The sequence below is a fragment of the Pseudomonas sp. Irchel s3b5 genome (assembly GCF_900187435.1).
Classification (GTDB): Bacteria; Pseudomonadota; Gammaproteobacteria; order Pseudomonadales; family Pseudomonadaceae; genus Aquipseudomonas.
Window position 1 is genome coordinate 1 of sequence record NZ_FYDY01000031.1, and the last position, 55,212, is coordinate 55,212.

General features: G+C 60.3%; 54 protein-coding genes. 16 read left to right on the top strand and 38 right to left on the bottom strand.

All coding sequences use genetic code 11. The features are described 5' to 3' along the window. Positions 1 to 555: 555 nt before the first annotated feature. From CKW15_RS23680 to CKW15_RS23695, 4 genes are all read right to left on the bottom strand, one after another. Positions 556 to 1,134 carry a hypothetical protein gene (locus tag CKW15_RS23680; protein WP_095152776.1) on the bottom strand — a complete coding sequence of 193 codons (579 nt, stop codon included), beginning with the start codon at positions 1,132 to 1,134 and terminating at the stop codon, positions 556 to 558. A gap of 258 nt (positions 1,135 to 1,392) precedes the next feature. Continuing rightward, positions 1,393 to 2,466: a lipocalin-like domain-containing protein gene (locus tag CKW15_RS23685; protein ID WP_095056880.1), complete on the bottom strand. Its 1,074-nt coding sequence runs from the start codon at positions 2,464 to 2,466 to the stop codon at positions 1,393 to 1,395. After that, a complete protein-coding gene (locus CKW15_RS23690; protein ID WP_095056881.1) occupies positions 2,456 to 4,927 on the bottom strand; it encodes an ABC transporter permease in 2,472 nt (823 codons plus the stop codon). The genes CKW15_RS23685 and CKW15_RS23690 overlap by 11 nt, the downstream gene beginning before the upstream one ends. Position 4,928: 1 nt before the next feature. Further along, positions 4,929 to 5,597 carry an ABC transporter ATP-binding protein gene (locus CKW15_RS23695; RefSeq protein ID WP_095152777.1) on the bottom strand — a complete coding sequence of 223 codons (669 nt, stop codon included), beginning with the start codon at positions 5,595 to 5,597 and terminating at the stop codon, positions 4,929 to 4,931. A gap of 138 nt (positions 5,598 to 5,735) precedes the next feature. Here CKW15_RS23695 and CKW15_RS23700 point away from each other — a divergent pair, with 138 nt between their 5' ends. After that, entirely contained in the window at positions 5,736 to 7,709 is a 1,974-nt protein-coding gene (locus tag CKW15_RS23700; protein WP_095152755.1) for an alkyl/aryl-sulfatase, read from the top strand. A gap of 600 nt (positions 7,710 to 8,309) precedes the next feature. On the opposite strand, the gene CKW15_RS23705 is transcribed toward CKW15_RS23700, so the two are convergent. The 5 genes from CKW15_RS23705 to CKW15_RS23725 form a co-directional block, all read right to left on the bottom strand. After that, positions 8,310 to 9,689 carry a DUF1254 domain-containing protein gene (locus CKW15_RS23705; protein WP_095152756.1) on the bottom strand — a complete coding sequence of 460 codons (1,380 nt, stop codon included), beginning with the start codon at positions 9,687 to 9,689 and terminating at the stop codon, positions 8,310 to 8,312. Then, positions 9,686 to 11,035, bottom strand: coding sequence for a DUF1254 domain-containing protein (locus tag CKW15_RS23710; protein ID WP_095152757.1), 1,350 nt, complete (start codon positions 11,033 to 11,035; stop codon positions 9,686 to 9,688). The genes CKW15_RS23705 and CKW15_RS23710 overlap by 4 nt, the downstream gene beginning before the upstream one ends. A gap of 142 nt (positions 11,036 to 11,177) precedes the next feature. Beyond that, positions 11,178 to 12,515, bottom strand: coding sequence for a DUF1329 domain-containing protein (locus tag CKW15_RS23715; protein ID WP_095056885.1), 1,338 nt, complete (start codon positions 12,513 to 12,515; stop codon positions 11,178 to 11,180). 11 nt (positions 12,516 to 12,526) lie between these two features. Beyond that, positions 12,527 to 14,353: a DUF1302 domain-containing protein gene (locus CKW15_RS23720; RefSeq protein ID WP_095152758.1), complete on the bottom strand. Its 1,827-nt coding sequence runs from the start codon at positions 14,351 to 14,353 to the stop codon at positions 12,527 to 12,529. Positions 14,354 to 15,021: 668 nt separating this feature from the next. Continuing rightward, positions 15,022 to 15,861 carry an AraC family transcriptional regulator gene (locus CKW15_RS23725; RefSeq protein ID WP_095152759.1) on the bottom strand — a complete coding sequence of 280 codons (840 nt, stop codon included), beginning with the start codon at positions 15,859 to 15,861 and terminating at the stop codon, positions 15,022 to 15,024. 97 nt (positions 15,862 to 15,958) lie between these two features. Here CKW15_RS23725 and CKW15_RS23730 point away from each other — a divergent pair, with 97 nt between their 5' ends. Further along, entirely contained in the window at positions 15,959 to 16,876 is a 918-nt protein-coding gene (locus CKW15_RS23730) for a LysR family transcriptional regulator (protein ID WP_095152760.1), read from the top strand. Positions 16,877 to 17,030: 154 nt separating this feature from the next. On the opposite strand, the gene CKW15_RS23735 is transcribed toward CKW15_RS23730, so the two are convergent. Further along, the gene (locus CKW15_RS23735; protein ID WP_095152761.1) at positions 17,031 to 17,945 is read right to left on the bottom strand and encodes a LysR family transcriptional regulator; all 915 of its coding nucleotides are present in this window, start codon (positions 17,943 to 17,945) and stop codon (positions 17,031 to 17,033) included. A 71-nt stretch (positions 17,946 to 18,016) separates the two neighbouring features. Between CKW15_RS23735 and CKW15_RS23740 the strand changes: the two genes are divergently transcribed. After that, positions 18,017 to 19,057: an AraC family transcriptional regulator ligand-binding domain-containing protein gene (locus tag CKW15_RS23740; protein WP_095152762.1), complete on the top strand. Its 1,041-nt coding sequence runs from the start codon at positions 18,017 to 18,019 to the stop codon at positions 19,055 to 19,057. A 48-nt stretch (positions 19,058 to 19,105) separates the two neighbouring features. On the opposite strand, the gene CKW15_RS23745 is transcribed toward CKW15_RS23740, so the two are convergent. After that, positions 19,106 to 20,206 (bottom strand): polyamine ABC transporter substrate-binding protein, encoded by a 1,101-nt coding sequence (locus CKW15_RS23745; RefSeq protein WP_095152763.1) that lies wholly within the window; start codon positions 20,204 to 20,206, stop codon positions 19,106 to 19,108. On the opposite strand from CKW15_RS23745, the gene CKW15_RS28405 reads away from it, so the two are divergent. After that, positions 20,205 to 20,348 (top strand): hypothetical protein, encoded by a 144-nt coding sequence (locus CKW15_RS28405; protein ID WP_218239569.1) that lies wholly within the window; start codon positions 20,205 to 20,207, stop codon positions 20,346 to 20,348. The genes CKW15_RS23745 and CKW15_RS28405 overlap by 2 nt on opposite strands. Before the next feature lie 150 nt (positions 20,349 to 20,498). Here CKW15_RS28405 and CKW15_RS23750 read toward each other — a convergent pair whose 3' ends face one another. From CKW15_RS23750 to CKW15_RS23765, 4 genes are all read right to left on the bottom strand, one after another. Beyond that, positions 20,499 to 21,752, bottom strand: coding sequence for a thiolase family protein (locus CKW15_RS23750; RefSeq protein WP_095152764.1), 1,254 nt, complete (start codon positions 21,750 to 21,752; stop codon positions 20,499 to 20,501). Beyond that, entirely contained in the window at positions 21,749 to 23,632 is a 1,884-nt protein-coding gene (locus tag CKW15_RS23755) for a feruloyl-CoA synthase (RefSeq protein WP_095056893.1), read from the bottom strand. Before CKW15_RS23755 ends, CKW15_RS23750 begins: the two co-directional genes overlap by 4 nt. A gap of 89 nt (positions 23,633 to 23,721) precedes the next feature. Continuing rightward, entirely contained in the window at positions 23,722 to 25,170 is a 1,449-nt protein-coding gene (locus CKW15_RS23760; RefSeq protein WP_095056894.1) for an aldehyde dehydrogenase, read from the bottom strand. 83 nt (positions 25,171 to 25,253) lie between these two features. After that, entirely contained in the window at positions 25,254 to 26,084 is an 831-nt protein-coding gene (locus CKW15_RS23765; RefSeq protein WP_095056895.1) for a p-hydroxycinnamoyl CoA hydratase/lyase, read from the bottom strand. 213 nt (positions 26,085 to 26,297) lie between these two features. Between CKW15_RS23765 and CKW15_RS23770 the strand changes: the two genes are divergently transcribed. Further along, positions 26,298 to 26,786 (top strand): MarR family winged helix-turn-helix transcriptional regulator, encoded by a 489-nt coding sequence (locus CKW15_RS23770; RefSeq protein ID WP_095056896.1) that lies wholly within the window; start codon positions 26,298 to 26,300, stop codon positions 26,784 to 26,786. 60 nt (positions 26,787 to 26,846) lie between these two features. Here CKW15_RS23770 and CKW15_RS23775 read toward each other — a convergent pair whose 3' ends face one another. Then, the gene (locus CKW15_RS23775) at positions 26,847 to 28,169 is read right to left on the bottom strand and encodes an OprD family porin (RefSeq protein ID WP_095152765.1); all 1,323 of its coding nucleotides are present in this window, start codon (positions 28,167 to 28,169) and stop codon (positions 26,847 to 26,849) included. 331 nt (positions 28,170 to 28,500) lie between these two features. On the opposite strand from CKW15_RS23775, the gene mhpT reads away from it, so the two are divergent. Next, entirely contained in the window at positions 28,501 to 29,718 is a 1,218-nt protein-coding gene (gene mhpT, locus CKW15_RS23780; protein ID WP_371856319.1) for a 3-(3-hydroxy-phenyl)propionate transporter MhpT, read from the top strand. 137 nt (positions 29,719 to 29,855) lie between these two features. Here mhpT and CKW15_RS28410 read toward each other — a convergent pair whose 3' ends face one another. From CKW15_RS28410 to CKW15_RS23805, 6 genes are all read right to left on the bottom strand, one after another. Then, positions 29,856 to 30,020: a hypothetical protein gene (locus tag CKW15_RS28410; RefSeq protein ID WP_159953414.1), complete on the bottom strand. Its 165-nt coding sequence runs from the start codon at positions 30,018 to 30,020 to the stop codon at positions 29,856 to 29,858. Positions 30,021 to 30,076: 56 nt separating this feature from the next. After that, positions 30,077 to 31,423, bottom strand: coding sequence for a glutamine synthetase family protein (locus CKW15_RS23785; protein WP_095056899.1), 1,347 nt, complete (start codon positions 31,421 to 31,423; stop codon positions 30,077 to 30,079). 20 nt (positions 31,424 to 31,443) lie between these two features. Continuing rightward, on the bottom strand, positions 31,444 to 31,998 hold the full coding sequence (locus CKW15_RS23790; RefSeq protein ID WP_095056900.1) for a helix-turn-helix domain-containing protein: 555 nt from the start codon (positions 31,996 to 31,998) through the stop codon (positions 31,444 to 31,446). A 25-nt stretch (positions 31,999 to 32,023) separates the two neighbouring features. Continuing rightward, the gene (locus tag CKW15_RS23795; RefSeq protein ID WP_095056901.1) at positions 32,024 to 33,313 is read right to left on the bottom strand and encodes an FAD-binding oxidoreductase; all 1,290 of its coding nucleotides are present in this window, start codon (positions 33,311 to 33,313) and stop codon (positions 32,024 to 32,026) included. 265 nt (positions 33,314 to 33,578) lie between these two features. Continuing rightward, positions 33,579 to 33,914, bottom strand: coding sequence for a hypothetical protein (locus CKW15_RS23800; RefSeq protein WP_095056902.1), 336 nt, complete (start codon positions 33,912 to 33,914; stop codon positions 33,579 to 33,581). A 104-nt stretch (positions 33,915 to 34,018) separates the two neighbouring features. Further along, complete coding sequence (locus CKW15_RS23805) at positions 34,019 to 34,204, bottom strand: hypothetical protein (protein ID WP_095056903.1); 186 nt, start codon at positions 34,202 to 34,204, stop codon at positions 34,019 to 34,021. 167 nt (positions 34,205 to 34,371) lie between these two features. Here CKW15_RS23805 and CKW15_RS23810 point away from each other — a divergent pair, with 167 nt between their 5' ends. Then, positions 34,372 to 34,635, top strand: a complete 264-nt coding sequence (locus CKW15_RS23810; RefSeq protein ID WP_095152767.1) for a hypothetical protein — start codon at positions 34,372 to 34,374, stop codon at positions 34,633 to 34,635. Between the two features lie 35 nt (positions 34,636 to 34,670). Here CKW15_RS23810 and CKW15_RS23815 read toward each other — a convergent pair whose 3' ends face one another. Beyond that, positions 34,671 to 34,877: a DUF2188 domain-containing protein gene (locus tag CKW15_RS23815; RefSeq protein ID WP_095152768.1), complete on the bottom strand. Its 207-nt coding sequence runs from the start codon at positions 34,875 to 34,877 to the stop codon at positions 34,671 to 34,673. A gap of 213 nt (positions 34,878 to 35,090) precedes the next feature. On the opposite strand from CKW15_RS23815, the gene CKW15_RS23820 reads away from it, so the two are divergent. Beyond that, positions 35,091 to 35,453 (top strand): NUDIX hydrolase, encoded by a 363-nt coding sequence (locus CKW15_RS23820; protein ID WP_095152769.1) that lies wholly within the window; start codon positions 35,091 to 35,093, stop codon positions 35,451 to 35,453. Positions 35,454 to 35,465: 12 nt separating this feature from the next. Here the strand turns inward: CKW15_RS23820 and CKW15_RS23825 are convergent, their stop codons facing one another. From CKW15_RS23825 to CKW15_RS23860, 8 genes are all read right to left on the bottom strand, one after another. Next, positions 35,466 to 36,239: a 1,6-dihydroxycyclohexa-2,4-diene-1-carboxylate dehydrogenase gene (locus tag CKW15_RS23825; protein WP_095056907.1), complete on the bottom strand. Its 774-nt coding sequence runs from the start codon at positions 36,237 to 36,239 to the stop codon at positions 35,466 to 35,468. Positions 36,240 to 36,300: 61 nt separating this feature from the next. Then, complete coding sequence (gene benC / locus CKW15_RS23830) at positions 36,301 to 37,314, bottom strand: benzoate 1,2-dioxygenase electron transfer component BenC (protein WP_095056908.1); 1,014 nt, start codon at positions 37,312 to 37,314, stop codon at positions 36,301 to 36,303. Positions 37,315 to 37,324: 10 nt separating this feature from the next. Next, positions 37,325 to 37,813 (bottom strand): benzoate 1,2-dioxygenase small subunit, encoded by a 489-nt coding sequence (gene benB, locus CKW15_RS23835; protein WP_095056909.1) that lies wholly within the window; start codon positions 37,811 to 37,813, stop codon positions 37,325 to 37,327. Next, positions 37,810 to 39,174 carry a benzoate 1,2-dioxygenase large subunit gene (benA, locus tag CKW15_RS23840; RefSeq protein WP_095056910.1) on the bottom strand — a complete coding sequence of 455 codons (1,365 nt, stop codon included), beginning with the start codon at positions 39,172 to 39,174 and terminating at the stop codon, positions 37,810 to 37,812. Before benA ends, benB begins: the two co-directional genes overlap by 4 nt. A gap of 228 nt (positions 39,175 to 39,402) precedes the next feature. Next, positions 39,403 to 40,362 carry an AraC family transcriptional regulator gene (locus tag CKW15_RS23845; protein ID WP_095152770.1) on the bottom strand — a complete coding sequence of 320 codons (960 nt, stop codon included), beginning with the start codon at positions 40,360 to 40,362 and terminating at the stop codon, positions 39,403 to 39,405. Positions 40,363 to 40,528: 166 nt separating this feature from the next. Continuing rightward, positions 40,529 to 41,458 (bottom strand): catechol 1,2-dioxygenase, encoded by a 930-nt coding sequence (gene catA, locus CKW15_RS23850; RefSeq protein ID WP_095056912.1) that lies wholly within the window; start codon positions 41,456 to 41,458, stop codon positions 40,529 to 40,531. Positions 41,459 to 41,513: 55 nt separating this feature from the next. Beyond that, entirely contained in the window at positions 41,514 to 41,804 is a 291-nt protein-coding gene (gene catC, locus CKW15_RS23855) for a muconolactone Delta-isomerase (RefSeq protein WP_095056913.1), read from the bottom strand. Between the two features lie 10 nt (positions 41,805 to 41,814). Continuing rightward, a complete protein-coding gene (locus tag CKW15_RS23860) occupies positions 41,815 to 42,963 on the bottom strand; it encodes a muconate cycloisomerase family protein (protein ID WP_177408773.1) in 1,149 nt (382 codons plus the stop codon). A 124-nt stretch (positions 42,964 to 43,087) separates the two neighbouring features. Between CKW15_RS23860 and CKW15_RS23865 the strand changes: the two genes are divergently transcribed. Continuing rightward, positions 43,088 to 43,975 carry a LysR family transcriptional regulator gene (locus tag CKW15_RS23865; protein WP_095056915.1) on the top strand — a complete coding sequence of 296 codons (888 nt, stop codon included), beginning with the start codon at positions 43,088 to 43,090 and terminating at the stop codon, positions 43,973 to 43,975. Between the two features lie 149 nt (positions 43,976 to 44,124). On the opposite strand, the gene CKW15_RS23870 is transcribed toward CKW15_RS23865, so the two are convergent. Next, entirely contained in the window at positions 44,125 to 44,364 is a 240-nt protein-coding gene (locus CKW15_RS23870; RefSeq protein ID WP_095152771.1) for a DUF1652 domain-containing protein, read from the bottom strand. A gap of 117 nt (positions 44,365 to 44,481) precedes the next feature. Further along, a complete protein-coding gene (locus CKW15_RS23875) occupies positions 44,482 to 45,381 on the bottom strand; it encodes a polysaccharide deacetylase family protein (RefSeq protein ID WP_095152772.1) in 900 nt (299 codons plus the stop codon). A gap of 138 nt (positions 45,382 to 45,519) precedes the next feature. Between CKW15_RS23875 and CKW15_RS23880 the strand changes: the two genes are divergently transcribed. Then, complete coding sequence (locus CKW15_RS23880; protein WP_095152773.1) at positions 45,520 to 46,206, top strand: SOS response-associated peptidase family protein; 687 nt, start codon at positions 45,520 to 45,522, stop codon at positions 46,204 to 46,206. A 165-nt stretch (positions 46,207 to 46,371) separates the two neighbouring features. On the opposite strand, the gene CKW15_RS23885 is transcribed toward CKW15_RS23880, so the two are convergent. Together CKW15_RS23885 and CKW15_RS23890 are read right to left on the bottom strand one after the other, a co-directional pair. Further along, positions 46,372 to 46,683: an AzlD domain-containing protein gene (locus CKW15_RS23885; RefSeq protein WP_177408774.1), complete on the bottom strand. Its 312-nt coding sequence runs from the start codon at positions 46,681 to 46,683 to the stop codon at positions 46,372 to 46,374. Continuing rightward, positions 46,683 to 47,381, bottom strand: coding sequence for an AzlC family ABC transporter permease (locus CKW15_RS23890; protein ID WP_095056920.1), 699 nt, complete (start codon positions 47,379 to 47,381; stop codon positions 46,683 to 46,685). The genes CKW15_RS23885 and CKW15_RS23890 overlap by 1 nt, the downstream gene beginning before the upstream one ends. Positions 47,382 to 47,522: 141 nt before the next feature. On the opposite strand from CKW15_RS23890, the gene CKW15_RS23895 reads away from it, so the two are divergent. Next, positions 47,523 to 47,888 (top strand): DUF2784 domain-containing protein, encoded by a 366-nt coding sequence (locus tag CKW15_RS23895; RefSeq protein WP_095152774.1) that lies wholly within the window; start codon positions 47,523 to 47,525, stop codon positions 47,886 to 47,888. 51 nt (positions 47,889 to 47,939) lie between these two features. Here CKW15_RS23895 and CKW15_RS23900 read toward each other — a convergent pair whose 3' ends face one another. Both CKW15_RS23900 and CKW15_RS23905 read right to left on the bottom strand, forming a co-directional pair. Beyond that, positions 47,940 to 49,484, bottom strand: coding sequence for a sensor domain-containing diguanylate cyclase (locus CKW15_RS23900; protein WP_095056922.1), 1,545 nt, complete (start codon positions 49,482 to 49,484; stop codon positions 47,940 to 47,942). Between the two features lie 54 nt (positions 49,485 to 49,538). Beyond that, positions 49,539 to 50,066 carry a DUF3087 domain-containing protein gene (locus CKW15_RS23905; RefSeq protein WP_095152775.1) on the bottom strand — a complete coding sequence of 176 codons (528 nt, stop codon included), beginning with the start codon at positions 50,064 to 50,066 and terminating at the stop codon, positions 49,539 to 49,541. Between the two features lie 216 nt (positions 50,067 to 50,282). Here CKW15_RS23905 and ppnN point away from each other — a divergent pair, with 216 nt between their 5' ends. Together ppnN and CKW15_RS28880 are read left to right on the top strand one after the other, a co-directional pair. Next, the gene (ppnN, locus tag CKW15_RS23910) at positions 50,283 to 51,656 is read left to right on the top strand and encodes a nucleotide 5'-monophosphate nucleosidase PpnN (protein ID WP_095056924.1); all 1,374 of its coding nucleotides are present in this window, start codon (positions 50,283 to 50,285) and stop codon (positions 51,654 to 51,656) included. A 49-nt stretch (positions 51,657 to 51,705) separates the two neighbouring features. Further along, positions 51,706 to 51,831, top strand: a complete 126-nt coding sequence (locus CKW15_RS28880; RefSeq protein WP_256580300.1) for a hypothetical protein — start codon at positions 51,706 to 51,708, stop codon at positions 51,829 to 51,831. Between the two features lie 31 nt (positions 51,832 to 51,862). Here CKW15_RS28880 and CKW15_RS23915 read toward each other — a convergent pair whose 3' ends face one another. Then, a complete protein-coding gene (locus tag CKW15_RS23915) occupies positions 51,863 to 52,870 on the bottom strand; it encodes an AraC family transcriptional regulator (protein WP_095152778.1) in 1,008 nt (335 codons plus the stop codon). Between the two features lie 164 nt (positions 52,871 to 53,034). On the opposite strand from CKW15_RS23915, the gene CKW15_RS23920 reads away from it, so the two are divergent. The 3 genes from CKW15_RS23920 to CKW15_RS23930 all read left to right on the top strand — a co-directional run bounded on the left by CKW15_RS23920 (position 53,035) and on the right by CKW15_RS23930 (position 55,033). Beyond that, positions 53,035 to 53,886 carry a 3-hydroxybutyryl-CoA dehydrogenase gene (locus CKW15_RS23920; protein ID WP_095056925.1) on the top strand — a complete coding sequence of 284 codons (852 nt, stop codon included), beginning with the start codon at positions 53,035 to 53,037 and terminating at the stop codon, positions 53,884 to 53,886. Beyond that, on the top strand, positions 53,873 to 54,532 hold the full coding sequence (locus CKW15_RS23925) for a TetR/AcrR family transcriptional regulator (protein WP_095056926.1): 660 nt from the start codon (positions 53,873 to 53,875) through the stop codon (positions 54,530 to 54,532). Before CKW15_RS23920 ends, CKW15_RS23925 begins: the two co-directional genes overlap by 14 nt. A gap of 87 nt (positions 54,533 to 54,619) precedes the next feature. After that, entirely contained in the window at positions 54,620 to 55,033 is a 414-nt protein-coding gene (locus tag CKW15_RS23930) for a VOC family protein (RefSeq protein WP_095056927.1), read from the top strand. The last annotated feature ends 179 nt before the right edge of the window (positions 55,034 to 55,212 follow it).

The window sequence follows — 55,212 nt, forward strand, 5'->3', positions numbered from 1 at the left end:
GTAGAGGTACACTTTTTCGACTTTGGTGTCGGGTCGCATCATGACGGGCTGGCTCCGGAAAGAAATCGAGAGCACAGCATCAGACTTTAATAAGCGGCTTTGAATGTGGGGTTCATGGATCCCTTACGATGTGATTTTGAGAACTGCAAACAATAACTTGCCGACCGACACCAATCGGCTAATCGACAAAAACAATGAAAAAAGGAAATACCGGGCATGTATTCAGACAAAAAAAATGGCAACCATGCGGTTGCCATTTTTATTTTGAATCAGGGGCTTAGCTTATGAAGAAAGAGTCCGCCCAGTGCAAAGGCCTCGGCAATCCATGCACTGGTAAAGAGCCATGGCACTGAGCGAACGAGGGGTATTTTAGTAGAAGTAGCGGGATATGTCCGTATCGCGAAGATGAAATTTATCACATGATATTTAACTACATGTCGAATTAAATACTATGGGGCAAAACTTCCAAACTCACTTGTTCGTTCATTCAAGCGGGCCGTTCTTGTACAAAACTTGCACAAGAACAACCCGCATATATAGAGCTACTACTCGATTTTAGTGTTTGGTGGTTACTGTGAGGATATCGGTGTAGGTCACAATCACCGACTGGCCAACTTTCAGGTCTTTGAGTTTTGCCTGAACTTCCGGCTTCTTGACATCGACAGTCTTGGTATTGCCCTTCGGCCCTTCGAACGTCACCTGGTTCTTGGCCAAATCGATGTGGGTGATTTTCAGCTGGACTTGCACTTGGCGGTAAGCTTCGCCACCCGGGGTATCGCTGCCCGGTGCGGCACGAACTTCACCGGCGCGTTCGACGCTGCCTGGCAGGCCTTTGTCGATATCAGTATCGAGGTAGGCGGCGACGGCGCTAGTGACGCGGATGTCGACTTCATCGCCAGCCTTCAGCTTGTCGAGGTTTTTCGCTTTGTCGGTAAGCGTTACTGGAAACTCTTTGCCGTCCGGCCCCTTGAGCACCACATGATGGTTGGCAGGATCAACCGAAACGACTTTAGTGGCGACCACATCAGACACTACGACCTCAGACAGCGCAACGTCTTCGGCAACGGCGTTAAAACTGGCGGCGGACAGCAAAGTGGCGAGGGCGATGGCTTTGGTCAATGCATGGCGTTTCATAGGCAGAGCTTTCCCTGTGATAGATGGCAACAGACGGCGTACCACTAGGTTCAACGCCGCGTGTGCGATCAGCATAGACGTTGTACAGCGAGTGTTGGCAGTTTCTTGTGCAAGGGTTTCATCGCTCGGCGTGTTAATAGCGCTTTTCTTGAGCCAGATCAGTTCGCCTGCCTGCAAAAACATCGTGCCTCGCTCGATTTTTCGGGTGGCCGTGGCTCGCCGGAGTTGCGGGGCCGTCACTTGGAGTTCCGGCTGATTTCAATACCCGGTCATTTCCAGATAACCCCGCCCGGCATGACTGCCGCTCAAGCGCACCGGGCCTTCCCAGTAAGGAATGCGCAAATCCATCCACGCCTGGGTATTGAGCGCGTTGATCACGATATCGAGGTGTTTACCGGGGACTTTGATTGCCCAGCGCACCGGCATTGTCCGCCCGGCGACATTGGTGGCGTCCTGTGGAATGAGGGTGATGTCACTCGCGTGCAGCAACTGTGTCCGGCCCTCGGCGTCGATCCACGTCCCGGTGAGATAAGGCTCGCCGTCCTTTTGCCGCATGCGGTAAAGCATCACTTGCTCGCCGCTGTCCAGGTGCAGGGAAAACCAGTCCCAGCCGCTCTGGTTGGCGGTCAGCGGTTGGCTGCTCCATTCGCGATCGAGCCAGGCCGGGCCGCTGACCTGAACGCTTTTGCCGTCGATTTCCAATGTGCCGCTGGCCTGGAAAAACGGCTGGCTGTAGTAATACGAAGCCTGGCCCTGTTCGGATTTCTGGCTGAAGCCCTTTTCACCCTGAAGCACCAGCGGACGCGTCGACGTCAACTGCAATTGATAGCTGAACGTCTTGTCGCGTGCGCTCAGGTGCATCTGTGCCAGTGGGTTGTCCGCCGTGGCCTGACTGCTGAACTGCCAATCGTCGATCCATGCCTTGAACGGCCCAAGGCTGACCCCCGCCTGACCCACGCCGCCACGGGCATAGCGTTCGGCCGCATGATGCAGCGTCGCCGACGTCACGGCTGCGTGACCCAGCCAAATCGCTTGATTGCCCCAGCCCGCCTGCTCGGGCGCGGCCGTCAGGGCGCTGCGAAACAACGTCCATTGCGCGCCGAATTCGTTGCCTTGAGCATCCTTGAGATTGGCGGTGACGTACCACCACTCGATGCGAAAGCCGTCGTGGGGACCGTGATCCGCCGGAAAAATGAACGCACGGCCGGGCACAACCGGTGTGAATGTCGCAGCCTGGTTACCCAGGCCGGCGAAGCCTTTTTCATCCGGTGCGGGTTGATCGCAACCACTCGACAGCAGCGCCAGAATTAATACGCTGACCTTAATCCTCATGGGCAAACGTCCTCAACAGGTCCGCCGGTTGCGTGCGGTACAAACTGTACAGCGGCCACGCCGAAGCCAATAACGTCGCCAGCATTGCCAACCCCATCAGTTGCAACAATTGCAGCGGGAACACCCGCAGCGGCAGTTTCCAGCCAAAGGCCTGCACGTTGATGACCGTGTCCAGGCACCACGCCAACGCGATGCCCAGTGGCAACGCCAGCACCAAGGTCAGTAACGCCAGCAACCAGGTTTGCCCGAGGTTGAGCAGCATCAGTTGCCGACGCGTCACGCCCAGCGCCCACAGGGGTGCCAGTTGCCCGAGGCGGCTTTTGCTCTGGGTCAGCAGGCTGATGAACAGCGCCACGCCGGCCACGCACAACGTCAGGCTGTTGAGCGCGGCGGTGGCGGCAAAGGTGCGTTCGAAGACCTGCGTGGACCAGCCCTTGAGCCGCGCCTGATCGACAATCCGGCTGTCATCCAGGGTGAAACGCGCTTGAAGCGTTGTGACAAACCCGGGGATCGATGCCGGGTCGATGCGCAGGTTGAAGCGGTTCGGCGTGAGCTGTGGCCAGCCGCGCAGCAGGTGATCGATATTGACCAGGACATGGCCCTTGGGATTGCCATAGTCGGCATAGATCCCGACGATCTTCGGCGACCACGGGCCATTGGGTGTTGGCAAGGTCAGGTGATCGCCCAGTTTTACGTTCAGCCGCCGGGCCAATTGTTCACTGAGCATCACCGCGTCTTCCTTGGCCAACTGTTCCCACGCTCGCTCGCCCGACGCTTCCAGCAACGGCCAGTGCTCGCGATAGGTCGGGTGATCAATGATGCCAAACACCTCGGTCGGCCAGCCTTGCAGCTGAATCGATACCTGCCAGTTGGGCAGCACGGCCGCCAGTTGCGGCTGCTGATCGAGCCAGGTGTGCAGCTCCCGCGCCTGCGCCGGGCTTTGTGGATTGAGGTAGAGCTCGGCGGTCAGGCGATGTTCGAGCCAGTCGCTGAACGTCTGGCGGAATCCGGCGGTCATGCTGCCGGCGCCGATGTTCGCCGCCAGGGCCAGCAACAGCGCCATCAACGCCAGGCTCAGGGCTGGCAGTTGCTGGCGGCAATCGGCGAGAAACCATTGGCCGAGCACTGAGTGACTGCGTCGCAACGCGAGGTTCAGCGACGTACTGAGCGCCACCGGCAACGCCAGCGCTGCGCCGATCAACAGCGCGGCCATCAGCACGAAACCGCTGACCAGGCTGTCGCCGAAAATCAACGCCAGCAGTGCGATCACGCCCGTCAACGCTGCCACCCAACCCTGGCGTCGCAACCAGCGTGCGTGGGCCTGATGCCAGGCTTGCGGGTCGGCCAGCGCCAGCAAGGGCAAACGCGCCGCCCGCAGCAGGCTGTTGGCCCCGGCGAGCATGGCACCGAACAGGCTCAAGCCGATGCCGCTGAACCACCACAACGGGCTCAGGCTCAACTGCCCCGCTACTTCGGCGCCGTACAACCCGCGCAGGCTGGCGGCGACATCCGGCAGCAACACGCTCGCCAACAGGTAGCCGCTGGCGACACCGGCCACACCGCCGAGGAAGGCCAGCGCGCCCAGTTCCACGGCGAGACAGCTCAACAACATCCGCGCACTGACCCCACAGGCGCGCAGGGTTCGCAGCAAACCGCGTCGCTGCTCCAGTGCCAGGCCGATGGCGGCGTGCACGATAAACAGCCCGACCACGAACGACAGAACGCCCAGAGCATCAAGGTTCAAATGAAAACTCTCGGTCAGGCGCGCCAGGTTGTTTTCTTCGCCGCGGGTCTTGAGCTGGAGTTGTCCCTTGAGTTGATCGGGCAACGGCGCGGTGAAATCCTTCGGCAGCAGCAGGCGCGACAACTGATCCGGCAACCCCAGAATCTGCTGGGCGAATCCAATGTCCACCAGCAACAGACCAGGGGCCATGTCGGTTTGCACGTGCAGTGGCGGCAGCGCCTGACCGTTGACCGCCAGTGGACGATCAGCCTCGTGCAAGCCCAAGGCCTGCAAGGTCTGCGGCGAAATCCAGGTCTTGCCTGGCGGGCTGAAAAAATCGACCACCTGCTCAATCGCCAATGCCTGCCCGGCCACCGCAGTCCCCATCGGCAGCGACACGGGTTCGATGCCCATCAATTGCAAGCGCTGGTCTTCGTGGCCTTTGAGCGTCACGCGACCTTGCAGCACCGGCGACACCGGCCACCCCGCACGGCGCAGTTCGATAAACAGCTGCTGCGAGAACGTTCCGCCACCCGGCGCGCCGAGACTGGCCTGGGGTTCGCCGCCGATCAATTGACTGGCCCGGGCGTAGCTGTCCCGCGCCTGACTGTTGAGCGCCTGCACACCGGTCAGCAGGCTGGTGGCCAGCCACAACCCGGTCAACACACTGAAAAACTGCACCGGATGCTGTCGCCAATGACTGAGCAGCGCCCGCAGTGTTTCAGCAAAAATGCGCATATCAGTGCGCGTCCACACCGGCCAGGCGACCACCGTGCAAAACCACTTTTTCCGCCATGCGTGCGGCAACGCTGGGGCTGTGGGTGACCATCAACAGTGTTGTCGGGCTGTCATCGAGCAGTTCGAGCAGCAACTTCAACACCTCACCACTGGTGGTTTCGTCGAGGCTGCCGGTGGGCTCGTCGGCCAGCAGCAGTTGGGGTTTCGAAGCCAATGCCCGACCCAGCGCAACCCGCTGCTGCTGGCCGCCGGAGAGTTGCTCGGGATAGCGCTCAAGCAAATCGCCCAACCCCAGGCGCTGCACCAGATGCGCCTGCCAGCGCGGGTCATGGCGACCGGCAAGCCGCGCCTGAAAGGCCAGGTTGTCCATTACGCGCAAACTGCCGATCAGGTTGAATTGCTGGAACACCAGCCCGATCTCGGTGCGTCGCCAGTGGGCCAGTTGCCCTTCTGTCATCCGTTCCAGCTGATGTTCGCCGCTGCGGATGCTGCCGCGATCGACCTTGTCCAGCCCGGCAATCAGGTGCAACAGCGTGCTCTTGCCACTGCCGGATTCGCCCATCAGCGCCAGGCTGCTGCCAGGCTTGAGCGTCAGGTCGACACCTTGCAGCACCGGCAACGGTCCTTGCGGTGTGGCGTAGCTTTTGAAAACGCCGTGGACTTCGAGCATGGGCAAAACCCGTTCGATACGCGTGGGCCAAGGATAGCGGCCCTGAATGATTTTTGTCCGATACTGATGATCGGCCTGCCCGAGCACCGCCCTACCCTCGAGGCTGGTCTAACCATAACGATAACAATCGGAGACGCCATGCCTCGTTTCACTTTGAGCCCTCGTGGCCTGTTGGCCTGCCTGATCACTGTGTGCCTCGCGCAATCGGTGGTCGCCGCCGATGCGCCGGTCGCGGCCAGCGCCCTCACTGCTGCCAACAACGCCGCGGTGCTGCAACAACTGCCCTTCACTGATCGCACCGATTTCGAGTCAGTCAGCAAGGGCTTGATCGCGCCGTTCAAAGGCCAGGTCAAGACGGCCGAAGGCAAAGTCATCTGGGATATCCAGGCCTATGACTTTCTCGCCAAGGATCAGGCACCGGACTCGGTCAACCCCAGCCTGTGGCGTCTGGCACAGCTCAGCGCGCATGCCGGTCTGTTCGAAGTCAGCCCTCGGCTGTATCAAGTGCGCGGCCTCGATCTGGCGAACATGACCATCATCGAAGGTGACGACGGCCTGATCATCATCGACCCGCTGACCATGGCCGAAACCGCCAAGGCTGCGCTGGATCTGTACTACCAGAACCGTCCACGCAAACCGGTGGTAGCGGTGATCTACAGCCACACCCACGTCGACCATTTCGGCGGTGTACGCGGGGTGATCGACGAGGCGGACGTCAAGGCCGGCAAGGTCAAGGTCTACGCCCCCGCCGGGTTCATGGAACACGTGATGAGCGAGAACGTGTTCGCCGGCAATGCCATGAGCCGCCGTGCGCAGTTCCAGTTCGGCAGCCTGCTACCCCGGGGTGAAAAGGGCCAGGTCGACGCCGGCCTGGGCAAGAGCTCGCCGAGCGGCGGCACCGTCACGCTGATTCCGCCCACCGACCTGATCGAAAAAGAACTGGAGAGCCGCACCATCGCCGGCCTGGAGGTGGAATTCCAACTGACGCCAGGCACCGAAGCTCCAGCGGAGATGAACCTGTACCTGCCGCAGCTGCGCGCCTTGTGCATGGCCGAAAACGCCACGCAAATGATGCACAACATCCTCACCCCGCGCGGTGCGCAAGTGCGCGACGCCAAGGCCTGGGCGCAATACCTGGACGGCAGCCTGGCGCGGTATGGCGATAAGTCCGACGTGCTGTTTGCCCAGCACAACTGGCCGACCTGGGGCGGTGAACGCATCCGCACGTTCCTCGCCGATCAGCGCGACATGTACGCCTTCCTCAACGACCGCACCTTGCACTTGTTGAACCAGGGCCTGACGCCGCTGGAAATCGCCGACACGATCAAGAAGCTGCCCGGCAGCCTCGACCAGAAGTGGTACACCCGCGGTTACTACGGTTCGCTGAGTTTCAACACCCGTGCGGTGTATCAGCGCTACATGGGTTTCTATGACGGCAACCCGGCCAACCTCAATCCGCTGCCGCCGGTCGACACGGCGAAACGTTCGGTCGAGGCCATGGGCGGTGAAGCGGCGGTACTGGACAAAATGCGCGCGGCGATGGCCAAGGGTGAATACCGCTGGGCGGCGCAGCTGGGCAATCAATTACTGTTCGCCAACCCTGAAAACGGCGATGCGCGCAAAGCCCAGGCCGAGACGCTGGAGCAAATGGGCTATCAAAGCGAGAACGCCACCTGGCGCAACATGTACCTGACCGGTGCCATGGAGCTGCGCAACGGCGTACCGCCCAATACCGGCACCTCGGTGTCAGTGGATATGGTGCGGGCGATGAGCCCGGAGATGTTTTTCGACTTCCTGGCGATTCGCCTCGACAGTGAAAAAGCCATCGGTCATGACCTGACCCTGAACTGGACCTTCGAGGATCAGAACAAGGACTTCAACCTGACCCTGCGTAATGGCGTGCTGACCCACCGTAGCGGGCTCAATCCCCAGGCGGATGCCGGTGTCACCATGAGCAAGGCAACCCTGGAACAGATCAGCCTCAAGCACCTGGACATTCCGACGGCGATCCAGAAAGGCCTGATCAAATTGCAAGGCAATGGCAAGAAGCTCGGCGAATTGATGAACAGCCTCGATACCTTTGCGCCGCAGTTCAATATCGTGACTCCGTAAATCAAAGCAAAAGATCGCAGCCTGCGGCACTCCTACGGTGACCGCCGCAAGCTGCAGTATTTCTTGTAGGAGCCGGCTTGCCGGCGAAGGCGGTCTCAAGCATTGCGCCGGGCACACGGCCCTCTTCGCTGGCAAGCCAGCTCCTACGAAGAGCCCGCGTGGCGGCATGATTCCATGCAGAAGCCAATTTGCGCACTGAGGTGCAAGACGGTATCTACGGTGACCGCCGCAAGCTGCAGTATTTCTTGTAGGAGCCGGCTTGCCGGCGAAGGCGGTCTCAAGCATTGCGCCGGGCACACGGCCTCTTCGCTGGCAAGCCAGCTCCTACGAAGAGCCCGCGTGGCGGCATGATTCCATGTAGAAGCCAATTTGCGCAGTGAGGTGCAAGACGGTATCTACGGTGACCGCCGCAAGATGCAGTATTTCTTGTAGGAGCCGGCTTGCCGGCGAAGGCGGTCTCAAGCATTGCGCCGGGCACACGGCCCTCTTCGCTGGCAAGCCAGCTCCTACGAAGAGCCCGCGTGGCGGCATGATTCCATGCAGAAGCCAATTTGCGCAGTGAGGTGCAAGACGGTATCCGCCGTAGCTGCGATCTTTTCTTTAGACTTGCTCAACCACCGGCATCCGCCAGCGCTGCTCAATCACTTCCTGCTTCGGCCCGTACAACCGCAAAATCACGGTAAACGCGCCCTGCGCCGGGGTCGGCAGCCAGTTGCTCGACGATGATGGCGCCGAAGTTTGCAGGTCCAGCGTCAACCCACCGTCCGCGTCCATCTGCAAGTGATCGCGGCTGCTCAGGCAGTAACGGTCAATCGGATTGGCCACCAGTTGTCGGTCCGGCAGGTCGTACAGCGTCAACGACCAGAATTCGCTGGCCGGTGGCAATTGCCCCGGCGCAAAGCGCAGGCGATAACGACGCCCGCCCTGCAATGGCTGTCCTTGATTGTCCTGACGACTGCCGACGTAGAACGCCTCCTCCACACTGTTGCCGTAGATGCCGACATTCGCGGCGACGGCGCGGTTGAGGTAATTGCCATGCAGCACTTCGCGGGTGCCAAACAGGCCGAGGGTGCTGCGCGTCTGACTGACCGCCGTTCGCAGTTGCGCTTGCGCATCCTGAATGCCGGCGATCAGTGCCTCACGCACATCCGCTGGCAATGCTGCCGCATCGAACGCCTGGCCCGGCACGATGCCGATCCGGGCGAAACGTGCGCGCAAGGCCTGCTCCGATGGATGCACCGGGCACAGGCTGAGAATCTGATTCAGCGCCGCAATAAATCCCGGCCCCAACCCGGTCTTGCTGTCCCACGGTTGCCAGGCAATCGCAGGGGCGGCAACCGGTGGCGCACTGCCGGTGTACTCATGCAAAGAACGCAATTGGTACTGCTGCTGCAACGCGCGCACAGAGGGCAGATCCTCGGTATTTTTCAGACCGGTACGCCCCAGAACCATGACGATCTCGGTTTCGCTGCGCAGCACGGCCTTGATACCGGGCGGCGTTTGGCCTTGCCATTGCGGCCCGGCGACCAGGTAATCCCCCGCTTCGCGACCGGTGCTGAGCGCGCCGACATAGGCGAAGTTGTGGGTGTATTGGTCGACCAGTTGATGCACGTAGTAACGGTCCGCATCGACCGCCGGCACGCTCAACACTTGCGGCTCGCTGCGCAGGTCAAGCCAGGCCCAGGAATACGGCGTGTCATTATTCGGCGTGACGATGTCGCGGTTGCTCGGGGTGAACAACTCGCTGTAGTGACGAAAGCGATTGAAGCCGCCAACGTACTCCGGCGCGGCCGGGTTGAGCGCCTGTTTTTCCATAGTCTGGTAGTGCATGAGCATCGGGTAGGCGTAGATCCACGCCTCCTGCGCGATCGCCCGCAGGTCATCGGAACCGGCCGCCAGCAACCAGCGCGGCAACATCAGGCTACCGCCCATTACACCCATGCCGCCCAATACCTGGCGGCGACTGACGATTGAATTCATGGTTCGACCCTCGCAATGGTCGGCAAGCGATAACGGCCGTCCAGCGCCCCGTCTTTCGGCAAGTACAGGCGCAATAACAGGTTGAATGGGCCTTGAGGCGTTGGCAGCCAGTTGCCCTGCGGCGCATTTTCCGGCGCGTCGGATTGCAGGATCAGGGTCAGGCCGCCGTCGGCGTCGTACTGCAAGCCCGGGCTGCGATCCCCCAGGGAGTAACGCTGGATCGGGTTGGCCGCGAGCAATTGGGTCTTGCCGTCGTACAGGGTCAGCGACCAGAACGCGTTCACCGGCGGCAGTTGCCCGGCCGGAAAATGCAGGCGGTACGCATGTTGGCCATCGAGCAGTTGACCTTGGGCGTCACGCAGCGCCATCGGGTACAGCGCTTCCACCGGATCGTTGGCGTAGATGTAGCGCCAGGCAACCGCGGCGCGGGTCAGGTCGTCGTCACCGAACTTGCCGACATTGGTCGGCGAACGCAGCCAGCCCTGCTGTTCCACCGACATCCGGCTGGACGCTTGACGCACTTGCTCGCGTCCCGCTTCGGCGCCTTGGGCAATGGCATCGCTCAAGTCCGCAGGCGGTTGAAATGCGACGCCAGGCTTCACGCCGATGGCGGCGAAACGGTCGAGCTTCTTCTGTTCACTGGCAGTCCATTGGTGCAACGGTGCCAATGCGTTGAAGGTATCGAACAGCGTCTGGGCGGGACCGTGCTTGGTGTCCTGATAAGCGGGCAGTTGCAGCGGTGCCAACGGTTCAGGCGCCGCGCGACCGCTCACTGTGGACAGGGGCTGCAACGCATAACTGCTCAAGACCTTGGCGGCGTCCTTCTGGTCGGCTTCACCCTTGACCTCGGTGCGCCCCAGCAGAAACACCAGACGACTCGGCGAGCGAATCACGCCGCTGAAACCCGACGGCACCTCACCCTGCCAGTCCGGTCCGGCGATCAGGAAACGCCCGGCCTGATTGCCGGTAGCGCGGGTGCCAATGTAATCAAGGTTGTCGGTGCGCAAGTCGACCAGTTGAAAGCTGTAGTAACGGCCTTGCACAGCCGGCACGTCCAGCACCATCGGTTCGCTGCGCAGGTCGAGCAAGGCCCGGGAATAGAAGGTGTCGTTGTTTGGCGAGACGACTTTGTTGTCTTGCGGGCCAAGCAAGCGCGGTTCGCCGTAGAGTCGGTTGAACGGCAGTTTGGCGGCGATGGCGGTGAGCACTTTGTCGTGCTCGACGGTGGCGTAGGCGAACACGTAGGCCTCTTGGGCCAGCGCTTTCGCCTGGGGTTGGTCGAGGGTTTCTGCGTGAACGGTGCCCAGGCTTGCGCCCAGGGCCAGAGCGGATATCCAGTGGCGCATGGTTGATCTCCTTCCTCATAAACATCAGCACACACCCTTCCCTGTAGGAGCCCGGCTTGCCGGCGATGGCGTCCGTAAGATCGCCATCGCCGGCAAACCGGGCTCCTACAAAGGGGTTTGCGGTGCACTCGGGCCAATCGGGTTACTTGGCCCAGCGCCGCAGGTCCGACGGGGTGTAGTCGTCGGTCTTGGCGGCGAAGCCGACGCGCATCGGTTCGGTCTCTTCGTTGGCCAGGCCACCGGCGTAGTAACGCCCGGAGATCAGGTCATAGGAGGTTTCCAGCACGTTGTAGGTGAAGCCATGGTCGTACTGCTGAATCGCGTGCAGTTCGCCGCTGCGCCACAGTTCGCCGCGACTGTCGTACTGGTCGGACTGCGCGATCTGCCAGCTGTCCTCGTCCACATAGAACCGGCGTTTGGCGTAGATGTGCCGGGCGCCAGGCTTGAGGGTGGCTTCCACCACCCACACCCGATGTTTCTCGTAACGAGCCAGGTCCTGGTTGACGTGATTGGGTTTGATCACGGCGTCGTACTTGAGGTCGCGGCTGCCGATTTTGTAGCTGTTGTACGGGATGAACAGCTCCTGCTTGCCCACCAGTTTCCAGTCGAAACGATCCGGTGCGCCGTTGTAGCCGTCGATGTTGTCGGCGGTGATCAGGCCGTTGCTGTAACGGGCGCTGTTGTCGTACGCAATCATCGGCGCGCGGCGCACGCGACGTTGGCCCGGCAGGTATTGCCAGGCGGAGCGCGGTTCCGCGACCTGGTCGATCGGTTCATGCACCAGCACCGCTTCACCGGACAAACGCGCCGGTTCCAGCACTCGGCTCTTGAACATGAACAACACGTTGTTGCCCGGCTCCAGCCCGCCCACGGTGTCGGCGAAGTTGATCAGCGACTGGTTGCGCACGTAGCTGGTGGCGCCGTTTTCGCGCACCAGCGCCGAGCTACTGATGCGCTCGTAACTGCCGCCGCGGTAACGGGTCATGTGGTTCCACATCACCTCAAGACCTTCGGTGGGCAGCGGAAACGGAATGCCTTTGGCGTAGTCATGCAAACCGTTACCGCCATCGGCCATGCTGGTTTTGGCGACGTTGTCGCGGCTCACCGCCAGCACCTCCTTGGGCAGGTTGGCGCTGCGATGGGTCGGGTAGATGTTCATCTTGTAGGTATCGGGAAAACGCTTGAACAGCGCGATCTGCCCGGGGCTGAGAAATTTCTCGTACTGCGACAGGTTCTTTGCGGTCACGGTGAACAATGGCTTTTCAGCGGCATACGGATCGCTGTAACCGCCCTTGCTGTCGACGGTGCCGGCGTTGCTCGTCAGGCCTCCGGTCCAGGCCGGGATGCTGCCGTCGGCGTTGGCCGCCATTTCCGAACCCATGGGTGTCAGGGTCTTGCCCAGGGCCGCCGAGTCGGTGCCTTTGGCCTGTGCCAGGCCCACGGTGCAGGCCAGGGCCAGCACGCACATTTGCATACGCATAACGGTTCTCCTTAGAAGTCTGCCTTGAAGTTGACGGATGCGAAGTCGCGGTCGTCGAGGGTGCTGTAGTCGTTGGAACCGAAGAACGTGTTGTAAGCCAGTTCCACGCTGTAATCGTTCATGTAGACGCTGGTCAGGCTGACGCCCAACGCTTGCTGGCCTTCCTGGAACGGTCCCTGCGGATCGTACGAATAACCCTCGACGTCATGCCGCCAGTTGACGGCCGGAATCAGGTTGATGCCCGGCAACACGTCGCTGTATTCCAGGCTGGCGCGCAGGCGATAACCCCACGACCAATCGGTGGCAAAACCCTTGTCGGTGCAGTACTGATTGGTGACGCCCGAGGCGGCGGTGTTGCACGGTGTGCCGTTGCGCGTCGAACTGCGGCCGAATGCGGCGTTGCGGCCCAGACGCTCGTCACCCAGATCGTCGATGTGCACGACACCGGCTTCACCAAACAGGCTCAGTCGCGTGGCACCCAGAATGTTGTCAATGGCCTGGGTCGCCGAAGCGGTCGCCTGCCACACGCCCTTGCGCTCCCACGCGTCAAAACGGCTGCCGCGGTTGACGTTGAACCCGGGCGGCAGTTGCACCCAGGAACTGCCCGCCGCACCGGAGATCACCGCGACGTTGACGTCCGGCGCGTTGATCGCCAACGGCATGTTCGGGCGATAACTCACTTCACCGGCGAGGGAAATCCCGGTGATCGGCTCGACGCCATTGAGGCTGATGCCGTACAGACGAATGTCTTCCGGAAACGCCGCCGCGTAGCTCGGTGCCTGGATGCGGCCGGGGAAGGTTCCGCGAATGGCGGTGTTTTTCGCATCGAGAGTGAAGTACGGCAGACGCGAGTGATAGTTGATGAAGTAGACCGCCGCTTCGGCATCGTTCAGCGCCGGGATCATCTGGCGCAAGGCGAAGCCGAACTGACCATTGTCGGACGGTGATTCGTTGCCACGGGACGTCGCATACAACCCCGACGCCTGCATCTGTTGATCGGTCTGCACCTGGCTCAGGTACAGCGGCCCACAGCCCTTCTGGATCGCATCGCTGCTGGCGAAGAACGTGCCGCAACCGTCGAGCACGCTGGGGCGCCAGTTGTACTGGTAGAAGCCTTCGAGGTTGGTGGTGTCGGTCAGGCCGAAGCTGAAGGAAATCATCTCCACCGGCAACTGGCCTTCCTTGATTTCCACACCGGGTCGGTTGAACGCGGAAACATCCAGCGGGTTGATCACGTTGATGCCGTTCTGGATCAGCAGCGCCTCGCCCCAGGACAACACCTGGTTGCCGACTTTCACGTTCAGTGGGTGCTCGGCGATCTGGAAATCTTTCCAGACGTACGCATCGAGCATTTCAAAGCCCTTGAACTTCGACAGGTCATCCCAACCCGAATCGTCGAAATCCTTGAAGCGTCCCTGCCGGGTTTCGTAGGCATGGTCGTACCAGTATTTGAAGCGAACGAACGCCCCCTGGCCCTGGCCATCGAGGCTGAAATCGGTGAGGCCCTTGAAGACCTGCGAAATGGGGTCGCCGTCCTCGAAGTTCAGCCGGTTGTCGTCGGCACTGACGCTGCTGCCATTGGCTCTCACGCCCTGCGCTTGCAGGGCGTTGGCGCGGGTCATCAGGCTTTTGTCAGGGCTTTGCGTGGACCAGCTGCTGCCCACGGACAGACTGGTCTTGGTCGACAGGCTCCAGTCTTCGTTGAGGTCGAAGGTGGTGGCGGACGCAGGGCCCGCGAGTACAGCAAGCACCGCCAGTGCAAGGGGTTGCGGGCGGGTGTGGCCAAGCCGGGTCAGTCGTTGGCGGACTGGGGCTGTGGCCGAGCGGTTTTTTATCATTATTAGGCTCCGGTCAGGGTTACTCAGCTCTGACACGGTGCCTAAGTGTCAGGCATGACACGCAAGCGATGGCTGACAAAAAGTAATCATTGGGGGTTGGTTCAGGGTTTTGTGCATGCACAAATTATTCGAACGACACCCAACCTGTAGGAGCAAGCTTGCTCGCGATGAGGCCAGACCATCCAACATCGATGTTGACTGACAGACCGCCATCGCTGGCAAGCCAGCTCCTACAGTGTTTGCGTCGAACACAAATGATTCGAACGGCACCAAGCCTGTAGGAGCAAGCTTGCTCGCGATGAGGCCGGTACATCCAACATCGATGTTGACTGACAGACCGCTATCGCTGGCAAGCCAGCTCCTACAGTGTTTGCGTCGAACACAAATGATTCGCACGGCACTAAACCTGTAGGAGCAAGCTTGCTCGCGATGGGGCCGGTACCTCCAACATCGATGTGGACTGACAGACCGCCATCGCTGGCAAGCCAGCTCCTACAGTGTTTGCGTCGAACACAAATACTTCGAACGGCACTAAACCTGTAGGAGCAAGCTTGCTCGCGATGAGGCCGGTGCATCCAACATCGATGTTGACTGACAGACCGCCATCGCTGGCAAGCCAGCTCCTACAGGTTCGAAGTACAGTCACAAAACCCAGATCGGCGCCAAGGCTACAACCCCAACCGAAACTGCTTGGGCGTAATCCCGAACTGTTTGCGAAAGGCCCGAATAAAATTACTCGGTTGCCGATACCCAAGGCGTTCGGCAATCCGCTCGATAGGCTGATCCCCTGCTGTCAACCAATGCCGCGCCATTTCCAGGCTGTCGCTGCGGCTGTGTTGCGCGGCAGACGCTTGCCAATGCCGCAACATGCTCTGATGCAAAAACGGATTGGCCCCCAGCAGCGTTTCATCAAGCCAGGCCAATGGCAGGCTCAGACACGGATGCGGCCCTTCGCGCACATCGACACCGACGCCACGCAACCATTGGCCAGCGGCTTGCTGCGCCGTCAGGCTGACGCTGGCAAACACCTCGCCGGGCGCCCGCCCAAGGCGCCGGGCAATGTTGCGCACCAGGCTCAGCGTCGCGGCGTCCAGGCCAAAAAAGTGCGGCTGCCGATCCGCGCCGCGCAAGTGCAGCCGCGCCTGTTCATTGGTCTCTTCGACTTCGGCGATCACGTAGTTGGTCACCCGTGGCAAAAACTCGGTGAAGCACTCAAGACTCGCACGCAGGGTCGCGGCGGAGTCCAGCAGAATGTTCAAGCCCTGCAACGTGGTGGTCGCCATGCCATTGACCAACTCGCAGCCGAAAGAAGCCCCCGCACCCGCACGTTCGCATTCATTCCACAGGCGTTCGACCAGATGCGCGGGCACATGCGTCCCCTGCCCGTCCAACAGGGAAAGACTGATTCCGGCGCGCTCCAGCAATTGTTCCTCACACAGCCCGGACTGCCCGGCATGGCTGAGAATGGTGCGGGTGAAAGCACTGGAAATAAACGGTTGGCTGGTCATGGCAGGCTACGGCGAGAAGACAGGCATGTACTTATGCCAGTGTCTGTGATATCGATCCAATGCATTAAAAGTATCCGCTGAATGCAGGAGACGCATGATGGATCTACGACAGCTCCGCCACCTCGTGGCACTGGCCGATTACCGCAATTTTGGCCGCGCCGCTGAAGCGATCAATCTCAGCCAGCCTGCCTTCAGCCGCAGCATCCAGACCCTTGAACGGGACCTCGATTGCGCCCTCGTCGAGCGCAGCAGCCGCGAGTTTCGCCTGACCGGCCAGGGTGAGCTGGTGCTGCAACATGCCCGACGCCTGCTCGCGGGCAGTCAGGCGTTGCACAACGAACTGACCCAGTACAACGGCCTGACCGGCGGTGAGCTGAAATTCGGTTGCGGCCCCTACCCGGCCCAACTGTTGGTGCCCGAGGCGCTGGCGGAATTTATCCAGGCGCATCCGGCGATCCGCATCAGTTTTGATCAGGGCGATTGGGAACAACTGGCGTTGTGGCTGCGCGAACAGCAGATCGAATTCCTGGTGGCGGACTCGCGCTACTTCACCGGCGATCCGCAGTATCAGGTGCACGTATTACGCCCCCGGCGCGGGCGGTTCTTTTGTCGTGTCGGTCATCCTTTGGCCCAGCGTGAAAACCTGTCCCTGCGTGCCCTGCTCGACTATGCGGTGGTCGGCACACGCATCCCGCCGATGATCCGCAAGATACTGGCCGATGTGCAGGGCGAACCGGACTTCAACCCCAGCGTGGAGTGCGCGCAATTCGACGCGATTCGCCGCGTGGTGATGCGCTCCGACGTGGTGGGGATCGCCACGGTGGAAGCCCTGGCTGAAATGGTCGATCAAGGCCTGATCTGTTTCCTGGAGTTTTCCGACGTGCCCAAGGATGATCCCGGCCTGCAACTGCATTACGGCATCGTCAGTCGTGCCGGGCATTCCCTGACACCCGCAGCGCTGGCAATGGTCGATGCGATCCTGAGCGTTGACCGGCGTTTGCTGGCGTCGAATTAAGCGCGATCTCGGTGCCTGACAGCGCATTTGTGGCGAGCGAGCTTGCTCGCGCTGGGTTGCGCAGCGACCCCAAAAAACTGGCGCCTGCTTCGCAGTCCCAACGGGAGCAAGCTCCCTCGCCACAAATGATTATTCGCACGTGAATAAGTGAAAATCAGGCACGCCGCGCCAACGCCTGCAACGCCCGCGGCTCACCCAGGGCGCGCAGCAGACAATGCATCGCTTCTTCGCGACTGCGTTCAAAGCGATAGCGGGCCTCGATGTACAGCGCCAGTTTCAGCTCCACCGGTTCATCCAGTGGCAGCGGCACTTGCTGCAATCCCAGCACCGTGGCGACGCGGCTCGGCAGGCTCATGCCGAAGGGCTGGCGGTCGGCAATCAGCTTGGCGGCCAGGGTGCTTGGGGTGCTCATCGCCAAGGTCCGGCGCAGGCCTTTGAGGCCAAGCTGCAAGTCCACCGGGCTGAGCCCGTCGCGGCGGCTGGAGATCTGAATCTGCGGTTGTTCCAGATAGGCTTGCAGGGAACGCGGTGGTTCCTTGAGCGCCGCGCCATAAGCGAACACGTAATGATCGGCCGGCAGCGATTGTTTGTGCAGGCCGGCCAGTCCGGCCAGGGGCTGGTCGAGGTCGATGAGGATATCGAGTTTGCCGCTGGCCAGGTCCTGCAAGGCGTCGCGACGCCGCGGCTGGAAGTAACGCACCTGCCAGTCGGCGTGGGGCGATTCGAGCAAGGCATCGAGCAACACCGGTTGCAGACAATCCAGACAACTGATGCGCAGCAACGGGTTGTTCTGCCGCGCAGCGGGGATCATGCGCAAGCCATCGCGCAACGACTCCAGCGCCGCTCGCACGTAATCGGCCAGACGATGGGCGACCAGTGTCGGCGTCACCCCCAGACGACTCTTGATGAACAGCGGGTCGCCGCACAATTCGCGCAGGCGACGCAACGCATTGCTCATGGCCGGTTGCGACAGGCACATCACCTCGGCGGCACGGGTGACGCTGCGCTGCTGATAGATCGCATCGAAGGCAAGCAACAGGTTCAGGTCGAGCTGGCGTAAATCAAGCATGGTCTTGCTCCGGCAAATCGCTTAACGTCGGGCAGCCTAACCAGTGTTCCGAAACAAGCTGTGAGCCCTACATGACAAAAAGCGATCAGCCATTGCACGTTCAACCCTCAGCCAATGCGTTCTACGCCCCGACGTTGCTGCCGGCCATTGAAGAATTGCTCGCACGCGGGATTGCCCGTGAACGCATCGAAGACCTGTTTCGTCGCAGCCTGTTCGAATTGCGCACGCCGTTCATGCGCATACCGCTGTTCATGTCGCGACGCTTCTGGGCGTTTGCCCTGGAGCAGACCGGCGATCCGTTGATCGGTCTGGCGGCGGGTCGGCGCTTCGTTTCCACCGCCACCAATGGTCTGACCTATCTGTTCGACGTAGCCGCCTCACTGGACAGCGCCTGTGAGTATTTCGTGCGTTTCTTTCCGTTTTTCAACGGTCACTTTCAAGCGCAGATCGTGCGCGGTGAAAACAGTGTCGAGTTGCGCCTGCTCGACTGCGGCAGCGTCAAGACCCCTGCGGCGACCGCCGACTACATTCTCATCAGCCTGTGCAGCATGTTGCGGCGAAAATTCCTCGCCAGCGGGCTCGAGCGCGATCCGGTGCTGGGTGTCAGTCTGCCCGGACCTGCCCCCGCCAACCCTCAGGAACACGAACACGCCTTGCGCGCCACCGTGCAATGGCAGCAACCGCACTATTCAATTCACCTCGATTCTCAGCTGTTCGTCATCGCACTGACACCGGGCAATCATGAGCTGGAACAAACCCTGGTCGAACTGCTGGAGCAGACCCGGCGCAACAGCGAACCCACCTTGCTGGAGCAAGTCAGCGACTACCTGATCGCCGATCTCGCCGATGCCAACTGGCAGCAGTTTTGCGCCGCCCACCATCTGCTCGAACGCACTGCAGCCCGGCGCTTGAAGGCACTGGGCTGGAGTTTTTCAGAGTTACTGGATGAATACCGTCGTTGCCGCGCCGAAGACTTTTTGCAAGCGGCGGACCTGGAGCTGGTAGAGATTTCCGACCGGTTGGGCTACAGCGATGTGCAGAGTTTCAACCGTGCATGTTTGCGGTGGCTGGGTTGTGCGCCGGGTGTGTACCGGATGCGCCGGAGCAAATAAGGTAGGGAGAACCGCGTCATGCGGCTCGCCCCTACAGGGTGATCAGGGTTATTGATCGGATTTGATGGCGGTCCAGACTCGTGTGCGGACACGTTCGAGTTTTTGCGGCAACGGCTGCACGACGTAAAGCGTCTTCAACGCTTCGCTGGTCGGCGTCAGGTTCGGGTTGCCGGTGATTTCCTTGTTGATCAGCGGCAGCGAATCCTTGTTGACGTTCGGGTAGCCGAGGAAGTCGCTGGTCGGTGCGATCACTTTCGGGTCCATCAAGTGGTTGAGAAACTCGTGGGCTTCGGCAACGTTTTTCGCACTTTTTGGAATGGCGAACGTATCGAACCAGATCGGTGCGCCTTCTTTCGGCAGGCGCCAATCGACGACGACGCCGTTGCCCGCCTCTTTGGCGCGATTGCCGAATTGATAGAAGCTGCCGGAGTAGCCGATGGCGACGCAGATATCGCCGTTGGCGATGTCGGTCATGTATTTGGCCGAGTTGAAGTAGGTCACGTAAGGCCGAACCTTCAGCAACAGCGCCTTGGCTTTTTCGTAGTCATCCGGGTTCTGGCTGTTCGGGTCCAGGCCCAGGTAATGCAGAGCGATCGGCAGGATTTCCGACGGTGAATCGAGCATCGCTACGCCACACGACTTGAGCTTTTCCATGTTCTCGGGTTTGAACACCAGGTCCCAGCTGTCCACCGGCGCGTTTTCGCCCAATGCCGCCTTGACCTTGGCCGGGTTGAAGCCGATCAACACGGTGCCGTACATGTAAGGCATGCCGTACTGGTTGCCGGGGTCGTTCTTGTCCAGCAGCTTGAGCAGGGCCGGGTCCTGGTGCGCCCAGTTCGGCAGTTTCGACTTGTCGAGTTTCTGGAACACGCCCGCCTTGATCTGGGTTTCGATGAACTGGTTCGACGGCACTACAAGGTCGTAGCCCGAGTTACCGGTCAGCAACTTGGCTTCGAGGGATTCGTTGGTGTCGAAGGTGTCCCAGGTCACTTTGATCCCGGTGTCCTTGGCGAAATCCTTGGGCACGGACGGCAGGATGTAATCCGCCCAGTTGTACACGCGCAACTCGCGCTGTTCTGCCTGCACGGCACTGGCCAGCAGCGACAACCCGCAAACAGCGGCGCCCAGTATGCGTTTCATTGTGTCCATGGATTTTCCCCAAGTGTGGCGTGAGTTCGATGGTTTTTATGTTCTGTACACGGCAGCGGCCTTGAAAATGGCCAAGGGCAAGGATCTGGAGATTCTAGTTGTGGTTTGGGTGGTCGTTGCACTATCGGCAACCGGTGCCTGATTCTTGCCGACGGGGTGGCCGGAGCACAGCGTGGGGTTGGCCAAAAGGGGATCGTAATGGCCAATTTTGCTGTCCGGATGGATGCCACCGTCCCGATGAGGCGAACCCATCATCGCAGTGACACCCGATTCAGTGATTGAGCTGCGCTGGCTACAACCCTGGCAAAGCGCGCCAGGCCGGATTCTCGATCAGCACCGCCATGCCCTGCCCGCCGCCGACACAGGCGGCGGCAATGCCGTAACGCAGGTTGTGTGCGCGCAGTTGCCGGGCCAGGGTCATCACCAGGCGCAAGCCGCTGGCGGCCAACGGGTGACCGAGCGCAATTGAGCCGCCGTGGACGTTGAGTCGGGAACAGTCCAGTTCCAGCGCCTGCGCCACGGCGAGCACTTGGGCGGCCTGGGCTTCGTTGATTTCGAAGCGGTCAATCTGATCCAGATTCAGACCGCTGCGTTGCAACAACAGGCGGATGGCCGGTGCCGGACCGATGCCCATGAACTCCGGCGCCACCCCCACCACGGCGCTCGCTCGCAGCAACGCCAGCGGCGTATCCCGACAGGCCGAAGCCGATCCGACCAGCGCCGCTGCGGCACCATCGACCACCGCACAACTGTTGCCGGCGGTTTGTACGCCCCCTTCGTGCACGGCGCGCAACCGGGCCAGTGCGGCGACATCGCCGGGGCGCGGATGGCTGTCTTCACTCACCGCTTCGATGCCGCGTGGCAGGCGAATGCTGCGCGGCTGATAGCCTGGCAGCTCAAAGGTTTGAGCACTCACGGCAACGATCTCGGGCGCCAGCCACCCCGCTTGCTGCGCCGCGAATGTGCGCTGATGGCTGGCACACGCGTAGGCGTCCACGGCGTCGCGGCTCAAGCCATAACGCCGCGCCAGGTTATCGGCGGTGGTGATCATGTCGACACCGGGAGCCGGGTCGTACAGTGCCTCCCACAGAAAATCCTTGAACTGCACCTCGGCACCCAGGCGAAAGCCACCGCGATGGGTGTAGGCCGCAATCGGATTGCGTGACATCGATTCGGCGGCCACGCACAGCGCCAGTTGCACGCCGTCATCCAGTTGCCTGGCGGCCTGGTGCAGCAGTTCGAAGCCGGTGGCACAAATACGCTGCACCCCCAACGCCGGAACCGATTGCGCCACGCCGCTGTAGAGGCCGATGTGCCGAGGCAGCATGTAGGCATCGAAACTGGCCTGGGCCACGGAGCCTGCGAGCACGCTGTCGACCGCCAGCGGATCGACATTGGCGCGGGCCAGCACTTCGCGTCCGACCTTGATGCCCAGGTCGATCGGCGAAACCTCGGCCAACGCACCGCCGAGGTCCACCCACGGCGTGCGCAGCGCATCGAAAATCGCCGCATCGGCAAAAGCCGAATACCGCCCGTTAGCGCTCATGATTTCGCACCCGCGCGCAAAATGCTCGGATCGAGCCCGCGATACAGCGCCTCGACCTTTTCCGCACGCCACTGCAATACCGCACGCTGATTGATCGAGCCCTTGTCGGTGATTTCACCCCGGTCAATAGACGCCGGCTCGTCGAGCAAGGCGATCCATTCCAGCCGACTGGCATTGCCCGTGGCCTCGCGATTGAGCCGCTGCAACCAATCGGCGAACCACTCGCGCACCGGCGCACTGGCCAACACTTCGCTGTCGCTGGCACTCGCCGCCAACCCTGACAGCCGTCGACATTCGAACATCCGCGCAAACACCAACGCGCCCAGGCACTCGCGATCCGGCGCGGTCACCACCAGGTCCTGAACATACGGCGAACCTTCGAGCACCGCACGATTTCGCAAAGGCCCGACGCTGACAAACACCCCGGACGACAGCTTGAAATCTTCAGCGATGCGCCCGTCGAACATCAGCCCCAATTGCGGATCACGCGGATCGGCAAGCTTGAGCGCATCACCGGAACAGTAATAGCCCTGCGCGTCGAACGCTTCGCGCGTCTGCTGCGGTGAGCGCCAGTAGCCGGGCATGATGTGCGGCCCGCGAAAGCGCCCTTCCAGCTTGCCGTCCACCGGCACCAGGCGCACCTCGCAACCGGGTGCCGGCAGGCCGACATAACCGGCCATGGACAACGGCCCGGTGGTGAAGGTGCAGGACGGCGAAGCCTCGGTCATGCCGAGCCCGGCCATCATGCGGATACGTTCACCGCAATGCTGTTCGCTGACGCGGTCGAGGCGGTCCCAGACGCTTTGCGACAGACCGGCCGCGGCGAAGAAAAACAGACTGATGCGCTTGAAAAAAATCTCGCGCAATTCGGCGTCCTGCTCCAGCGCCGAAGCCAATTCTTCCCAGCCTTTGGGCACGGTCAGGTAGGCGGTCGGCGACACGTCTTTGAGATTGCGCAGGGTTTGCGCAAAACCTTGCGCCGTCGGTTTACCGTCATCCAGGTAAAAGCTGCCGCCGTTGTACAGCACGATGCCGACGTTGTGACTGCCGCCGAAGGTGTGGTTCCACGGCAGCCAGTCCACCAGCACCGGCGGTTCTTCGCCGAACACCGGAAACGTCTGCAACAGCATCTGTTGGTTGGAGCACAGCATGCGCTGGGTGGTGATCACCGCTTTGGGCAGTTTGGTCGAGCCGGAGGTGAACAGGAACTTGGCGATGCTGTCCGGTCCCGTACCGGCAAACGCGGCTTCGGCCTCGGCAGCACCCGGTTGTTCAAGCAGGCTGGCAAAGCTGACCTGGCTGCGCCCGGTGATGTGGCCACGAACCGTGATCAAAGGCGTTTCAGCCGGCAGCACCGCCTCGATGGCTCGCTGGTACGCCGCCGCATCGCTGACAAACACCAGGCCGGGTTGCAGCAAGTCGCAGACGTGCCGCAGTTTCGCGAAATCCTGGGACAGCAGCGAATAGGCCGGGGACACCGGGCAGTAGGGAATGCCCGCATACAGGGCGCCGAACGCCAGTTGCAAATGTTCAATGTCGTTGCCCGAAAGCAGCACCAGCGGTTTCTCTGCGCACAGGCCATAACTGAGCAAGCTCTGGGCAATGGCGCGAACGCTGTCGAGCATCTCGGCGTAGCTGACGCGGCGCCACTCACCGTCGGCCTGGCGGGCGGCGATGAAGGTTTGCTCGGGACGCACGTTGGCCCAATGCACCAGGCGATCGAGCAGTCGTGGCGGACACTCGGCCAATGGCTCCAGGGAACGCATGTGCAATGCGCCCTGCTGCTCTGTCACCTCGACCGCGGCGCGACCGATCGACACGTGACGATAGCGCGGCGCGCTGGCTTCGGTGTGGGGTTGCGATCTGAATTCGGAACTCACGTGCTTGTTCTCCATCAAGGCACGCTACCACCAAGCCGCACGAATGGGCATGGTGGTGGCTGCAGCCTTCTTATTGTTATTTCTGCGGTTCAGATCGGGTAGTGCCGCGGTCCATGCTGCAAGGTCACCCAGCGCAACTGGGTGAAATGCTCGATGGACGCCTTGCCGCCAAAGCTGCCGTAGCCGCTGGACTTGACCCCGCCGAAGGGCATTTGCGCTTCGTCGTGCACGGTCGGGCCATTGATATGACAGATGCCCGACTCGACCCGTTGGGCCAGCGCCAAAGCGCGCCCGGTGTCGCGGCTGAAGATCGCTGCCGACAATCCGAACTCGGAGTCGTTGGCCAGGCGCAGCAACGCTTCATCGCCCTCCCCGCGCAACATCACCGCCACCGGGCCGAAGGACTCTTCGCGGTACAGACGCATGGTTTCGTCGACGCCGTCGAGCAGGGTCGGCTGCAAAATGCTGCCTTCCAGCTGCCCGCCAATCACCAGCCGCGCACCCTTGGCGACGGCATCGTCGATCAGCGACTTGATGCGCGTGCCGGCACTGGCATCGACCAGTGAACCGAGCACCGAATCCGCCGCCGCAGGATCACCGGCGCGCAAGGTCTCGACCTTGGCCGCCAGTTTGGCGACGAAGGCATCGGCAACCTTGGCATCGACGATCAACCGTTCGGTGGACATGCAGATCTGGCCCTGATTGAAATACGCGCCGAAGGCTGCCGCCGCCACCGCTGCATCCAGGTCGGCATCATCGAGCACCAGCAACGGCGCTTTGCCGCCCAACTCAAGCAGCGCCGGTTTGAGGTGACGCGCCGAGAGTTCGCCGACAATGCGCCCGACGTGGGTTGAACCGGTGAAGTTGACCCGTCGCACCGCCGGGTTGGCGATCAGCCGTTCGACAATCGCCGCGGCATCGGCCGGGGCATTGCTGATGACGTTGACCACGCCATCGCCCAGACCTGCATCCTGCAGGACCTGACCGATCAACCGGTGCACGGCCGGGCTCAGTTCGGAAGCCTTGAGCACCACGGTATTGCCGCACGCCAGCGGCATGGCGATGGCACGGGTGGCGAGAATCACCGGGGCATTCCACGGGGCGATGCCCAGCACCACACCGCAGGGTTGGCGCAGGGCCATGGCAAAACTGCCGGGCACATCCGAAGGGATGACTTCGCCGTTGATCTGGGTGGTCATCGACGCCGCTTCACGCAGCATGTTGGCCGCCAGCCGCACGTTGAATCCGTACCAGTTGGCCATGGCCCCGGTCTCGCCGGCCGCTGCGATGAACTCGTCGCTGCGCGCCTGCAACTGCTCGGCGGCCTTGAGCAAACGGGTGCGACGTTCATTGGGCGCCAAAGCAGCCCAGGCGGGAAACGCCGCCTGAGCGGCAGCCACCGCGGCGTCGGCATCTTCCAGGGTGGCAGCGGCGACCCGCGACACCAATTCGCCGGTCACCGGGTTACGGCGTTCAAAGGTTCGACCGTCGCGGGCAGGAAGCGACTGGCCGCCAATCAACAGGGGCACGTCCAGCATGGTGATTCCTCTTTATTGTCTTTGTCGGGAATGCATTCGAGCGATACAGCGCGCCGGGGCGGACAGGCACCCGGCGATCAGTCTCAGCGCTTGTAGGCCTGCAGACCGGGCTTGATGCTCTTGTCGTCGAGGAACTGCTTCATGCCCTGCTCGCGGCCACCTTCGGTGTCGAGCAGCCGCGACTGGTCAAGCTTGGCGTACAGGTAGTCTTCGTTCTGCTCCCAGGTCAGCTCGCGGCAACGTTTGAAACCATGCTTGGCCGCACGCAGCACCACCGGGTTTTTCTCCAGCAGGTTGCGCGCCAGCTCGACAGTGACTTCACGCAGTTGCGCCAGCGGCACGCTTTCGTTGACCAGGCCCATCTCGGCGGCTTTCTGCCCACCGAAGGTCTTGCCGGTCATGATGTAGTACAGCGACTGACGATGGCCCACGGTGTCGGCCATGGCTTTGCTCACCAGGTTGCCCGGTGGAATGCCCCAGTTGATTTCCGAGAGGCCGAAGGTCGCTTCGTCGGCGCAGATCGCCAGGTCGCACGCCACCAATGGGCTGAAACCGCCACCGAAGCACCAGCCGTTGACCATCGCGATGGTCGGCTTGGCGTACATGCGCAGCAGTTTCCACTGCCATTGCGAGGCTTCGCGGCGGATTTTTTCCTGAAGGATTTCCGGGCCCGCATCCACTTCGCGGAAGTACTCCTTGAGGTCCATGCCCGCGGTCCAGGCGTCGCCGGCACCGGTCAGTACCAACACGCCGGCTGCCGGATCCTGCTCCAGGGTTTCCAGCACATCGATCATTTCGCGGTTGAGCGTCGGGCTCATGGCGTTGCGTTTTTCCGGGCGATTGAGGATGACCCACGCGATGCCTTCTTCCACTTCGACTTTGACGGTTGTCCAGCGACCTTCGTAATTGCTCATGGCGATGCTCTCTTGTTCTTGGCTTGAAGATGACTGGAAATTAAAGGAGCAATTTAGTTATGTCAATTAACTATTATTCAAATTAACCATTTTTCCTTCTCAGAAAAAAAGCCCTCACGCCCATCATCAATTACCACAGCCATAGCTATCGGTGGCCAACCCCGGCAAACTAGATAGCCTTGTTAACCTCTACTTCTTCAGGATTCACCTGCCATGGCCAAGTCTTCTCCTACCGCCGACCTGAGCGAGTCCCCGCCCGTCGATGCCCAGACGCAGGCACCGCTGGATTCAGCGCTGGACGATTTGATCGGGTACGCCATGCGCCGGGCTCAACTCAAACTGTTCCAGAACCTGATCGGTCGTCTTTCTGCCCACGATCTGCGCCCTGCCCAGTTCTCGGCCCTGGCGATCATCGATCAGAATCCAGGGCTGATGCAGGCCGACCTGGCCCGCGCACTGGCCATCGAGCCGCCCCAAGTGGTGCCGCTGCTCAATAAACTGGAAAGCCGCGCACTGGCGGTGCGGGTGCGCTGCAAACCGGACAAACGCTCCTATGGAATCTTCCTGAGCAAGACTGGCGAAACCCTGCTCAAGGAGCTCAAGCAGATCGCTGCGCAGAGCGATTTCGACTCCACGTCAGCGCTGACCGGCGGGGAACGCGAAGAACTGCTGCGCCTGCTGAAGAAGGTTTATCAGGACTGAACGCGAAACGCCGGCACACCCCCGAGGGGTGGCCGGCCAGGAACATCGAACAACCCGGCGCTACCAGATCGGCAAGGTGTAGAGCACCTGGAAGCGGGTCTGGTTTTCATCACGAAAGGCCGTACCACTCGGGAAGTCATTGCGATAGATCGCCTTACGCGCCAACAGCCCGACGTTTTTCAGCGGGCCGCTCTGGATCACGTAACCCAGTTCCATCTGGAACTCGCGCTCCTTGCGGTCCTCGGCGTTGAAGGCCGCCAACTCGATATTGTCACCGCGCACGTAACGCAACCTGCCCTTCAAACCGGGCACCCCGGACGCCACGAAGTCGTAGTCATAGATCGCTTGCCAGGTGCGCTCCTTGGCATTGAGAAAATCCGAAGCCATGGTCTGTTCACTCATGCCCATCAACTCGGTGCCGGAGATGTAGGGCGTTGCAGTGTCGCCGCTCGAACGCATGTAGCCAAGGCTCACACGGTGCCCGCCGAGGCGGTAGCCGAACAATGCCGAGAGGTTGATGTTGTCCACTTCACCCGCTTTGGCGGCGCCATCCTCACGGCTGAAAAAACTGCGCAAGTCACTGGTGAACACACCTTCGCCGAGCGGCAGATTGTGCAGCAGCGCCAGGGTGTCCTGTTGGTACAGGTCGGCCACCTCGGCATGGTAGGCGCGCAGACTGAGGTCTTTGTTGACCTGATAATCGCCCCCCACGTACGCCAGATGCGACGTGGTGGCGGCGCCATTGAATCGCCGGTTTGGCGTGGCGATGCTCATCGCCTGATAGTCCGTGGAATCGCGCTTGTTGATGCGATCGATGTAGCCGGTGTTGAGAATCAGGCCATCGATATCCTTGGAACTGAGGGTCGTGCCACGAAAGGTCTGTGGCAACAGGCGCGATGGGCTGGCGAAAGCGAACGGCAGGAAAATCGAGACATCGCCGCTCTTCACCGTGGATTGGGCAAATCTCAGTTTGGCCGTCGGGGCGAGCCGCGAATATTCATCCGCCGCACGCTTGTCGCTGGCTGACACCGGCAACAGCTCGGTGCCGCTGCGATCCGGCGCAGAGTCGAGCTTGACCCCCAGCAACCCGCGAACGTCCAGGCCGAAACCCACAACCCCTTCGGTATAGCCCGACTCCATACCCAGGATGAAACCCTGAGCCCATTCCCGCGCAGCGGACTTGGCCCCGCCATCCTTGTAGTCACGGTCCAGGTAGTAATTGCGCAGGGTCAAGTTGCCGTGGCTGTCCTCGATGAAACCCGCTGCATGCGAATGCAAGGGCTGGACGCTGAAGCCGAGAAGCGCCAGGAGCAACCCTGGATTAACGCGGGACACACAGGAAACAGACGCCGGTGCTTCGGCGTTGAAGGGGTGTTTTGGCATGTACGATATCCATTTTTATTGTTGTGCTGGATGCCTGACGACCACAGGGCAATCGGCTTCGTGGACAGAGAATGGAAACAGCCGAGGGTGATCGTCAATCGCAGATAGCCGATAATCGAACATTAATATTCTTATCTATTTTTAGGAAAAATCATCATAAATCAATCAATCGATTGTTTTTAAAGGTTTTTATTCAGTGAATTACGCCTTTTAAGAGGTCGTTCATTTTTTAGTTATATTTGTTATCTTAATCATCAGCCATTACATCCAGCGTGCCGGAGTGCAAAGGAATGGCTCGACTCCACAACAAAAACAACAACGAGGTTCACCCATGGACAGTCCATCGCGTCGCTCGACGCTGACTATCGCTTTGTGCTTTATCGTTGCGCTGATCGAAGGGTTCGATCTGCAAGCTGCCGGCACCGCTGCCGCCGGATTGCGCCAGAGCTTTGCCCTGGACCCGAAAATGATGGGCTGGGTCTTCAGTGCAGGGATCATCGGTTTGCTGCCCGGTGCATTTTTTGGCGGCTGGGGGGCCGATCGCATCGGCCGCAAGAAAATCCTGGTCGGCGCCGTGCTGCTGTTCGGCGTGTTCTCGCTCTGCACCGCCTATGTCGAAACCTACAGCGGTCTGTTGCTGGTGCGCTTCATGACCGGCCTTGGCCTGGGTGCCGCCCTGCCCAACCTGATTGCCTTGTGTGCCGAGGCCGTCAGCGAACGCAAACGCGGCACCGCCATCAGCGTCATGTATTGCGGCGTACCCTTGGGCGGCGCATTGGCGGCCGTGGTGGCGATGTTCTCCAGCGAACACTGGCAGACCACCTTTATCATCGGCGGCCTGACGCCTTTGCTGGTGGTGCCGTTGATGGCCCTGCTGTTGCCCGAATCCACGGCGTTCCGCCAGCAACATGTCACGACCGAAGGCCCCCGCTCGTCCACCGGCCGGGCGCTGTTCGGCGAAGGTCGCGCGCGCAACACCCTGGCCTTGTGGCTGAGCTACTTCTTCACCCTGACCGTGATGTACATGTTGCTCAACTGGCTGCCGTCGCTGCTGTTGGCGCAGGGTTTCACCAAACCCCAGGCCGGCATGGTGCAGATGTTGTTCAACATTGGCGGTGCGATCGGCTCGCTGCTGGGCGGTATGCTGCTCGACCGTGGCAACGGCCTGAAGGTCGTACTGTTCGTGTACGCCGGTTTGCTGGCGGCACTGGCCGGAGTCGGCCTGTCGGTGGGTATTGTGCAAATGGCGATTGCCGGGTTTGCCGTCGGGCTGTTTGTCATGGCAGCGCAACTGGTGCTGTACGCCCTGGCGCCTCCGTCCTATCCGACCTCGGTGCGCGCCACCGGTGTCGGCGCAGCGGTTGCCATCGGTCGTCTGGGTTCGGTCGCCGGGCCTCTGGCCGCCGGGCAGATTCTCGCGGCGGGTGCAGGTACTGCCGGGGTGTTGCTGGCGACTTCACCGGGGCTGCTGATTGCCGCGCTGTCGATCATCACCGTGATTGCCCGTAGCGGTGTGCCCGCCGAGACGCAACCGGAAGCTGCAAACTGACTGCATTTGATGAACCTGTGGCGAGGGGGCTTGCTCCCGCTGGGCAGCGAAGCGGCCCCGGCTCTTCATCTGAAAAGCAGGGACTGCTGCGCAGTCCAGCGGGAGCAAGCTCCCTCGCCACACTATTTTGTTTAGTCTCAGGCTGCGATCTTTTGATCTTCGACATGCACACCAAATTTCAGGCAAAAAAAATCCCAGGCAGCTGATGGACGCCCGGGATTTAAAAATGCATAAACCGTGGTGGTGAACGCGGCGCGGATATTACGGAATATTTCAGCCTGTAACAAGATATTTTTACTCACTATCCAGTTACTAACCTTTATAAGCCTTTAAATATCCACACATTTTCTATGCCCCATCACAGGAACCAACGGTACTCACGCGCACTGATGTCATGCAGAAATGCCAGATGATCCTGACGCTTGTTTTCGCAGTAAACATCCACGAACTCCGCGCCCAGGCCTTCGCGCAGTGGCGCATGGTTTTGCATGGACTGCACGGCGTCGAGCATTTCCAACGGAAATTCGATACCACTGGTACGGTCTTCGTTGAGCGGTGCAATCGGCTCTCGCTCCCCTTCCAGCCCTTGCTCCAATCCCACCAGAATGGCTGCGAGTGCCAGGTACGGGTTGGCATCGGCGCCCGCCAGGCGATGTTCGATACGTAGATTCTTGAGGTCTGACTCGGGTATCCGCAGGCACGCATCCCGGTCTTCAAAGCCCCAACTGGCACGGGACGCGACGTTCACTGTGCCGCTCAAGCGGCGCAAGGCGTTGTGGTTCGGCGCAAAAATCGGCATGCAGTGCGGTAACACGTCCAGGCAACCGGCCACGGCGTGACGCAACGCGCGCTGACCGTTCGCAGCCAACAGGTTGTTGCCGGCCTTGTCGTACAGGCTCACGTGCACGTGCATGCCGCTGCCCGGGTGCTGCAAATAAGGTTTGGCCATGAAACTGGCGCGGTAGTTGTGTTTGAGCGCCACGCCCCGGGTGCTGCGGCAAAACAGGGCCGCCCAGTCGGCGGCGCGCAGGCCGTCATCGCAATGCCCGAAATTGATTTCGAATTGACCGGGGCCAAGTTCGGCGGTGATCACCGTGGCATCGACGCCCTGAGCCCTTGCGGTCTCGACCATTTCATCAAGCACCGGAGCGAACCGCGACAGGCGTTCGATGTGCATGTTCGGCTGGTCATCCGCGTCGCCGGTCAGGTCATCGCGGGGGAACTGCGGCAGACCCTCCTTCAAGCGGCTGTCAAACAGATAGAACTCCAGCTCGAACGCCACCACCGGAAAAATACCTTTGCGGTGCAGGCGTCCCAGTACCTGCGCCAGCACTTCGCGGGGTTCGAATTCGATGGGCTTTTCGGTACCGTCCGAGGTAATCAACATCTGGCCCAGGGGCTGCTTTTCCCAGCTCACCAATTTCAGCGTGCCGGGCACCAGACGGCGCAGCGCGTCCGGGTCACCGTCGTTGAAGCAGTAGTCACCGATCTTGAACAACCCACCCTGCGTCCCCAGCAGCACGCAGTTTTGCGGCAACTTGAGTGCACTGCCCGCCGCGACTTTTTCCAGCATTTCAATCGGGTAGCGCTTGCCGTAGAAATGCCCCGGGATGTCCAGGGAGATGAGGTCGACGTATCGCACTTCGGGGTTGCAGTGGCGGAAGTTGCGAACCTCGGCCAGCAGTTCAGAGCACACAGCATCCATCATTTCATTCCTTGTTGTTTTCAGGTGTAAACCCAAAGCACGCGGGTCGGTTGATCGGAAAGGTTGCCGTAGCGGCAGTGCGCATGGCTGGCCAGTTGAAAGCTGTCGCCGGTTCGCAGGGTCACCGGGGCGTTGTCATCGAGCCACAGGGTCAACTCCCCTTCCAGCACGTAACCGCCCTGCTCGGAGCTGTCCTTCATGTGCCGGTCACCGCTGCTGGCGCCGGGTTCGAGCTGGCTTTCGAGCATCGAAAACGACGCGCGCATCTTGGGCGAGACCAGGATGTCGGTGATGCCGTCGGCGTAGTACAACGTGCGACGCTCATCCGGGCGGGTGACCCACGGCAACGCCATGGGCTTGGGCAGGCTGTAGAAATACGTGGTCGGCACGCCCAGGGTTTCGCTGATGGCGGTCAAGTCCGCCACGGTCGGGCGCGACAGTCCACGCTCGACCTGGGACAGGAATCCGACGGAGCGACCGATTTTGTCCGCCAGCTCCTTGAGCGTGTACTTTTTATGCTTGCGCAGGTCCTGGATCAGGATCGCCAGCGCCGAGATTTCTTCTTGCATGTCCATCTAGAGGCTTCCAGAAAGTGTCGCTTCAAATGCTGTCGCGCAGCCGATACCAGGCCTTGCCGATGGCTTCCAGCGGTGCCGCGAAGTATTTACCGCCGGGAAAACTGCCGTTGTTCAAGCCTTGGTACAGGGACAACTCGTCCGGCTGGCCCAGAATTGCGTCGGAGATCGCCCGCGCCCCGGCCAGTGTCGGCAGCACGCCATGCCCGGAGTAGCCCTGCATCCAGTACAGACCGCCGCGACGGCCAAGATCCGGGGTGCGCTTGAGGGTCAGGTCGATGTGCCCGCCCCAGGCGAACTCCAACTCGACACCGGTGAGCTGGGGAAATACGCGTTCGAGAAACGGCCGGGTAGCGGCGGCGATGTCCCTGGGCATGCCGCCCAGATAGGTGCAGCCACCGCCGAACAGCAGGCGGTTGTCCGGCGTGCGCCGAAAGTAATCGAGGACGAACTGATTGTCGGTGACGCACACATTGCTTGGCAGCAACGCAGTGGCCAGATCCTTCGTCAGCGGCTCGGTTGCGACCTGATAGGTGCCGACCGGCAACACGCAACTCGCCAGCTGCGGATCAAGTTGATCGAGGTAAGCGTTGCACGCCAGCACCAACACATCGGCGCGAATACGGCCGCGCTCGGTGGTCACCACGTACCCGTCACCCTCCTCGCGATAGTTCAGCGCCTTGCTGAGTTCATGGATGCGGCCACCGGCCTGCTCGATGGCATCCGCCAGGCCGAGGGCCAGTTTCAACGGATTCAAATGCCCGCCTTCGGGATCGAACAATCCGGCCTGATAACGCGCACTGGCCACCCACTGCGGTAAATCACGGCGCTCGATAAATTGCAGGCCGTCGTGGCCCCACTTGTGGCTGGCCTCGTGCTGCCACTCGGTCAGCAGGTTCACCCGGCGCGGCATCACCGACGTCCACAGGTGGCCGGCGCGGTAGTCGCAATCAAAACCATGGCGTCCGGGCAAATCGCGCAGCTCCCGCGCCGCCCAACGCATGCCGTCCCACAAACGCCGCGCCCGTTCATAGCCCAGCGCCGCTTCCAGCGGTGGCATGTCGCACGACCAACCGAGAATGGCCTGGCCGCCATTGCGCCCGGAAGCCGCCCAGGCGACCCGACTGGCTTCCAGCACCGTGACGCGCTTGCCGGCCAACGCCAGGCGCAAGGCCGTATGCAATCCGCTGAAACCGGCGCCGATGATCACCACGTCGGTGTCCTGCTCGCCTTCCAGCGCCGCGCGATCTACCAGCCGATCAGTGCACGTGTGGGCGTAGTAACTGGCGACATGCTGCGTAGACTGCTGAAACATACGGCCCCATGAAATTTTCTATTTATAATTTCATGAAAAGTTACACGATAAATTTCACGCAAGCAATTCGAGCCAAAAAAATCCCGCCCGGGAGAGTCCGGGCGGGATTTTTCGGTTCAGTCACGCGTATCAGGCAATCGGAAGACGCAAAGCCCCGCCGGAGTTCGGCGTTGAAGTGGAAAACTGGATGAGCGATCGGCGGGAAAAGAAAAGCGCAACTCAAGACGCCCCGCTCATCCCGGTGACCACTCTCGGCGATTGATGCTTAAAGACAGTCGCGCACCGCTTGACGCAGTGCGCCTGATTTCGCCCAGGGTGGTCCCTGATACAGCGACACCCGGCTACCGTCCTTGGACTTGACGATGTCGAGCACTTCGTCAGCGCTGATCATGCCTGGCGCGGTTATCCGGTAACCGTTGGAAATCGAAACCTGGCTCGTCTTCGATACCTCATGCTGCCAAAGTGGCAATACGCACGCCGCAAACTCCTTGGGCGGCTTTTCACTGTATTTGCTGACATTCGGTTCACCCGGCACCACTGACGCTGGCAACGAACACCCGGCCAGCAACGCCAGCACGCTTCCCCCCATCAACATCCTCATGATGTGTCCTTAAGTCCTGAAAAAGAAAATGTAGCGCGTCGCCGCTTGGTCATCTATCAGCCAATCATATTGTCAGCGGCTGTCATGGATGCCATTTCTGATGTTTAGTTCCTCTCGTTAAGATAGGCCATCCATCGTTCATACGCTTCATGCTGCCATCGGGTAACCCGCTCCCACTCCGGCCCGCTGAGTTGATGGGCTGAAATCAGCTTCATCATCTCGGTGGTGGACGCGTTCAGATCATTCATCAACTCATGGGCCCGGGCCCTGAATTCATCGGTAGTGGTCATTTGACGTCGCCCCGCCCTGCTGAAATGCCTGCACGTGAGTAGGACAGCGGATTCGACCGTTCGCGTGCATTTTCCCGACCAAAGGGAACCTCGATCAATCAGACAAATACAACGTCCCGACCCGCAAACAGGTCTAAAATTTTGGAGTGCAGAATAAGGAGATCGACATGTGGCTTAACGAACAGGAACAGCAGCTTCGGCGCGATCTGCAAGGGCTCGCATCCGATTTACGCTGGTCAGCGGTGGAGCTTTTACGTATCGAGCAACAATTGCGGCTGGCCGGGAATGAAGCCGATGCGCAAGCCGTCCAGAGGCTGTGTGCGCTATTCCAGGGCGATGAAGAAAAACTGTCGGGCTATGCCGAGGAAGTGAAGGCCAAACTCATCAGCCGGAACCGGCAAGAGCAAGGCGCAAGTCCCAAAGACACATGACAAAAGCCCCAGCGAACCGGGGCTTAAAAGCTGCTTCATTGTGTCTGCTGGTTGCCCGAAGACTTGCCGGCGTGAGTGCGGGCCTTGTAGCCGGGTAACGCGGCGGCAAACGCCAGCGCTTCCTCCCGGCTGTCGAACGAACCAAGCCGGTCACCCTGGGTGCAAACCCGCCAGGGACCGTTGTTTACGCTGAGTACGTCGTAACCGTTCATGTGCATTTTATTCAGCATCGGTACGCTCATGGTCACCTCCTTCTCGACAGTGATATCAGGTGGACTTGCTTACCTTACACCCACCGTTCTCCAAAATACCGACCAGACGTCGCCGCATAAATTCCTCATTTAAATTGCACTGCGAGCGGTAAATTCAGCTCAAACTGCTTCGACAACAGCGCATAGGGGCTCGGCCCTGATGTTGCAATTTTGTGCCTGCTCGATGACATGTCGGGGTAACCCATGAAAATTCGCGCAACGGTCATTTGTGAGCAGGACCGGCACGTGCTTCTGGTGCGCAAGGCGGGAAGTCGCTGGACGTTGCCGGGCGGCAAGGTCGAATGGGGGGAAACCGTGGCCGGCGCTGCCGTCCGCGAGCTGGAGGAGGAAACCGGGTTGCACGTCGATGAGCTGGTTTACCTGATGGAATTCGAATCAGGCAGCACGCGACACCACGTCTATGAGGTGTCGGTGCTGAACCTGCATCAGGCCCGGCCGCAAAACGAGATCATCGATTGCGTCTGGCATCCGCTGGAAACGGTTCACAACCTGAACATCAGCGACGCAACGCAGAGCATCGTCAGAGCGTTTCTTCGTCGCCTGTAGCCCCAGCGAACGTTAACCCAGGTCGCCACCGCCCACGGGCATGACCATGCCTGTGATGTAAGACGCCTCGTCGCTGGCCAGAAACAGAATGGCGCCAACCTGCTCATCCAGCGTGCCGTAGCGCTTCATCAAACTGCTGTCCAGGGTTTGATCGACGATTTGCTGATACCAGACCTTCTCCTGCTCACTCTGCTCGGCGTCGTTGCGGGGAATACGCCGCGGTGGCGCTTCGGTGCCACCGGGCGCCGTGGCGTTGACTCGCACACCGCGGCCGGCGGTTTCGAACGCCAGACAGGCAGTCAGCGCATTCACCCCGCCCTTCGCCGCACCGTACGGCACGCGGTTGACGCTGCGCGTGGCAATGGACGAAACGTTGACGATCGCGCCACTGCCCTGCTCCAGCATGACCGGCAGCGCGGCGTGGCAGCACCACAACGTCGGAAACAACGAACGACGGACCTCAGCCTCGATCTGCGACGCTTCGTAGTGCTCGAACGGCTTGGCCCAGATCGTACCGCCGACGTTATTGACCAGCACATCGAGGCGCCCGAAATGCTTGACGGCGGCTTGCATCACGCGGCTGCATTCTTCGTATTGCTCGAGGTCGGCGGTCAGGGCCAGGACCTGAGTGGTCGGTGCCAGCTGTTGTTGCACTTCGAACACCAGGTCTGAACGATCCACCAGGATCAGCTTCGCCCCTTCGGCGGCCATACGCTCGGCCACCCGGCGCCCGATGCCTTGGGCTGCGCCGGTGATCAGCGCGACTTTTTCGTGGAATCTGTTCATGAACACCTCAAGATCTGAATGACGACACCGGACCCCGTAGGAGCGTCGCAGCAGAGAAAACTCACGCCGCGCTGGCGGCGAATTTCTCAAAGTAGAAGTTCGCAGGCTTGATGCCTTGCTCGCGGATGAACTGGCTGACCGCCTCGACCATCGGCGGCGGGCCGCACAGGTAGACGTCGACGTCGCCATCGTTCAGATGCTTTGGCTCGATGTGCTGGGTCACGTAGCCCTTGAGCGGGTGCTGGCTGTCCGGGCTGGCGACGCAAGCGCTGAAGCTGAAATTCGGGATGCGCGCAGCGAAGCCTTCCAGGCGATCGAGTTCCACCAGGTCGAAATCATGGGTCACGCCGTAGATCAGATGCAGCGGATGATCGCTGCCCTGCTCGGCGATTTTCTCCAGCATGGCAGTGAACGGCGCCAACCCGGTGCCACCGGCCAGCAACAACAGCGGACGGCGAATGTCGCGCAGATAAAAACTGCCCAAAGGACCGGCCAGGCTGATGTTGTCGCCCGCCTTGGCCATGCCGGTGAGGAAACTGCTCATCAAACCGCCCGGCACGTTGCGAATCAGAAAACTGACCTCGCCGTCGCGCTGCAACGAGCTGAACGAATAGGCGCGGGTCTGCTCGCTGCCGGGAATCTCCAGGTTCACATATTGCCCCGGCAGAAACGCCAGTTTGCTCAGGGCTTCGCCCTTGATCGACAGCGCGATGGTGCTGTCGGACAACTGGCGCACCGCGCTGATGGTCGCGTCGTAGCTGGCCTGGCGGGTACGGCAGACCTCGGAGGATGTCGGTACGCGCACCACGCAATCGCTCTGGGCGCGCATCTGGCAGGTCAGGACAAAACCCTGAGCGGCCTCTTCAGGGCTGAGGGCGTCTTCGATGTATTCCTCACCCAGATCGTAGCGACCGGCTTCGGCAAAACACTTGCAGGTGCCGCAGGCGCCGTCGCGGCAATCCAGCGGAATATTGATGCCCTGGCGGTACGCGGCGTCGGCCACGGTTTCGCCGACATTGGCGTCGATGAACCGAGTGACGCCGTCTTCGAAATTGAACGCAATGGAATGGGTCATGACGGCAGTCTCACAAGTGGTAAACATCGATGACCTGGCGAACGTAGTCGTTCTTCAGGATCACTTTCTTGGCCTTGATCAGCGGATTCTCACCGCGCACGTCGAGGGTGTAGAAACTGCTGCCGAAATAGCTGTCGACGGTCTTGTAGCGAAAACTCAGGGTGTGCCAGTTGAAGCGCACCTTGCACAGTCCGTCGGCCTGTTCGAGCAGCTCGATGTTGCTGATGTTGTGGGACGTGCGGGTGTCCGGCACGCTGGCGCTGGAGCGCTCGGTCTTGATACGGAAGATGCGATCTTCCAGGCCTGTGCGGTTGCCGTACCAGATCAGCGAGATCTCCCGCTGCGGGTCTTCGGTCAACTCGTCGTTGTCGTCCCAGGACGGCATCCAGTACGTCGCGTCGGGGGCGTACATTTCCAGCCATTCGTCCCATTGACGGTCGTCGAGGTAGCGCGCTTCGCGGTAGAGGAAATCGCGTACTGCTTCATAGGAAATGCTCATTGCACGTCCTCCACGGCAATCAGCTTCGACTGCTCGGCCGCCAGGGCCTTGAGCATGGTTTGCTGCCAGTATTTGTGTTGCAGCACGAACAGGCCTTCGTCTTCGGTGCGCACGCCGCTGAGCAGCGGATGCAGGTCGATTTCCTTGGCTGCATCGTCGGCACCTTCAATCCAGTGTTCGGCGCCACGGGACATGTCGTTCCAAGTGGTGACGCTGCCCTGATAGCTGGTCTGGCAGGAGCGGAACTCCTCCAGATCGTCCGGCGTCGCCATGCCGCTGACGTTGAAGAAATCCTCGTACTGACGAATCCGGCTCGAACGGGCGTGGTCGCTTTCGCCTTTGGGGGCGATGCAATAAATGGTGATTTCCGTGCGGTTGACCGAGATCGGCCGGGCGATGCGGATCTGCGAGCTGAACTGATCCATCAGGTACACGTTCGGGTACAGGCACAGGTTGCGCGAGTTCTCGATCATCCAGTCGGCGCGGGCCTTGCCGAAGTCTTGCGCCAGCTCATCGCGGCGCTCGTACAGCGGACGGTCCTCGGGGTTGGACCAACGGGTCCAGAGCAGCATGTGGCCCTTGTCGAAGGAATAGAAACCACCGCCCTGCTTGGCCCACGAACCGGCGCTCATGGTCGGGTTGGTGTCACCCGCTTCACGCTGTTTGCGCTGGTTCTGGGTGGCCGCGTAGTTCCAGTGCACGGAGCTGACGTGGTAGCCGTCGGCGCCGTTTTCGGCGGTGAGTTTCCAGTTGCCTTCGTAGATATAGCTGGAAGAACCGCGCAGCACTTCCAGGCCATCGGCGGACTGGTCGACGATCATGTCGATGATCTTCGCCGACTCGCCCAGGTGCTCGACCAGTGGCACTACATCGGCTTTCAGGCTGCCGAACAGGAAGCCGCGATAGGACTCGAAACGCGCCACCTTGGTCAGGTCGTGGGAGCCTTCGCAGTTGAAGCTAGACGGGTAACCGGCATTGGCCGGGTCTTTGACTTTGAGCAGCTTGCCGGAGTTGTTGAAGGTCCAGCCGTGGAACGGGCAGGTGTAGGAGCTCTTGTTGCCGGACTTGTGCCGGCACAGGGTCGCACCGCGATGGCTGCAGGCGTTGATGAAGGCGTTGAGCACACCGTCCTTGTTGCGCGCGATGAAGATCGACTGGCGCCCCATGGTGGTGGTGTAGAAATCGTTGATGTTGGGGATCTGGCTTTCGTGGGCCAGATACAGCCAGTTGCCCTCGAAGATGTGTTCCATCTCCAGATCGAACAACCGGGGGTCGGTGAACATCTCGCGTTTACAGCGATAGAGACCCTGCTCGGGATCGTCTTCAAGCAGGGAATGCACATATTCGGGTCGCAGGGTCATGGCCGCCGCCTCCATTGTTATTGTTCAGGCAGGGGTCATGCTAGGGCGGGGCGATGAGGCGGACTATCCGCGGGGTGCAGACCTTTATCCGTTTTGTGCAGGGCTTGGGATGGACACCGATCCTTGTAGGGGCTGGCTTGCCAGCGATGGCTGCGTGTCAGACACATCAGTATCGACAGTCAAGCCGCTATCGCTGGCAAGCCAGCTCCTACAAGGGATCGGGTTGATTCAGTGGCGGCGTTTGAGGGTATCGGACGGCAATTCGCCGAACTGTTTGCGGTAGCTGTCGGAGAACCGGCCCAAGTGCAGGAAGCCGTAATCCATCGCCACTTCGGTGACGTTACGCACGTTACAGGTCGGGTCGCTCAGGCAGGCGTTGATGCGCTCAAGGCGCTTCTGACGCAGGTAGTTTTTCGGCGTAAGGCCGGCATTGCGTTCGAACAACCCATACAGCGAGCGCAGGCTCATGTGCGCCTGACGCGCCAGTGCTTCGCTGTCGATGTCCTGCTTGAGGTTATTGGCGATGTAATCGGCAATCGCATCGAACGTGGCTGTCTGCGAGCCGAGTTCGAGGCGACAGACATTGGTTTTCATCAGGCTGAGCATCTTGCTGACGATGATCTGCGTGTAGTGCTCCTGCACCCTGGGAATCTGCTCGGTGGATTCAGCCTCCTGGCAAATCATCGCCAGCAGATTGACGAAGCCCTCGAGTTCACCCAGTTGATAACGGTTTTCCAGAAACCGCACGCCCTGCCCCGGATACTGCCAGCGCTGCTCATCGCAGACTGACTCGAACAAACGGGTGGGGACTTTGAGGATGAATTTTTCGCAATCGTCGGAGTACGTCAGGTCCACCGGATCGTCGGGGTTGATCAGCAACAACTCACCGGGGGCGAAATAATGTTCCTGGCCGTGGCCACGCCACAGGCAATTGCCGCGCAGTAGCACTTGCAGGTGATAGATGTTTTCCAGTGCGCCAGAGGTTACCCGCACGCTGGCGCCGTAGCTGATGCGGCACAGGTCGAGACTGGCGAACTTGCGATGATCGAGGCTGGCCAGCGGGCTGCCGGCACGGGGCATGAGAATGCAGTGGTTACCGACGTGCTGATTGACGTAGCCGGACACCGCATACGGGTCGGCATGGTCGAATACTCTGCTGCGCTGACTCAACAGTTGAGCTTGCATCATCGGGTCACTCTCATTGTTGTTATAGGTTGCGTCGGGCCATTCTAGGACCAAACCCCTGTAGGAGCGAGCGTGCTCGCGATGGACTTGAGAACGCCGCGTTTAGCCTGTAAACACGCGTTATCGTTAGCGACCATCGCGAGCACGCTCGCTCCTACAGGGTTGTGTTTCAGTCCTCCAGGGCGCGTACCCGTTCGTGGCGCTGCTGCTCTTCAGGTTGTGCAGTCGACTGCAGGGTGAAATCGAATTCGATTTCGGCAAAACGCCCGCTCACACCATGGGCCGCTGCACGCTGTTGATCGTCGCTGAAGGTGATCTTGGCGATCAGCTCGTCACGGGTGGCGTAAGCGAAATCGTCATGCAGATACTTTTCGCCATCCAGGTTGATCTGGGTGGTCAGGTGACGATGATCCGGCGCGGAAATGAAGAAGTGCACGTGGGCCGGGCGCTGGCCATGACGGCCCAGTTGATCCAGCAGTTGCTGGGTTGGACCGTCCGGTGGGCAGCCGTAGCCCGACGGCACGATGCTGCGGAAACGGTAGCGGCCTTCGGCGTCGGTAACGATACGGCGACGCAGGTTGAATTCCGATTGCGTGGTGTCGAAGTACGAGTAGGTACCGCCAGTGTTGGCGTGCCAAACGTCTACCACTGCGCCGGCCAGAGGTTCGCCCGCGGTGTTGAATACGCGGCCCTGCATGAACAAGGTCACACCCGGATCGATGCCATCGTCGAGGCGCGCTTCGCCTTCCGACAGCGGCGCACCCGCCACGTACAACGGACCTTCGATGGTACGCGGCGTGCCGCCGGATTTGCCGGCCTGCTCGTCTTCAGCGTCCATCAGCAGATCAAGGTAATGCTCCAGACCGAGGCCGGCCACTACCAGCCCGGCTTCCTGGCGTGCACCCAGCACGTTCAGGTAGTTGACTGCTTTCCAGAACTCTTCCGGGGTCACGGCCAGGTCTTCGATGATGTTCACCGAATCACGCAGGATGCGGTACACCAATGCCTTGGTCCGTGGATCACCGGCGTCGTTGAGCAGGCCGCTGGCCTCTTCGAGAAATTTCTGGACTTCGGCAGTGTGGGAAATCTTGACGTTCATTTTGAAGGGTTCCTCATCTTGTAATTATTAGCGTAGCGCGCTGAACAGGCTGGGCTCAGCGGTCGTCGTCACGGATGGAAGAAGGATGCCGACACATCGCATCGATTTCGATGGCCATGTACGGGAACAGCGGCAATTGCATCAGCAGGTCATGCAGTTCCTGAACGCTGTCGACGTCGAACACGCTGTAGTTGGCGTAATGGCCGGCGATACGCCACAGGTGGCGCCATTTGCCCTGCTCCTGCAGGCGCTGGGCCAGGGCTTTCTCGTCAGCCTTGAGTTTGGCTGCCGTTTCCGGATTCATATCGACCGGCAGGTTCACGGTCATTTTTACGTGGAACAGCATAATGCTCTCCTCAGGCTTGATGAATGGCGGTGGATGTCTTGTCGCGGCGGAAGAACGCCAGGCGCTCTTCATCCAGGCTCAGGCCCAGACCCGGGGTGTTCGGCACATGCAGTTCAAAATCGCGGTACACCAGCGGTTCGCTGAGAACGTCTTCGGTCAGCAGCAACGGGCCGAACAGCTCGGTGTCCCACGCCAGTTTGTTCAGGGTGACAAAGGCATGGGCCGAGGCCATGGTGCCCAGGCCACCTTCAAGCATGGTGCCGCCGTACAGGGCGATACCCGCCGCTTCGGCGATCGAAGCGGTACGCAGCACGGCACGTGGGCCACCGTTCTTGGCGATTTTCAGGGCGAACACCGAGGCCGCGCCTTCGCGGGCCAGGTTGAACGCATCTTCCACGCATTCGATGGATTCGTCGGCCATGATCGGTGCCGGGCTCATGGCGTTCAGACGGGCCATACCCGCGCGGTTGTTGCGCGAAATGGGTTGCTCGATCAGGTCGATGCCGTTGGTGCCAAGGATTCGGCAGGCCCGCAGCGCCACCGCTTCGTCCCACGCCTGATTGACGTCGACCCGCACGCTGGCACGGTCGCCCAAGGCTTTCTTGATCGCAATCACGTGGGCCAGGTCGCGGTTGACCTCGCCGGCACCGATCTTCAGTTTGAAGATGCGGTGGCGGCGCAGGTCGAGCATTTTTTCGGCTTCGGCGATGTCTTTTTCGGTATCGCCGCTGGCCAGGGTCCAGGCCACCGGCAGCGCGTCACGCACGCGGCCACCGAGCAATTCGCTGACCGGCAGGCCGAGGCGTTTGCCCAGCGCGTCGAGCAGCGCGGTTTCAATACCGGACTTGGCGAATGTGTTGCCGCGAATGCTGCGCTCCAGGCGCAACATGGCCGCGTTGACGTTGTTGCTGTCCTGGCCAATCAACAACGGTGCGAAGTGCGTGTCGATGTTGGTCTTGATGCTGTCCGGGCTTTCGTTGCCGTAGGCCAGGCCACCGATGGTGGTGGATTCGCCGATGCCTTCGATGCCGTCGGCGCAACGCACGCGAATGATCACCAGCGTCTGGTTCTGCATGGTATGCATCGCCAGCTTGTGCGGGCGGATGGTCGGCAGATCGACGATGATCGTCTCGATCGATTCAATGGCAGTTGCAAGCATTTCGATACCCGTCAGGTTCTTGAAGTTCTGGAATCGATTCTCGTACGGCTTTTTTCCTGAAGCCAATATAGAATTGGTCTGACTTGATACCTTAAAGGTATGCAAACGATTGACGGGAGGCTCCATGGAACTGCGGCACCTGCGTTACTTCCAGGTATTGGCTCAAACCCTCAACTTCACCCGCGCCGCCGAGTTGCTGCACATCGCCCAGCCGCCCTTGAGCCGGCAGATCCAGCAACTGGAAGATGAATTGGGAGTGATCCTGCTGGAGCGCGGGCGACCGCTGAAGCTGACCGACGCCGGGCGGTTTTTCCATGAACACTCCACCGCCCTGCTCGAGCAACTGAACAAGGTCTGCGACAACACGCGCCGCATCGGGTTGGGTGAAAAGACCTGGCTGGGTATCGGTTTTGCGCCCTCGACGCTGTATGGCGTGTTACCGGAACTGATACGCCGCTTGCGCAGCGGTGAGCCGCTGGAACTGGAGCTGGGCCTGTCGGAAATGACCACATTGCAGCAAGTGCAGGCGCTCAAGGCCGGGCGGATCGACATCGGTTTCGGCCGTATCCGCATTGACGATCCCGCCATCATCCAGACCGTGTTGACCGAAGACCGCCTGGTCGCCGCCCTGCCCGCCGGTCACCCGTTACTCGCCGGGCCCATCAGCCTGCGGGATCTGGCAAAGGAACCCTTTGTGCTGTACCCCGGCAATCCGCGACCGAGTTACGCCGACCATGTGATTGCCCTGTTCGAGTCCTACGGCGTGAGCATCCATGTGGCGCAATGGACCAACGAACTGCAAACGGCGATTGGTCTGGTGGGGGCAGGCATCGGGGTCACGCTGGTGCCCGCCTCGGTGCAATTGCTGCACCGCGACGACATCGGTTTTACCCCGATAATGGAAGACAATGCGACTTCGCCGATCATTCTGAGTCGACGGGTGGGCGATGTGTCGCCGGGTTTGAATCATTGTTTGCGGATGATCGAGGAACTGCTACCGCCCGCGACGTGAGGCAATGAATACCTGTGGCGAGGGGGCTTGCCCCCGTTCGACTGCGAAGCAGACGCAAATGTTGCCTACTCGGCATGCCTGAAAGAATGCCGGGGGCCGTTTCGCGCCTCAGCGGGGGCAAGCTCCCTCGCCACCGGTCGGTGTTTACATCAACCCGCAAACGCCCTACGCCCGGCCTTCATCTCGGTACGCAACTCGCCGACAAGATCAGAAATGGCGCGCACGCTGGTCAACTCAGCTGTCGACACACCATTGATCAACAGTTCAACCCGTCCGGTGGCGGGTTCGAAAACCTCAATGCGCAACAGCCCGAGGCTTTCCGTGCATTCGCAGGACAGCGGTTCAAAACCGGACTCAACGATGTTGCATAAGACTGAGATAGGAAGCATGGCCGGTGCCTCGAACGTTAGCAGATCGAATTGACCGTTTCAGCATAGATACACATTGCCGATTATGCGTCAGCAGATTGCCGTCAATTTTGTTATGTCGCTCGCATTCTGGGCATTTCAGTGGGAATTACCGCCCCAGATCCAATTCCAGAATCCCGGCAACTCAACCGGTTGCGAATCGTCGCGCACCGTTCGCGCCAGGGCGGCTCGAAGCAGCGCAGCCTGATCGTCGTAAAAAGGCGTGTCGGCGACTTTCACGCCACTCGCCTGAGCACTGTCGAGGAGTATCTGCAAATACTCGCGGGCATGCCGGGCGGTGTAGCGGTTGAGGTCGTGGAACGTCACCACCACCGGGATCACCCCATCAACCACCGGCAACTCACCACGGGCGATGCGCTCGCGCACTTCAGACATTGATCGCAGCATGTGTGAGCGGCGTCGCGGGCTGGCATTGAAGCCCCAGATCTTGCCGTCGTTGGCACTCAAATCCGTCAGCAGTACATGCAGGCCATGTTGCTGATACGCCGCGAAGGTGCGCTTGTCGTAGTTCCAGAACGGCGGACGCAGCAACACAGTTGGCACGCCGGTCATGGCGGCAATGTCGGCGCTGCCGTCGGTGAGGGCCTGCTCCAGTTCTGCCGGGTCAAGGGAGCGATGATTGGTGTGCGAGGGCGTGGCGGTGTGGAAACCCAGAACGTGCCCCTCTGCGTGTTCGCGGCGCATGATTTCGCGGCCCAGGTCGCTGCCGCCGGCCCTCGGAGCGCGGGTCTGCACAAAGAACACCGCTTTGATGTTCGGTTGCAGCGGATTGTGCGCGAGGCTCTCGAGCACCGTCACGGTCGGATTCCACCAGCTCGATGCGCTGGGGCCGTCATCGAACGTCAGCAGAAAACGAATCGGCGGTTGCTCGCGCAGACGCTGTTCGGTCTGCGGGGTCATTTCAATCGGCGCAGCAATGCAACCCAGCAGACCGACTGCCAGGGCGCACACCGTTAATAATTTGAATAGTTGTTTCATGTTTTGCCTTGGGCCGGCCCGCATCGGGCGACGGGCCGAGGTTGGATAAGGTACACAGAGTTTGGTTCCAGTGCTTGCCAGGCCCATTTTACGTCCAGCAACTAAACTGAAAACACCGCCCAACCAGAGTGTCAGGCCATGTGCGGACGACTGTCGCAATACCACGGAATCCACGACTTTGTGGCGGCGCTGAGCATTCCCGATGCGCTGATCAATCACGTCGGCAACGAGCCATTGGCGCGCTACAACGCCGCGCCTACCACGCAGCTCGCCCTGTTGCATGAGGAAAATGGGCGACTGCATGCCGACTCGGTACGCTGGGGCTGGCGACCGCACTGGGCGACGGATCGTGCGGTGCCGATCAATGCGCGGGTCGAGAAAGTCGCCCATGGCCCGTATTTCCGGGCGATCTGGCCCCATCGCGCAATCTGTCCGGTTGATAGCTGGTTCGAATGGGTCGATGCCGGCGATTCGACGCGGCAACCCTGGCTGATTCGTCGACGAGACCACGCACCGGTGTTCTGCGCCGCCATTGGTCAGTTCCCCGTCGGTGGCGCGCCTCCACGGGAGCACGACGGCTTCGTGATCATCACCGCCGACAGCGCTGGCGGCCTGCTGGATGTGCACGACCGCAGGCCGGTGGTGTTTTCAGCGGAGTTCGCCAGGGAATGGCTGGACCCGGCCACCCCCAAAGAGCGGGCCGAAGAGATGGTGTTAATGCAAGGCGAAGTGAGTGATGTATTTGAGTGGCACAAAGTCGACAAGGCGGTGGGCAATGTCAGAAATCAGGGCGCCTGGTTAATTGATGAAACAATCAAGTCGTGAGCCTGGCGTGCGTTCAACGCCTCTGCTCTTCAATCTCTTCTTCCGTAGGCTCATCAACATCTTCGTCCGGATCGGGACGCTTGGGTTCATTGGCCATGTTCACCTCGCTGTCTGAAGGGTTCGTTCATCAACCTTAAGCGTAGAACAACTTTCCTGCGCCAAACCTCAGAGCCACCAGCGCAGCACAAAGAAGAAGCCCATGCTCAACAGCATGCTGAGCAAAGTATTACGGGTGTACAGCACTAGACCGACAGCCACCAGCGAGCTGATCAGGTACGGATTGTCCCATTGCAGGTTCAGTTGCTTCTCCGGCATGAACACAATCGGCCCGCAAATCGCCGTCAGCATCCCCGGCACCGCAAACCCGAGAAACTGCCGGGCATTACTGCTCAAGCGAAGCGGCAACCTCGGCTCGAGAAACACATAGCGGTTGAGGAACACCAACAGGCCCATTCCGATAATCACTGCCCAGACCATCATGTGCGTCCACCGTAGAATTTGTTGCAGACAAACCCGGCGGTCATCCCCGCCAAACCCGACAGCACCAGGGCCGAACCCCACTGCCAGTAGCTGAATAACACTGAGCAAAACAACGACACCGCCACGCACACCACGGTTGGTACGTTGCGCACCACCGGGGTGATCAGGGCGATAAACGTCGCCGCGATGGAGAAGTCCAGCCCCAGATGCTCAAGGCCCGGAATGCTGCTGCCCAACACAATCCCGGCCAGGGTGAAGAGGTTCCAGGCGATGTAAAACGTCAAGCCGACACCCAGAGCGTACCAGCGGTTGAACTGCTGTTTGTCGTGTTGGCTGGTCAGGGCGAACAGCTCATCCGTCAGCAAGAACCCCAACCCCACACGCCAGCGCCCCGGCAGCGGTGAAATCACCGAACGCATGCTCATCCCGTAGAGCAAATGCTGGGAGGTCAGCAGCAACGTGGTCAACAAAATCGAAAAGATCCCGGCACCGCCCTTGAGCATACCGATGGCAACCAGCTGCGCGGCACCGGCAAACACGATGCTCGACAGGCCCTGACCTTGCAGGGGCGTGAGATTGGCTTCGATGGCCATGGAACCGGCCAGCAAGCCCCAGGGCGCCGTAGCCAGGGACAGCGGCATGATCGCTGCGGCGCCGCGCAGAAAGGCACTGCGGGGCAGGAGTGAATTGGACATGACGTTCTACAGAAAGGGAAAGCCCGTGACTGTGCCAGTCCTAGCGGCCATTGGCTTTAACAATTTTGCTCACCCGCCACGGTATCCAAGGCCAGCCCGAGTACCATGGAGCGATTGATCTACCCGGCCAGGGACATCGCCATGCTGTACCAAATCACTGCCGATGGGCTGGTGCTGTTTCATCTGTCGTTCATTCTGTTCGTATTGTTCGGCGGTCTGCTGGTGCTCAAATGGCGCCACCTGGTGTGGTGGCATCCACCTGCAGCACTGTGGGGGATGGCGGTGGAGTTTTTTCACCTGCCCTGCCCGCTCACCGATTGGGAAAACCATCTGCGCCATCGCGCCGGGCAAGCCGGCTATGACGGTGGATTCATCGAGCATTATGTCTGGCCGATCATCTACCCCGCCGGGCTGACCCCGGGCATTCAGCTTGGGTTGGGCTGCGTGGTGCTGCTGATCAATGTGCTGGTCTATCTTCGTCTGTGGAAATGGCGGCGCACGGACTGACAACACCCGATTCATCCAGCGCCTTGACCGGTCGGGCTAAACGCGTGGCGGTCAGTTGGCGATGACGCTCATATTCCGGCCGCTGGTCTTGGCCACGTAAAGCGCCTTGTCCGCTGCGCCGATCAGATCCTCGGGCCCGGCCAACGAGCTCGCATCACAGGCACTCAACCCAAGACTGACCGTCACCTGCCCTTCGGGACTGTCACCATGCAGGATGTTCGCCTCCTGCACCGCACGACGGATTTTTTCCGCGACCAGAAACGCCCCCACGTAGTCCGCACCGGGCAGCACCACGGCAAACTCCTCGCCACCGTATCGGGCGGCCAGATCACCGGGACTGCGGATATTGTCAGTGATGATCGCACTGACCTTGCGCAAACACTCGTCACCGGCCAAATGCCCGTAGTGATCGTTGAACGCCTTGAAATGGTCGACGTCGAGCATCAGCAACCCGAGGCTCGTCTGGTTACGCCGGGCGCGACCCAGTTCCGATTCGATGAAAATGTCGAACTGCCGCCGGTTGGCCAGCCCGGTGAGCGCGTCGTTGAGGGCCAGCTGTTCGAGGTTGCGGTTGACCCCAAGGAGTTTTTCCTGAGTCCCCAGCAACTCGGCCTGGACTCGGTTCTGGCGCCTCATCAGCTTGATCAGCCGATAACCCAGCATCCAGAGAACGACCAGCAACACCGAGACAAGACCCGCGCTGAGCAGGGTTTGCTTGCGCCAGCTGCCGAGCACTTCGTCCTTGTTCACCGCGACAAAAACGATCAGCGGATAACCCTCGACCCGGCGATACCCCACGACCCGATCCACGCCGTCGATGATCGATTTGATGGTGGCGGTGCCCGCATCGCCCTTGGGCAGCAAATCAACAAACAACGGACTCTTGGACAGGCTGGTGCCAATATCTGACGAATTGAAGGGTCGGCGAATGACAATGGTCGCGTTGTCGGCGATCAGGTTGATCACACCGTTACTGCCCATATCGATGCTGTCGTAGAGTTGCAGGAAATGGCTCAGATAGATCGTCGCCAGCGCCACCCCGGCGAAGCTGCCGTCCGGATGATTGACCCGTCGCGACACCGGCATGACCCACTCGCCGCTCGAACGGCTCTTGATCGACGGCCCGATGTGCGGCCCTCGGCCTGGATGATCGCGATGGAACAGAAAATACTCGCGGTCCGCATTGTTGAGCCCCTCCTGCCCGACACCGTTGGAGTTGGCGAGCCAGCGCCCCGTTTCGTCGAACACAAACAGACCGTGGAGCTGGCTCAGCTCACTGCGCTGGGCGCTGAGCAAACGCGGCAAGCGGGATTGATCGGCACCCTCGTGCTCCAATCGATCCACCAGGGTAAACAACAGCGTATCGGCCTGTTTGATCGAATCCTGGGCTTGTGATGCCAGGGCCTGCGCAAGGTTGGACATGGCCACTTCCTTGTCACGCAGGTGGTACCGATGCGAGCTCCAGGCCTCCCAGATCAAGATCACCGTCATCGACAGACACACCGCGACCATCAGCGTCACCGCCGAGCGAACCTTCAGTCGGGTCACGGCAGGCCGGCGACTTTCAACAGGATCGTTGATCAACAGATTTCCCATGCTGCTCCCTGAGTGCTGATGATGGCGCGACACTCCCGATTGTTGTGCTGCTCCCTACGCCGCCGCTGGCTTCACCGCTTGAAGCCACGCCGGGTTGAATTGCGTCTGCTCGGTGTCGATACCCAGCGCTTCCATCCGCGTCTTGTGTTGCTCCATCTCGTGGATCAACTGGTTGTGGTCACTGGAGTTGCCGTCCAGTTGGTGCATCTGGTTCAAGCCCAAATGATAGAACCGTAGCAGCTTCATGGCCATCGGATCGTCGGCCTCCACGGAGACCTTCACATGGTGCATGACATTGGTGATTGCCATGAGCGTGCGCTTGAGCTGCCAACTATAGACTGCCGGGGCCATCCATGGCTGAGTCCAGAAGACTTTGCGCATCAGCGCCACCATGACCAGTACGGCGACAAACACCCCTCCGACATTGAATCGCAGATTGTCGCCGCCCGGCTCACCGAACAACGCCACCGCGGCCGTGGACAGGACCATCGCGAGGGCGAGGAAAATCAGGGCAATGATGATCGTGCTGCGCCGCGTCTGTTGCCGGTAGCGTTCGGCGTTCATCGGCTGGATTTCGAACATTGCGTCAGGTTTCCTTGGGTCATGGGCAAAAAGACTGCGGGCCATTATCGCCTCTGCGAGGGATTTAGCTATGCTGGGGCTCCTTTTCATCTTTTCACCGTCAAACGGGGGACATGGCGAGACCGAGCAGTTCGTGCCATCTTCTTTCATGGATACATATTATTCGGATGTCATTCGCTGGTTTTGCGCGGATGCCATCGTTTTAAGGATCATTGCATGACCCAACGACAAGTAATCAACGCCTCTGTCAGCCCAAAAGGCAGCCTGGAAACGCTCTCGCAACGGGAAGTCCAGCAACTGAGCGAAGCCGGTTCCGGCAGCACCTACAACATCTTCCGCCAATGCGCCCTGGCCATCCTCAACACCGGCGCCCACGTCGACAACGCCAAGACCATCCTCGAAGCCTACAAAGACTTTGAAATCCGCATACACCAGCAAGACCGTGGCGTACGCCTGGAACTGCTGAACGCCCCGGCTGACGCCTTCGTCGACGGCGAAATGATTGCCAGTACCCGGGAAATGCTGTTCAGCGCCCTGCGTGACATCGTCTACACCGAAAACGAACTCGACAGCCAACGCATCGACCTGAGCACCTCCCAGGGCATCAGCGACTACGTCTTCCACCTGCTGCGCAACGCCCGCACCCTGCGCCCCGGCGTCGAGCCGAAAATCGTGGTGTGCTGGGGCGGCCACTCGATCAATACCGAAGAATACAAATACACCAAGAAGGTCGGCCACGAACTGGGCCTGCGCAGCCTGGACATCTGCACCGGTTGCGGCCCCGGCGTGATGAAAGGCCCGATGAAAGGCGCGACCATCGCCCACGCCAAGCAACGCATCCACGGCGGCCGCTACCTTGGCCTGACTGAGCCGGGCATCATCGCCGCCGAAGCGCCAAACCCGATTGTCAATGAACTGGTAATCCTGCCGGACATCGAAAAACGCCTCGAAGCCTTCGTACGCGTCGGCCACGGCATCATCATTTTTCCGGGCGGCGCCGGCACGGCTGAAGAGTTCCTGTACCTGCTCGGCATCCTGATGCACCCGGACAACGCCGGCCTGCCCTTCCCGGTCATCCTCACCGGGCCGAAACACGCTGCCGCGTACCTGGAACAACTGGACGCCTTCGTCGCCGCCACTCTGGGCGATGCAGCCAGACAGCATTACCAGATCATCATCGACGATCCGGTCGAAGTCGCCCGGCAAATGACCCAAGGCCTCAAAGCGGTGAAGCAATTCCGCCGCGAGCGCGCCGATGCCTTCCACTTCAACTGGCTTCTGAAAATCGATGAGGGCTTCCAGCGTCCGTTTGACCCGACCCACGAAAACATGGCCAACCTGAAACTGAGCCTCGACCTGCCCGCTCACGAACTGGCGGCCAACCTGCGCCGCGCGTTCTCCGGCATCGTCGCCGGCAACGTCAAGGACAAGGGCATCCGTCTGATCGAAGAGCACGGCCCGTATCAGATCCGCGGCGATGCCGCGATCATGCAGCCACTGGACCAACTGCTCAAAGCCTTCGTCGCCCAGCACCGCATGAAGTTGCCGGGCGGCGCGGCGTATGTGCCGTGTTATCGGGTGGTGGCGTAATTCAATCGGCGTAAGAACGCCGACATGAGCTCGACCGTCGTGAACCGCAGTGAAAGCTACGGTTCGCGGCACTCCATGGAAAGAAAAAATGCGCCAACGTCATTCCGCCGAACTGCGAGAGACCCACGAAACGGTGTGGCAGGAGCCGTTGATTGAGATGCTGGAAAACGCCTGACGTCGGGACCAAAAAACAGAAGCGCCTGTTGTTACTCCTGATACCTCGCCCGATAGCGCCCCGGGCTTTCCCCCGTCCACTTCTTGAACGCCCGATGGAAGGCGCTGGGTTCCTGAAAACCCAGCTGTTCGGCGATATCACTGATACTTGCCCCGCTCTGCCGCAACTGTTCGAACGCCACACCCCGTCGCACTTCATCCTTGATCTCCTGATAAGAACAGCCTTCGCGTTCCAGTTTGCGGCGGAAGGTGCTGGGGCTCAGGTGCTGCTCCAACGCGAAGGCCTGCAACGTCGGCCATTCGCTGTAATGACTGCCGCGCAAACGCTGGTGAACGTGTGACGCCAGGCCATGCTGGTTGCGAAAACGAATGACCAACCATTGCGGCGCCGTGCGCAGGAACACTTTCAGCGACACGAGATCCTGTGCCACCGGCAGTCGCAGGTAATGGCTGGCAAATTCGATTTCAGTGCGTTCAGCGCCGAAGGTCAGGTTGGGACCCCAAAGCAAACGGTCATCGCTGAGCGACAGACGCTCATGGCGAAAGTCGGCGCGATCAATCGGGATACGCCGGCCACCCAGCCAGCACAAAATACTGATCATCAACACCAGGAACGTCTCTTCTCCAAAACGGCTGGCATCGGCGTCTTGCGACTGGGTTTCCAGGCTGATTACTGCCCGTTTGCCACGGACCGTCAGCGTGCCGCGAAAGTCGCGCAAGAACAGTGCGAAATTGGCCAGGCACTGGCGCATGGCTTTATGCAGGTCGGGCTCTTGGATCAAAGCGCGGCATATCAAGGCGAAACTGCCGGGTGGCATGCCATGTGAGTCGAGTCCGAAAAACTCGTCGTCGAGTTCGCGGATCTGTATCAGCCACAACGCAGCAAATGCACTGGCCGGCACTCGCGCCGTCGGCTGTTGCATGATCGCCGGATCGACACCCGCCTGTTCGAGTACCGCCTTCACGCGCTGTGGTTTATCCCGCAGCCCATGGATCATTGCCTGTACAAAATAGGCAGCGACCGAGTCCTTTTCCCGCATATGAACGTTTCTCTTCTCATCATCCGAATGGCAAAAAACGCCAGTGCCGTTGAACAGTTGCGGCATAGGACAACCGTCCTGCCAGCTCTAGACTCGCGGCAATAGTACGCCTTCGGCCGCAGTGGCGGCGAAGGTATCGCACGGTTTGATCGAAGGACGTAAAGATGAATCTGCAAAACATCGGAGTGATCGGTGCAGGCACCATGGGCAACGGCATTGCGCAAGTCTGCGCCATGGCGGGTTTCAACGTGACCTTGATCGACATCTCCGAGAGCGCGCTGCAAAAAGCTGTCGCAACCGTCGGTAAGAACCTTGATCGGCAGGTTGCCAAGGAAACCCTGACACAAGAGCAGAAACTGGCAACCCTCGACAAAATCCGCACCAGTACCGATTACAGCAGCCTGCAAAACGTGCAACTGGTGATCGAAGCGGCCACGGAAAATCTCGAACTGAAATTACGTGTACTGCAACAGATCGCCGCGCAGGTCACCCACGAGTGCGTGATTGCGTCCAACACTTCGTCGCTGTCGATCACCCAGCTCGCTGCGAGCGTCAGCCAACCTGAACGCTTCATCGGCCTGCACTTCTTCAACCCGGTGCCGGTGATGGGGTTGATTGAAGTGATTCGTGGCCTGCAAACCAGTGATGCCACTCACAAACTGGCCCTGGACATGGCAACGACCCTCGGCAAAACCGCGATCACCGCGGGTAACCGTCCGGGCTTCGTGGTTAACCGAATCCTGGTACCGATGATCAACGAATCGATCCTGGTGTTCCAGGAAGGCCTGGCCAGCGCCGAAGACATCGACGCAGGTATGCGCCTGGGCTGCAATCAACCCATCGGCCCATTGGCCCTGGCGGATCTGATCGGCCTGGACACTCTACTGGCGATCATGGAAGCCTTCTATGAAGGTTTCAACGACAGTAAGTACCGCCCGGCTCCACTGCTTAAGGAAATGGTCGCTGCCGGGTATCTGGGACGCAAAACGGGGCGCGGCTTCCATGCCTATGCCTGAGCGTTGTTCGCGTTTCGCAGAGTACCGGGACAAGGTGCTGGAATTGTTTGCCAGCAAAGGTTTCGGCCAGGTCGGCATGCGCGAACTCGCCACGTGCCTGGGGCTTTCTCCAGGCTCGCTGTACCATCATTACCCCAGCAAACAGCACTTGTTACTCGACCTGATCGAAGAGTTCTACGAGGAGCTGTTGGCTACGCTCGAACGCATCCGGCAAAAAGCCCCGGCGAAACGCGACAAACTCAACAGCGTGATACGCGCGCACCTGAACCTGCATCGGGATATGCCTTGGCATTTTCGTCTGGTGGAACGTGACAGCGGTTGCCTGAATGACGAGCAGCAGCAACGGGTGCAGCAGTTGCGCGAACAGTACGAGCGTACCCTGCTGAAAATACTTGATGTAAAGCCCCGTTTCAGTGAGCAGGGTGTGTTGGCAGCCGGGCATGCCATTGCGTCATTGCTCAACAGCGCCCCCAGCTGGCTTACACCTCATATTCTGGATGAACAGGAGCACGATGAGCTGCTGGAGAGCCTGGTGAGTGGTGCCATCGAACGAGTGTTGTCTCCACGACGCGCACCGGAAGCCATAAGTCTGGCCCGGCCTATCGAAAAATCTTCTAAAGAAATTCCCGCCATTACCGCTATTTAGCGCTTTGCTTTTCGGCTCAATACATCGGAATTCGCTGCTGCACCCGGCGTCCAATCCGATGTGTCCCTTCCAAACCTGGAGCCGAATATGAAAATCAATCCTTACCTGATCTTCAATGGCGACTGCAAAGCCGCGTTTGAGTTTTACGCGCAAAGTTTGTCTGGTCAGATCGAAGCCATGACGACTTTTGGCGACACCCCCGCCGCCGAGCACGTGCCGCAAGACCTCCATAACCTGATCATTCATACCCGTCTCGTTGTAGGCGATCAGGCAATCATGGGGTCGGACACCACCCCTGACCGCCCCACCGATAATATGAGCGGATGTTCCATCTCGCTGAATGTCGACAGCATCGCCGAAGCTGAACGCGTTTTCAGTGCTTTATCTGAGGGAGGTAGCGTACAAATGCCGCTGGAGACCACCTTTTGGGCTGCGCGTTTCGGCATGTTGGTCGACCGTTTTGGCGTGTCATGGATGGTGAATTGCGAAAAGGACCAGTGAAAGGAATTCGCAGGTCGTCTAATGACAACACCGCCTGACGGGACGGTGTTTTGTAAGCGCTCCATAAACCCCACATTCAAAGCGCTTAGCTGATCCCGGATGCTGTGCTCCCGATTCCTTCAGGAGCCAGCTCGCCATGATGCGACCCGATGCCAAAGTCGAAAAAGTGTATCTGTACC

What these genes read in the sequence shown, in the direction of transcription:
- catC (WP_095056913.1), bottom strand. Translation starts at nt 41,804, where the DNA reads ATGCTGTTCCACGTAAAAATGACCGTGAACCTGCCGGTCGATATGAAT.
- benC (WP_095056908.1), bottom strand. Translation starts at nt 37,314, where the DNA reads ATGACCCATTCCATTGCGTTCAATTTCGAAGACGGCGTCACTCGGTTC.
- CKW15_RS23720 (WP_095152758.1), bottom strand. Translation starts at nt 14,353, where the DNA reads ATGATAAAAAACCGCTCGGCCACAGCCCCAGTCCGCCAACGACTGACC.
- CKW15_RS23915 (WP_095152778.1), bottom strand. Translation starts at nt 52,870, where the DNA reads ATGCGGGAAAAGGACTCGGTCGCTGCCTATTTTGTACAGGCAATGATC.
- ppnN (WP_095056924.1), top strand. Translation starts at nt 50,283, where the DNA reads ATGACCCAACGACAAGTAATCAACGCCTCTGTCAGCCCAAAAGGCAGC.
- CKW15_RS23715 (WP_095056885.1), bottom strand. Translation starts at nt 12,515, where the DNA reads ATGCGTATGCAAATGTGCGTGCTGGCCCTGGCCTGCACCGTGGGCCTG.
- CKW15_RS23725 (WP_095152759.1), bottom strand. Translation starts at nt 15,861, where the DNA reads ATGACCAGCCAACCGTTTATTTCCAGTGCTTTCACCCGCACCATTCTC.
- CKW15_RS23820 (WP_095152769.1), top strand. Translation starts at nt 35,091, where the DNA reads ATGAAAATTCGCGCAACGGTCATTTGTGAGCAGGACCGGCACGTGCTT.
- CKW15_RS23810 (WP_095152767.1), top strand. Translation starts at nt 34,372, where the DNA reads ATGTGGCTTAACGAACAGGAACAGCAGCTTCGGCGCGATCTGCAAGGG.
- CKW15_RS23785 (WP_095056899.1), bottom strand. Translation starts at nt 31,423, where the DNA reads ATGGATGCTGTGTGCTCTGAACTGCTGGCCGAGGTTCGCAACTTCCGC.
- CKW15_RS23710 (WP_095152757.1), bottom strand. Translation starts at nt 11,035, where the DNA reads ATGCGCCACTGGATATCCGCTCTGGCCCTGGGCGCAAGCCTGGGCACC.
- CKW15_RS23900 (WP_095056922.1), bottom strand. Translation starts at nt 49,484, where the DNA reads ATGGGAAATCTGTTGATCAACGATCCTGTTGAAAGTCGCCGGCCTGCC.
- CKW15_RS23880 (WP_095152773.1), top strand. Translation starts at nt 45,520, where the DNA reads ATGTGCGGACGACTGTCGCAATACCACGGAATCCACGACTTTGTGGCG.
- CKW15_RS23760 (WP_095056894.1), bottom strand. Translation starts at nt 25,170, where the DNA reads ATGCTGGACGTGCCCCTGTTGATTGGCGGCCAGTCGCTTCCTGCCCGC.
- CKW15_RS23705 (WP_095152756.1), bottom strand. Translation starts at nt 9,689, where the DNA reads ATGAATTCAATCGTCAGTCGCCGCCAGGTATTGGGCGGCATGGGTGTA.
- CKW15_RS23870 (WP_095152771.1), bottom strand. Translation starts at nt 44,364, where the DNA reads ATGCTTCCTATCTCAGTCTTATGCAACATCGTTGAGTCCGGTTTTGAA.
- CKW15_RS23730 (WP_095152760.1), top strand. Translation starts at nt 15,959, where the DNA reads ATGGATCTACGACAGCTCCGCCACCTCGTGGCACTGGCCGATTACCGC.
- CKW15_RS23750 (WP_095152764.1), bottom strand. Translation starts at nt 21,752, where the DNA reads ATGAGCGCTAACGGGCGGTATTCGGCTTTTGCCGATGCGGCGATTTTC.
- CKW15_RS23680 (WP_095152776.1), bottom strand. Translation starts at nt 1,134, where the DNA reads ATGAAACGCCATGCATTGACCAAAGCCATCGCCCTCGCCACTTTGCTG.
- CKW15_RS23770 (WP_095056896.1), top strand. Translation starts at nt 26,298, where the DNA reads ATGGCCAAGTCTTCTCCTACCGCCGACCTGAGCGAGTCCCCGCCCGTC.
- CKW15_RS23795 (WP_095056901.1), bottom strand. Translation starts at nt 33,313, where the DNA reads ATGTTTCAGCAGTCTACGCAGCATGTCGCCAGTTACTACGCCCACACG.
- mhpT (WP_371856319.1), top strand. Translation starts at nt 28,501, where the DNA reads ATGGACAGTCCATCGCGTCGCTCGACGCTGACTATCGCTTTGTGCTTT.
- benB (WP_095056909.1), bottom strand. Translation starts at nt 37,813, where the DNA reads ATGAGCATTTCCTATGAAGCAGTACGCGATTTCCTCTACCGCGAAGCG.
- CKW15_RS23765 (WP_095056895.1), bottom strand. Translation starts at nt 26,084, where the DNA reads ATGAGCAATTACGAAGGTCGCTGGACAACCGTCAAAGTCGAAGTGGAA.
- CKW15_RS23890 (WP_095056920.1), bottom strand. Translation starts at nt 47,381, where the DNA reads ATGTCCAATTCACTCCTGCCCCGCAGTGCCTTTCTGCGCGGCGCCGCA.
- CKW15_RS23930 (WP_095056927.1), top strand. Translation starts at nt 54,620, where the DNA reads ATGAAAATCAATCCTTACCTGATCTTCAATGGCGACTGCAAAGCCGCG.
- CKW15_RS23865 (WP_095056915.1), top strand. Translation starts at nt 43,088, where the DNA reads ATGGAACTGCGGCACCTGCGTTACTTCCAGGTATTGGCTCAAACCCTC.
- CKW15_RS23700 (WP_095152755.1), top strand. Translation starts at nt 5,736, where the DNA reads ATGCCTCGTTTCACTTTGAGCCCTCGTGGCCTGTTGGCCTGCCTGATC.
- CKW15_RS23920 (WP_095056925.1), top strand. Translation starts at nt 53,035, where the DNA reads ATGAATCTGCAAAACATCGGAGTGATCGGTGCAGGCACCATGGGCAAC.
- CKW15_RS23815 (WP_095152768.1), bottom strand. Translation starts at nt 34,877, where the DNA reads ATGAGCGTACCGATGCTGAATAAAATGCACATGAACGGTTACGACGTA.
- CKW15_RS23690 (WP_095056881.1), bottom strand. Translation starts at nt 4,927, where the DNA reads ATGCGCATTTTTGCTGAAACACTGCGGGCGCTGCTCAGTCATTGGCGA.
- CKW15_RS23925 (WP_095056926.1), top strand. Translation starts at nt 53,873, where the DNA reads ATGCCTATGCCTGAGCGTTGTTCGCGTTTCGCAGAGTACCGGGACAAG.
- CKW15_RS23695 (WP_095152777.1), bottom strand. Translation starts at nt 5,597, where the DNA reads ATGCTCGAAGTCCACGGCGTTTTCAAAAGCTACGCCACACCGCAAGGA.
- CKW15_RS23885 (WP_177408774.1), bottom strand. Translation starts at nt 46,683, where the DNA reads ATGGTCTGGGCAGTGATTATCGGAATGGGCCTGTTGGTGTTCCTCAAC.
- CKW15_RS23800 (WP_095056902.1), bottom strand. Translation starts at nt 33,914, where the DNA reads ATGAGGATGTTGATGGGGGGAAGCGTGCTGGCGTTGCTGGCCGGGTGT.
- CKW15_RS23790 (WP_095056900.1), bottom strand. Translation starts at nt 31,998, where the DNA reads ATGGACATGCAAGAAGAAATCTCGGCGCTGGCGATCCTGATCCAGGAC.
- catA (WP_095056912.1), bottom strand. Translation starts at nt 41,458, where the DNA reads ATGAACGTCAAGATTTCCCACACTGCCGAAGTCCAGAAATTTCTCGAA.
- CKW15_RS23845 (WP_095152770.1), bottom strand. Translation starts at nt 40,362, where the DNA reads ATGATGCAAGCTCAACTGTTGAGTCAGCGCAGCAGAGTATTCGACCAT.
- CKW15_RS23685 (WP_095056880.1), bottom strand. Translation starts at nt 2,466, where the DNA reads ATGAGGATTAAGGTCAGCGTATTAATTCTGGCGCTGCTGTCGAGTGGT.
- CKW15_RS23895 (WP_095152774.1), top strand. Translation starts at nt 47,523, where the DNA reads ATGCTGTACCAAATCACTGCCGATGGGCTGGTGCTGTTTCATCTGTCG.
- CKW15_RS23735 (WP_095152761.1), bottom strand. Translation starts at nt 17,945, where the DNA reads ATGCTTGATTTACGCCAGCTCGACCTGAACCTGTTGCTTGCCTTCGAT.
- CKW15_RS23875 (WP_095152772.1), bottom strand. Translation starts at nt 45,381, where the DNA reads ATGAAACAACTATTCAAATTATTAACGGTGTGCGCCCTGGCAGTCGGT.
- CKW15_RS23860 (WP_177408773.1), bottom strand. Translation starts at nt 42,963, where the DNA reads ATGCTTGCAACTGCCATTGAATCGATCGAGACGATCATCGTCGATCTG.
- CKW15_RS23745 (WP_095152763.1), bottom strand. Translation starts at nt 20,206, where the DNA reads ATGGACACAATGAAACGCATACTGGGCGCCGCTGTTTGCGGGTTGTCG.
- CKW15_RS23825 (WP_095056907.1), bottom strand. Translation starts at nt 36,239, where the DNA reads ATGAACAGATTCCACGAAAAAGTCGCGCTGATCACCGGCGCAGCCCAA.
- CKW15_RS23775 (WP_095152765.1), bottom strand. Translation starts at nt 28,169, where the DNA reads ATGCCAAAACACCCCTTCAACGCCGAAGCACCGGCGTCTGTTTCCTGT.
- CKW15_RS23805 (WP_095056903.1), bottom strand. Translation starts at nt 34,204, where the DNA reads ATGACCACTACCGATGAATTCAGGGCCCGGGCCCATGAGTTGATGAAT.
- CKW15_RS23740 (WP_095152762.1), top strand. Translation starts at nt 18,017, where the DNA reads ATGACAAAAAGCGATCAGCCATTGCACGTTCAACCCTCAGCCAATGCG.
- benA (WP_095056910.1), bottom strand. Translation starts at nt 39,174, where the DNA reads ATGACCCTGCGACCCGAATATGTGCATTCCCTGCTTGAAGACGATCCC.
- CKW15_RS28405 (WP_218239569.1), top strand. Translation starts at nt 20,205, where the DNA reads ATGGATTTTCCCCAAGTGTGGCGTGAGTTCGATGGTTTTTATGTTCTG.
- CKW15_RS23905 (WP_095152775.1), bottom strand. Translation starts at nt 50,066, where the DNA reads ATGTTCGAAATCCAGCCGATGAACGCCGAACGCTACCGGCAACAGACG.